Origin of the sequence: uncultured Algibacter sp., from assembly GCF_947487575.1 — a bacterium.
In the GTDB taxonomy this organism is placed as follows: Bacteria; Bacteroidota; Bacteroidia; order Flavobacteriales; family Flavobacteriaceae; genus Algibacter_B.
Genome location: NZ_CANKXG010000010.1, coordinates 57672 through 115342, shown reverse-complemented (window position 1 = coordinate 115342; position 57671 = coordinate 57672). Strand labels below are relative to the sequence as shown.

56 protein-coding genes and 1 tRNA gene (2 of these 57 cut by a window edge) are annotated in these 57671 nt (G+C 32.5%); 31 read left to right on the top strand and 26 right to left on the bottom strand.

Going from position 1 to position 57671, the window contains the following annotated elements:
• Together atpD and Q0870_RS12605 are read left to right on the top strand one after the other, a co-directional pair.
• Window positions 1-73, top strand: partial view of a F0F1 ATP synthase subunit beta gene (gene atpD, locus Q0870_RS12610; protein ID WP_298555876.1) — the end only. It extends 1436 nt beyond the left edge of the window; only the last 73 of its 1509 coding nucleotides appear in the window; the start codon falls outside the window, past its left edge; it ends in the stop codon at window positions 71-73.
• 84 nt (window positions 74-157) lie between these two features.
• Window positions 158-436 (top strand): F0F1 ATP synthase subunit epsilon, encoded by a 279-nt coding sequence (locus Q0870_RS12605; protein WP_298555875.1) that lies wholly within the window; start codon window positions 158-160, stop codon window positions 434-436.
• 52 nt (window positions 437-488) lie between these two features.
• On the opposite strand, the gene Q0870_RS12600 is transcribed toward Q0870_RS12605, so the two are convergent.
• The 7 genes from Q0870_RS12600 to Q0870_RS12570 all read right to left on the bottom strand — a co-directional run bounded on the left by Q0870_RS12600 (window position 489) and on the right by Q0870_RS12570 (window position 4708).
• Window positions 489-1028 (bottom strand): N-acetyltransferase, encoded by a 540-nt coding sequence (locus Q0870_RS12600; RefSeq protein ID WP_298555874.1) that lies wholly within the window; start codon window positions 1026-1028, stop codon window positions 489-491.
• Window positions 1029-1037: 9 nt separating this feature from the next.
• Window positions 1038-1478 carry a translesion error-prone DNA polymerase V autoproteolytic subunit gene (gene umuD, locus Q0870_RS12595; protein ID WP_298555873.1) on the bottom strand — a complete coding sequence of 147 codons (441 nt, stop codon included), beginning with the start codon at window positions 1476-1478 and terminating at the stop codon, window positions 1038-1040.
• A 168-nt stretch (window positions 1479-1646) separates the two neighbouring features.
• Entirely contained in the window at window positions 1647-2903 is a 1257-nt protein-coding gene (locus Q0870_RS12590) for a Y-family DNA polymerase (RefSeq protein ID WP_298555872.1), read from the bottom strand.
• Window positions 2904-2970: 67 nt separating this feature from the next.
• Window positions 2971-3408 (bottom strand): DUF3157 family protein, encoded by a 438-nt coding sequence (locus tag Q0870_RS12585; RefSeq protein ID WP_298555871.1) that lies wholly within the window; start codon window positions 3406-3408, stop codon window positions 2971-2973.
• A gap of 54 nt (window positions 3409-3462) precedes the next feature.
• A complete protein-coding gene (locus tag Q0870_RS12580; protein ID WP_298555870.1) occupies window positions 3463-3669 on the bottom strand; it encodes a helix-turn-helix transcriptional regulator in 207 nt (68 codons plus the stop codon).
• A 2-nt stretch (window positions 3670-3671) separates the two neighbouring features.
• Window positions 3672-4178, bottom strand: coding sequence for a DUF2975 domain-containing protein (locus Q0870_RS12575; RefSeq protein WP_298555869.1), 507 nt, complete (start codon window positions 4176-4178; stop codon window positions 3672-3674).
• A 2-nt stretch (window positions 4179-4180) separates the two neighbouring features.
• On the bottom strand, window positions 4181-4708 hold the full coding sequence (locus Q0870_RS12570) for a DUF2975 domain-containing protein (protein ID WP_298555868.1): 528 nt from the start codon (window positions 4706-4708) through the stop codon (window positions 4181-4183).
• Between the two features lie 113 nt (window positions 4709-4821).
• On the opposite strand from Q0870_RS12570, the gene Q0870_RS12565 reads away from it, so the two are divergent.
• The 8 genes from Q0870_RS12565 to Q0870_RS12530 all read left to right on the top strand — a co-directional run bounded on the left by Q0870_RS12565 (window position 4822) and on the right by Q0870_RS12530 (window position 12691).
• Window positions 4822-5976, top strand: coding sequence for a pyridoxal phosphate-dependent aminotransferase family protein (locus Q0870_RS12565; protein ID WP_298555867.1), 1155 nt, complete (start codon window positions 4822-4824; stop codon window positions 5974-5976).
• Window positions 5973-6386 (top strand): DUF2007 domain-containing protein, encoded by a 414-nt coding sequence (locus Q0870_RS12560; protein WP_298555866.1) that lies wholly within the window; start codon window positions 5973-5975, stop codon window positions 6384-6386. The genes Q0870_RS12565 and Q0870_RS12560 overlap by 4 nt, the downstream gene beginning before the upstream one ends.
• Window positions 6383-6991: a dethiobiotin synthase gene (bioD, locus tag Q0870_RS12555; RefSeq protein ID WP_298555865.1), complete on the top strand. Its 609-nt coding sequence runs from the start codon at window positions 6383-6385 to the stop codon at window positions 6989-6991. Before Q0870_RS12560 ends, bioD begins: the two co-directional genes overlap by 4 nt.
• Window positions 6988-8253: an adenosylmethionine--8-amino-7-oxononanoate transaminase gene (gene bioA / locus Q0870_RS12550; protein WP_298555863.1), complete on the top strand. Its 1266-nt coding sequence runs from the start codon at window positions 6988-6990 to the stop codon at window positions 8251-8253. Before bioD ends, bioA begins: the two co-directional genes overlap by 4 nt.
• 145 nt (window positions 8254-8398) lie before the next feature.
• Window positions 8399-9556, top strand: coding sequence for a beta-ketoacyl synthase N-terminal-like domain-containing protein (locus Q0870_RS12545; protein ID WP_298555862.1), 1158 nt, complete (start codon window positions 8399-8401; stop codon window positions 9554-9556).
• A gap of 50 nt (window positions 9557-9606) precedes the next feature.
• Window positions 9607-10701 carry a biotin synthase BioB gene (bioB, locus tag Q0870_RS12540; RefSeq protein ID WP_298555860.1) on the top strand — a complete coding sequence of 365 codons (1095 nt, stop codon included), beginning with the start codon at window positions 9607-9609 and terminating at the stop codon, window positions 10699-10701.
• 553 nt (window positions 10702-11254) lie between these two features.
• Window positions 11255-12115, top strand: a complete 861-nt coding sequence (locus tag Q0870_RS12535; RefSeq protein WP_298555858.1) for a cupin-like domain-containing protein — start codon at window positions 11255-11257, stop codon at window positions 12113-12115.
• Between the two features lie 60 nt (window positions 12116-12175).
• Window positions 12176-12691 carry a DUF6646 family protein gene (locus tag Q0870_RS12530; RefSeq protein ID WP_363317967.1) on the top strand — a complete coding sequence of 172 codons (516 nt, stop codon included), beginning with the start codon at window positions 12176-12178 and terminating at the stop codon, window positions 12689-12691.
• 65 nt (window positions 12692-12756) lie between these two features.
• On the opposite strand, the gene Q0870_RS12525 is transcribed toward Q0870_RS12530, so the two are convergent.
• Entirely contained in the window at window positions 12757-13230 is a 474-nt protein-coding gene (locus Q0870_RS12525) for a regulatory protein RecX (RefSeq protein WP_298555856.1), read from the bottom strand.
• Between the two features lie 107 nt (window positions 13231-13337).
• Between Q0870_RS12525 and Q0870_RS12520 the strand changes: the two genes are divergently transcribed.
• The gene (locus Q0870_RS12520) at window positions 13338-15659 is read left to right on the top strand and encodes a T9SS type A sorting domain-containing protein (RefSeq protein WP_298555855.1); all 2322 of its coding nucleotides are present in this window, start codon (window positions 13338-13340) and stop codon (window positions 15657-15659) included.
• A 57-nt stretch (window positions 15660-15716) separates the two neighbouring features.
• On the opposite strand, the gene Q0870_RS12515 is transcribed toward Q0870_RS12520, so the two are convergent.
• The 4 genes from Q0870_RS12515 to gdhA all read right to left on the bottom strand — a co-directional run bounded on the left by Q0870_RS12515 (window position 15717) and on the right by gdhA (window position 22668).
• Window positions 15717-18128, bottom strand: coding sequence for a TonB-dependent receptor (locus Q0870_RS12515; protein ID WP_298555854.1), 2412 nt, complete (start codon window positions 18126-18128; stop codon window positions 15717-15719).
• 3 nt (window positions 18129-18131) lie between these two features.
• Complete coding sequence (gene recO, locus Q0870_RS12510) at window positions 18132-18851, bottom strand: DNA repair protein RecO (protein ID WP_298555852.1); 720 nt, start codon at window positions 18849-18851, stop codon at window positions 18132-18134.
• Entirely contained in the window at window positions 18851-21202 is a 2352-nt protein-coding gene (locus tag Q0870_RS12505) for a two-component regulator propeller domain-containing protein (RefSeq protein ID WP_298555850.1), read from the bottom strand. The genes recO and Q0870_RS12505 overlap by 1 nt, the downstream gene beginning before the upstream one ends.
• A 122-nt stretch (window positions 21203-21324) precedes the next feature.
• Window positions 21325-22668: an NADP-specific glutamate dehydrogenase gene (gene gdhA, locus Q0870_RS12500; RefSeq protein ID WP_298555849.1), complete on the bottom strand. Its 1344-nt coding sequence runs from the start codon at window positions 22666-22668 to the stop codon at window positions 21325-21327.
• Between the two features lie 202 nt (window positions 22669-22870).
• Here gdhA and Q0870_RS12495 point away from each other — a divergent pair, with 202 nt between their 5' ends.
• Window positions 22871-23674, top strand: coding sequence for a glutamate dehydrogenase (locus Q0870_RS12495; protein WP_298555848.1), 804 nt, complete (start codon window positions 22871-22873; stop codon window positions 23672-23674).
• Between the two features lie 5 nt (window positions 23675-23679).
• Here Q0870_RS12495 and Q0870_RS12490 read toward each other — a convergent pair whose 3' ends face one another.
• Entirely contained in the window at window positions 23680-24819 is a 1140-nt protein-coding gene (locus Q0870_RS12490; protein WP_298555847.1) for a cystathionine gamma-synthase, read from the bottom strand.
• 85 nt (window positions 24820-24904) lie between these two features.
• Between Q0870_RS12490 and Q0870_RS12485 the strand changes: the two genes are divergently transcribed.
• Entirely contained in the window at window positions 24905-25624 is a 720-nt protein-coding gene (locus tag Q0870_RS12485) for a DUF3298 and DUF4163 domain-containing protein (RefSeq protein WP_298555846.1), read from the top strand.
• Here the strand turns inward: Q0870_RS12485 and Q0870_RS12480 are convergent.
• The gene (locus tag Q0870_RS12480) at window positions 25604-26068 is read right to left on the bottom strand and encodes a DinB family protein (protein ID WP_298555845.1); all 465 of its coding nucleotides are present in this window, start codon (window positions 26066-26068) and stop codon (window positions 25604-25606) included. The two genes, Q0870_RS12485 and Q0870_RS12480, sit on opposite strands and share 21 nt — an antisense overlap.
• 57 nt (window positions 26069-26125) lie before the next feature.
• Here Q0870_RS12480 and Q0870_RS12475 point away from each other — a divergent pair, with 57 nt between their 5' ends.
• Window positions 26126-26479: an ArsC/Spx/MgsR family protein gene (locus tag Q0870_RS12475; RefSeq protein ID WP_298555844.1), complete on the top strand. Its 354-nt coding sequence runs from the start codon at window positions 26126-26128 to the stop codon at window positions 26477-26479.
• Window positions 26480-26529: 50 nt separating this feature from the next.
• On the opposite strand, the gene Q0870_RS12470 is transcribed toward Q0870_RS12475, so the two are convergent.
• Window positions 26530-26603, bottom strand: a tRNA-Asn gene (locus Q0870_RS12470).
• A gap of 72 nt (window positions 26604-26675) precedes the next feature.
• On the bottom strand, window positions 26676-28007 hold the full coding sequence (rseP, locus tag Q0870_RS12465; protein WP_298555843.1) for an RIP metalloprotease RseP: 1332 nt from the start codon (window positions 28005-28007) through the stop codon (window positions 26676-26678).
• Window positions 28008-28170: 163 nt separating this feature from the next.
• Here rseP and Q0870_RS12460 point away from each other — a divergent pair, with 163 nt between their 5' ends.
• The 4 genes from Q0870_RS12460 to Q0870_RS12445 all read left to right on the top strand — a co-directional run bounded on the left by Q0870_RS12460 (window position 28171) and on the right by Q0870_RS12445 (window position 31800).
• Window positions 28171-28845, top strand: a complete 675-nt coding sequence (locus tag Q0870_RS12460) for an SCO family protein (protein WP_298555842.1) — start codon at window positions 28171-28173, stop codon at window positions 28843-28845.
• 461 nt (window positions 28846-29306) lie between these two features.
• Window positions 29307-29543, top strand: a complete 237-nt coding sequence (locus tag Q0870_RS12455) for a FeoA family protein (protein WP_298555841.1) — start codon at window positions 29307-29309, stop codon at window positions 29541-29543.
• Entirely contained in the window at window positions 29536-31635 is a 2100-nt protein-coding gene (gene feoB / locus Q0870_RS12450; RefSeq protein WP_298555840.1) for a ferrous iron transport protein B, read from the top strand. The genes Q0870_RS12455 and feoB overlap by 8 nt, the downstream gene beginning before the upstream one ends.
• A 27-nt stretch (window positions 31636-31662) precedes the next feature.
• Complete coding sequence (locus Q0870_RS12445) at window positions 31663-31800, top strand: FeoB-associated Cys-rich membrane protein (protein WP_298555839.1); 138 nt, start codon at window positions 31663-31665, stop codon at window positions 31798-31800.
• A 156-nt stretch (window positions 31801-31956) separates the two neighbouring features.
• Here Q0870_RS12445 and Q0870_RS12440 read toward each other — a convergent pair whose 3' ends face one another.
• A complete protein-coding gene (locus tag Q0870_RS12440; RefSeq protein WP_298555838.1) occupies window positions 31957-32613 on the bottom strand; it encodes a metal-dependent transcriptional regulator in 657 nt (218 codons plus the stop codon).
• Window positions 32614-32715: 102 nt separating this feature from the next.
• Between Q0870_RS12440 and Q0870_RS12435 the strand changes: the two genes are divergently transcribed.
• The 8 genes from Q0870_RS12435 to Q0870_RS12400 all read left to right on the top strand — a co-directional run bounded on the left by Q0870_RS12435 (window position 32716) and on the right by Q0870_RS12400 (window position 41561).
• The gene (locus tag Q0870_RS12435; RefSeq protein WP_298555837.1) at window positions 32716-34962 is read left to right on the top strand and encodes a TonB-dependent receptor; all 2247 of its coding nucleotides are present in this window, start codon (window positions 32716-32718) and stop codon (window positions 34960-34962) included.
• Window positions 34963-34991: 29 nt separating this feature from the next.
• Window positions 34992-35897: a zinc ABC transporter substrate-binding protein gene (locus Q0870_RS12430; RefSeq protein ID WP_298555836.1), complete on the top strand. Its 906-nt coding sequence runs from the start codon at window positions 34992-34994 to the stop codon at window positions 35895-35897.
• Between the two features lie 382 nt (window positions 35898-36279).
• Window positions 36280-37059 carry a metal ABC transporter ATP-binding protein gene (locus Q0870_RS12425; RefSeq protein WP_298555835.1) on the top strand — a complete coding sequence of 260 codons (780 nt, stop codon included), beginning with the start codon at window positions 36280-36282 and terminating at the stop codon, window positions 37057-37059.
• Window positions 37056-37595, top strand: coding sequence for an isochorismatase family protein (locus Q0870_RS12420; RefSeq protein WP_298555834.1), 540 nt, complete (start codon window positions 37056-37058; stop codon window positions 37593-37595). Before Q0870_RS12425 ends, Q0870_RS12420 begins: the two co-directional genes overlap by 4 nt.
• A gap of 4 nt (window positions 37596-37599) precedes the next feature.
• Window positions 37600-38727, top strand: a complete 1128-nt coding sequence (locus tag Q0870_RS12415) for a metal ABC transporter permease (protein ID WP_298555890.1) — start codon at window positions 37600-37602, stop codon at window positions 38725-38727.
• Window positions 38720-39880 carry a metal ABC transporter permease gene (locus Q0870_RS12410; RefSeq protein ID WP_298555833.1) on the top strand — a complete coding sequence of 387 codons (1161 nt, stop codon included), beginning with the start codon at window positions 38720-38722 and terminating at the stop codon, window positions 39878-39880. Before Q0870_RS12415 ends, Q0870_RS12410 begins: the two co-directional genes overlap by 8 nt.
• Before the next feature lie 44 nt (window positions 39881-39924).
• Window positions 39925-41139, top strand: a complete 1215-nt coding sequence (locus Q0870_RS12405) for a hypothetical protein (RefSeq protein ID WP_298555832.1) — start codon at window positions 39925-39927, stop codon at window positions 41137-41139.
• 62 nt (window positions 41140-41201) lie between these two features.
• Complete coding sequence (locus Q0870_RS12400) at window positions 41202-41561, top strand: YraN family protein (RefSeq protein ID WP_298555831.1); 360 nt, start codon at window positions 41202-41204, stop codon at window positions 41559-41561.
• 7 nt (window positions 41562-41568) lie between these two features.
• Here Q0870_RS12400 and Q0870_RS12395 read toward each other — a convergent pair whose 3' ends face one another.
• The gene (locus tag Q0870_RS12395) at window positions 41569-42897 is read right to left on the bottom strand and encodes a thioredoxin-like domain-containing protein (protein ID WP_298555830.1); all 1329 of its coding nucleotides are present in this window, start codon (window positions 42895-42897) and stop codon (window positions 41569-41571) included.
• Window positions 42898-42931: 34 nt separating this feature from the next.
• On the bottom strand, window positions 42932-46291 hold the full coding sequence (gene mfd, locus Q0870_RS12390; protein ID WP_298555829.1) for a transcription-repair coupling factor: 3360 nt from the start codon (window positions 46289-46291) through the stop codon (window positions 42932-42934).
• 112 nt (window positions 46292-46403) lie between these two features.
• Here mfd and Q0870_RS12385 point away from each other — a divergent pair, with 112 nt between their 5' ends.
• The 4 genes from Q0870_RS12385 to Q0870_RS12370 all read left to right on the top strand — a co-directional run bounded on the left by Q0870_RS12385 (window position 46404) and on the right by Q0870_RS12370 (window position 49308).
• Window positions 46404-46700 carry a putative quinol monooxygenase gene (locus Q0870_RS12385; protein ID WP_298555828.1) on the top strand — a complete coding sequence of 99 codons (297 nt, stop codon included), beginning with the start codon at window positions 46404-46406 and terminating at the stop codon, window positions 46698-46700.
• Between the two features lie 216 nt (window positions 46701-46916).
• Window positions 46917-47348 carry a TerB family tellurite resistance protein gene (locus tag Q0870_RS12380; RefSeq protein WP_298555827.1) on the top strand — a complete coding sequence of 144 codons (432 nt, stop codon included), beginning with the start codon at window positions 46917-46919 and terminating at the stop codon, window positions 47346-47348.
• Window positions 47349-47533: 185 nt separating this feature from the next.
• Window positions 47534-48484 carry a phosphotransferase gene (locus tag Q0870_RS12375; protein WP_298555826.1) on the top strand — a complete coding sequence of 317 codons (951 nt, stop codon included), beginning with the start codon at window positions 47534-47536 and terminating at the stop codon, window positions 48482-48484.
• Window positions 48484-49308, top strand: coding sequence for an inositol monophosphatase family protein (locus Q0870_RS12370; protein WP_298555825.1), 825 nt, complete (start codon window positions 48484-48486; stop codon window positions 49306-49308). The genes Q0870_RS12375 and Q0870_RS12370 overlap by 1 nt, the downstream gene beginning before the upstream one ends.
• A 55-nt stretch (window positions 49309-49363) precedes the next feature.
• Here Q0870_RS12370 and Q0870_RS12365 read toward each other — a convergent pair whose 3' ends face one another.
• The 7 genes from Q0870_RS12365 to metG all read right to left on the bottom strand — a co-directional run bounded on the left by Q0870_RS12365 (window position 49364) and on the right by metG (window position 56880).
• Window positions 49364-51481, bottom strand: coding sequence for a Tex family protein (locus Q0870_RS12365; protein ID WP_298555824.1), 2118 nt, complete (start codon window positions 51479-51481; stop codon window positions 49364-49366).
• Between the two features lie 353 nt (window positions 51482-51834).
• Entirely contained in the window at window positions 51835-52353 is a 519-nt protein-coding gene (locus Q0870_RS12360; RefSeq protein WP_298555823.1) for a ferritin, read from the bottom strand.
• A 121-nt stretch (window positions 52354-52474) separates the two neighbouring features.
• On the bottom strand, window positions 52475-52855 hold the full coding sequence (locus tag Q0870_RS12355; protein ID WP_298555822.1) for a cupredoxin domain-containing protein: 381 nt from the start codon (window positions 52853-52855) through the stop codon (window positions 52475-52477).
• Window positions 52856-52916: 61 nt separating this feature from the next.
• A complete protein-coding gene (locus Q0870_RS12350; RefSeq protein ID WP_298555821.1) occupies window positions 52917-53465 on the bottom strand; it encodes a carboxymuconolactone decarboxylase family protein in 549 nt (182 codons plus the stop codon).
• A 122-nt stretch (window positions 53466-53587) separates the two neighbouring features.
• A complete protein-coding gene (locus Q0870_RS12345; RefSeq protein ID WP_298555820.1) occupies window positions 53588-53764 on the bottom strand; it encodes a hypothetical protein in 177 nt (58 codons plus the stop codon).
• A 91-nt stretch (window positions 53765-53855) separates the two neighbouring features.
• The gene (locus tag Q0870_RS12340) at window positions 53856-54698 is read right to left on the bottom strand and encodes a helix-turn-helix domain-containing protein (protein WP_298555819.1); all 843 of its coding nucleotides are present in this window, start codon (window positions 54696-54698) and stop codon (window positions 53856-53858) included.
• A gap of 121 nt (window positions 54699-54819) precedes the next feature.
• On the bottom strand, window positions 54820-56880 hold the full coding sequence (metG, locus tag Q0870_RS12335) for a methionine--tRNA ligase (RefSeq protein WP_298555818.1): 2061 nt from the start codon (window positions 56878-56880) through the stop codon (window positions 54820-54822).
• Window positions 56881-56937: 57 nt separating this feature from the next.
• On the opposite strand from metG, the gene Q0870_RS12330 reads away from it, so the two are divergent.
• Window positions 56938-57671 carry the 5' portion of an LD-carboxypeptidase gene (locus tag Q0870_RS12330; protein ID WP_298555817.1) on the top strand. 301 nt of this gene lie beyond the right edge of the window, so the window shows 734 of its 1035 coding nt (coding positions 1-734); it begins with the start codon at window positions 56938-56940; its stop codon lies beyond the right edge, outside the window.

The window sequence follows — 57671 nt, the reverse complement described above, 5'->3', positions numbered from 1 at the left end:
AGCTGCGTTTAACCTTAAAGGAACTATCGAAGAAGCTATTGAAGCTGGAGACAAAATGTTAGCTGAAGCGTAAAATTGTTACCGGTTATTAGTTGATGGTTACCAGAAAATAAATATACCAATAACCAATAACTAAAAACAAATAACTAAAAGAGATATGTATTTAGAAATTGTATCACCTGAAGCCACCTTATTTAGCGGAGAAGTAACTAGTATTTATGTCCCTGGCGTAAATGGGGATTTTGAAATGCTAAATAATCATGCACCAATTGTTTCTATATTAAAAGAAGGTGTTGTGAAAATTTCTGGGAATATTGAAATAGATGAAGAAGTTCAAGATAAGTTCACAAAAGGCGACAAAGGAACTACTCTATTAAAGATTAATTCTGGAACTCTTGAAATGAAAGATAATAAAGTAATTGTTTTAGCTGATTAAGCTATCTTTTATTTAAAAAATATTAAAAGTCAAACATAATTGTTTGGCTTTTTTATTTCCAATTCCAAATAATAAGTTCCCAATTTTGATGGTTTAATGAATAGCTTTTTAACCATTTAAACCCTACCGCATAATGTGCATTTAAAGACCTTATATTTTTAGTATCTACTTCGGTTACTACAGCATCAAACACGGTATTAAGTTTTAACTGCATATATGAATATAACCCTCTAAAAACACCTTGCTTTCTATATGATTTCTCTATGCATATTTGACCCATGGTTACATAACTAGTTATAGGTTCTATAATAGTTTCTATCTCTTCAAACATAGGTTGCAAAACAGGAATTGTGTCTTTAAACTCTTTAACCATACTTAGAGCGTACCCAACAACACGATTATTATGTTTTGCAATACTGTGGGCACAAGCATTATTCATGATTTTTAATGTTTCAAAATCATGTTGAACAGTTACAAAACCTTCTTTTTGCTTTTCTGTCTTAGAAATTGATGCTGGAATATTTTTATGTTGAAGTTCTAGAATTTGATATAACTCTTCATCCGAAACTACTTGTTTATAAATAATTTCCACAATAAATGGCTATACCTTTTTAATTACATTAGTAACTATACCCCAAATAACAAAATCATTTGCTTCTGTAATTCTAATAATAGGATAATTAGGATTTTCTGGTTTTAACCAAATGCCTTCGTTATCGACTTTTAAGCGTTTAACGGTAAATTCTCCATCTAAAAAACAAACCGCTATTTTATTATGAGAAGGTTCTAAACTTCTATCAATTACTAACAAATCGTTATCATCAAGTCCTGCGCCTATCATGGATTGTCCGCTAACTCGTGCATAAAAAGTGGCTTCTTTATTTTTTACAAGTTCTTTATCTAGAGAAAGGCGTTGCTCCTTAAAATCTTCGGCTGGTGATGGAAATCCTGCAGAAATTCCTGTATCGAAAAAAAGAGCATCTAGAGTATTTGTAGGTTTTGGAGTAAAAAAAGTTAAGCTGTTAGATTTGTGTAATATCATGGGTTATGTAATTTATTGGCGGTTTAGCGCGTTAGGGATTGAGCGGTTTGTTTGAAATCCTTTTTGCCTTTTTGCAAAAAGATTGAGTAGCGAAAGCCCGACCCTTGTGGTAACGCCCAAATAAAATTTCTGTTCCTAAATTTAATTCAAATTTTTGAGATTCTTGCTTTATTTAACGACTATAATATCTTTAATATTAGTTGTGTAACGTGGAGACAAACGTTCTTGACGCATTTTCCAGGTGCGCTTTAAATCTTGACTAGCCAATTTTACTTTGTTGTTGGCGTATTTGGAATTTAGACCGTCTATGGCATGCATTAGGGGTTTGTGTTTGGGGTTTTCTGTGTCGAACATTTGTAACTGGTGGTTATTGGTTGGCACCAAGCCCATAACAATGACGCCTGCACGCTTGTACTTTATACCGGCTTTGAAAATGCTTTTTACGGCGTTAACAGCTTGCTGGCTAATAATTAGGTTGGAATCTGTGGGATATGGCAAACTGACTACCCGACTTGCACGATGCTGCTCTAAATCTTTTTTATGTCTGTCGCTTTGCAACGTTACATATATCATGTGGCAACTAGAACCCTGTTTGCGTAACTTTTCGGCACAACTTGTGGCAAAAGTGGAAATGCGTTCTTTTATATTATCGAGATCAGAATAGGTGTACTCGAAACTTCTTGTGGTAGCTATGGCACGTTTTGCTTCTACTTCGTCTAGTTTTATTTTTGAAATGCCTTCCAAATCTTTTTTGAGTTTCCAACCTGTGATTGTAAAGTTTTTGCGTACCCAATGGTCCGGAAGTTGTGTAAAATCATAAGCTTTTTTACAACCTTTGGCTTTTAATCGTTTTTGTAAGCCTCTGCCTATGCCCCAAACATCTTCTACTTTTATCCATTTTAAGGCTTTAATACGTTTTTCTTCTGAGTCAATTACATACACGCCTTTTGTTGCCTCTGGAAATTTTCGAGCAATTTTATTGGCGACTTTACTTAATGCTTTTGTTGGCGCAATACCTACGCTAGTTGGAATACCTGTCCATTTTAAAATGCGCTGTCGCATTTGATTGCCATAGTCTTCAAAATCATGATTTTCGAAGCCTTTAAATTCTAGAAAAGCTTCATCTATACTATATACCTCAACATCTGGCGTGTATTGCTCTAGAATCGTCATAACGCGATGACTCATATCACCATACAATGGGTAGTTTGAAGATAATACTTCTATACCATTTAGTTTGCAAAAGCCGTCCCACTTAAAAATAGGTGCGCCCATAGGTAAGCCTATTGCTTTGGCTTCGTCACTTCTAGAAATAACGCAACCATCGTTATTACTTAAAATAGCAACGGGTTTGTTGCGTAAAGTTGGATTAAATGTGCGTTCGCAAGACGCATAAAAGTTATTACAATCTACTAGGGCGTACATGAGAGTAAAGATACAGATTTTGTGTTTCTCTAACCTATCAGTTTTTGAAACCTAACAGATATTTAACTTAAAAAAACTTCTCCTTTTTTATAATAGTATTACCAATACGTTTATAGGCAACTTCTTTCCCGTTAGCACAAAATTTGTATGTAGCTTTAGATTTTTGTTCAGATACTGATAATAAAATAATATCCTTTACATCACAATTATGGGCTTTAGCAACTTTCTTTTTAACATGGCTTATTGTGGCTCTTCCTTTCTTTAATTGTGCTTGTATCTTTTTATCTAATTTAGGCTCTTCAAAACCTTCTGCTAAATTACAGCTAGTGTTGTCTTTTACTTTAGAAACGCTAGTTAAAGAAGGGTTTTCAGCATCAATATATTCCCAAGTAAAATCAGCTTTAAGCAAAACACGTCTTCCATCTTCCGTTTTTACAATGTGATTATCTTGCGAAAACCCAATAAAAGAGACAAGAAGTACTAAAACCAAAACACACTTTTTCATAGCAAATAATATAAAGTTAAAATCACTTTCAAAAATACAGCTTAATTATTAAAACTAATCTTCAACATATTCTAAAATATCTGCTGGTTGGCAATCTAAAGCTTTACAAATAGCTTCTAAAGTTGAGAAACGAACAGCCTTTGCTTTACCAGATTTTAGGATAGACATATTAGCGGTTGTAATACCAATAATTTCAGCCAACTCTTTGCTTTTCATTTGCCTTCTGGCAAGCATAATATCTAAGTTTACAATTATTGGCATAATTAAATGGTTAGGTCGTTTTCTTGTTTAATCAATACTGCTCGTTTTTGAATTTCTTCAATAACCAAAAGCCCTAAACCAATAATCAAAATCATAAAATGGTAAAAAAATGGCAAAAGCATACTTTCAATAATATGTTCAGAAAAAGAATAATGATAAAAAAGAGAAGCAAGTAAACCTACAATTGAAATAATAACAAAATACTTTCCTGTGGTTTTTAAAAGAGATAGAATTCTTGATGAAAAGAAAAGTCTATTTTTGAAATAATCGCCAACTTTCAATAACTGAGTAAGTGTATATATTAGAAGTATATCTATAGCGGTTGTAACACCAAAATAACAATAAAAACTACCTTTTATTGAATCTCCTAAAATAGAAACTCTAAATAATTCTTTAGGAACTGTATGCGCTCCTGTGAACGTTATAAGCACAAAAAAAAGCAATGCCAAAGTATATATTGTAATGAATATAATTAGCATGATTCTAAACATATTTAGTTTGATTTTCATAATTATATAGTTAAATCATTCTCTTCTTGAACATGCCTTCCTTTTTTCAAAACATCTAAGTAGAGATATATTAAAAATGCTATTACTAAATGTGCTAACACAATAAAATAATCATCTTCTAGACGAATACTCACACCTCGTAATAAAAATGAAGCTGTAAATACTATAATATAAATTAAAGGCACCAAATTTAATATCATGAAGAAGCGTAATCGTTTTAATGGCTTCGTTTCAAATACCTTTTTTTCAATAAATACTTTTAGAAAATTTTTAAATGCATAAAAATAAATGATGTAGTACGACATCGCTGTCCACATGATAAGAACGGCATAATTAAATGGAACATTTATGCGTAAACCTAATAAGGGAACATGCACTTTCGCACGATTCTCAATAATCTCAACAAAAGGAATTTGTATTCCATATTTATATTCTAAATAGGATAGTATTGAAAAAACCATTACAAAAAGCAGAAGAAATGCAACGCAGTAGAATAATATTAACGATGTAAAATAAGCTAATTTTTTCATTTTATTATTGTTTAACGATAACAAATATACAAAAATTATCGAAAAACAATAATTCTTATTTAAAAATATTTTAATCACATAATACCAAAAGCATTATTTATATTTGTTTTTAGATGAAAACCTTTCCAAAAAAATTACAAAAAAAATTAGAAGAGCGCAAAGCGAATAATGCCTTACGCCAACTTGGAATACAAAGTAGTTTGGTAGATTTTTCATCAAATGATTACTTAGGTTTTTCAAAATCTAAAACTATTTTTAATAATACACACAAATTTTTAAAAGGCCATGATATTACTAATAATGGCGCAACAGGTTCTCGGTTGCTTTCTGGAAATCATAGACTTTATAATATAATTGAAGACATTCTTGTTAATTTTCATAATAGCGAAAGTGCATTAATATTCAATTCGGGTTACGATGCCAACATTGGTTTTTTCTCTAGTGTACCTCAACGTGGAGATGTCATCTTGTATGACGAATATATTCATGCTTCCATTCGCGATGGCATTTCAATGAGTAATGCCAAAGCTTATAAGTTTAAGCATAATGATTTAGATGATTTAGAAAAAAAATGTCAGACTGAGCGCAGTCGAAGTCCAAAAGAAACAATCATTTACATTGTAACAGAATCTGTTTTCTCTATGGACGGCGATTCTCCCGATTTAAAAAAACTATCGCAGATAAACAATAAACATAAGGCGCATTTAGTGGTAGATGAAGCACATGCCATTGGTGTTTTTGGAGAACGGGGCACAGGTATAATTCAAGATTTAAAACTTGAAAAAGAAGTTTTTGCACGCATCATCACTTTCGGAAAAGCCATGGGATGCCACGGTGCTGCTATTTTAGGAAGCAAAAAACTAAAACAATATCTCGTTAATTTTTCACGTAGTTTTATTTATACTACAGCATTACCGCCACATAGTTTAGCAACCATACATACTGCTTATAATGCATTACAGGATAATAAAAACAATACCAAGCTACACACAAATATTTACCACTTTAAATCTGAAATAAAAAAAAATAAACTTGAAAATATTTTTATTGAGTCGCATTCAGCTATTCATTGTTGTATTATTTCTGGGAATGATAAAGTGAAATCTATTTCAGAAAAACTTCAGAATAGTGGTTTTGATGTTAAACCCATACTTTCTCCTACAGTTCCTGAAGGACAAGAGCGTTTACGTTTTTGTTTACATAGTTTTAATTCAGAAAATAATATATCTAATGTATTACAACAACTGGCCACTTTAATAAATATATGAGCAACACATTTAAAACCATTGCTAGATTTCAATACTCCACAGAAGCGCAAATTATAAAAGGACGTTTAGAGGCTGAAGGTATTCAAGTGTTTCTAAGTGATAATTTGACAATAGACACCGACCCATTGGTAAGTAACGCTATTGGTGGTGTTAAACTTAAGGTACTATCAACCGATGCTTTAAAAGCGCAGCATATTCTAGACTCAATACATAAATATTCAATTGATGACGAAGGTAATACTATAAATTGTCCAAATTGCAAAGGACATCATGTTGCATTATTTTCAACAATTAAGGATGCCAAATCGTTTTTTGCGTTTATTTTTGGTGTATTATTTTCTGCACTTCCATTTTATACAAGACATAAATATATATGTGAAGATTGCAAAACCGAATTCGATTTAAAATGAGCACATATTTCATCACAGGAATTTCAACCGATGTTGGTAAAACCGTAGCTTCAGCAATTGTAACTGAAGCCTTAGAAGCCGATTATTGGAAACCCATACAAGCAGGAGAATTGGATAATTGTGATACAAAAAAAGTACGACAACTGGTTTCAAATACTAAATCGAAATTTCACAAAAATGCTTATGCTCTAGAAACACCAATGAGTCCTCATGGTGCAGCAGATATTGATGGCATAAAAATCGATATTAAAACTATCAAACCACCGAAAACCAAAAATCATTTAGTTATTGAGGGCGCTGGAGGTTTATTAGTGCCTTTAAATGATAAAGACACGGTTTTCGATTTAATCAAACCAGAATACAACGTCATTGTCGTATCAAGACATTATTTAGGAAGCATCAATCACACACTTTTAACAATAAAAACTCTAAAAGAAAAAGGGTTTGATGTGTCTATTATTTTTAGCGGAAATGAACATAAAACAACGGAGGATATTATCAAAAAAATGACTCAAATCCCTGTTATAGGAAGGATTGACGAAGAACCTTATTTTGATAAAAATGTTATTAAAGAATATGCTGAATTGTTTAAAGACAAATTATGAGTTTACAAGAACGCGATAAAAAACACCTTTGGCATCCACTAACACAGCATAAATTGCACCCAGAAGCTTTAGCCATAACTAAAGCAAAAGGCTGTGTTTTAACCGATGAAAATGGCAACGAATATATTGATGCCATTGCCTCTTGGTACACCTGTATGTACGGGCATTGTAACAAATACATAACCAATCGTGTTTTTGGTCAGATGCAAAAGCTAGACCAAGTTGTTTTTAGCGGTTTCACACACGAACCTGCTGTAAAGCTATCCGAAGCACTCATTGAAATATTGCCTGAAAATCAAAATAAAATATTCTTCAGCGATAACGGTTCTACCTCTGTTGAAATTGGCATAAAAATGGCCTTGCAATACCATTTTAACAATGGCGAAAAACGAAACACACTAATCGCTTTTGAAGATGGATTCCATGGCGATACTTTTGGTGCCATGAGCGTCTCAGGGCTTTCAGTTTACAACGGTCCGTTTGAAGATTTCTTTTTAGATGTAAAACGTATTCCTGTTCCTAATGGAGAAAATCATCAAGACATACTATCCCTTTTAAAAGATATTCTTTCAAACAATAAAATCGCTGGATTTGTTTACGAACCCTTAGTTCAAGGTGCGGCGGCTATGAGCATGCATGATGCCCAAGGCTTAAATAAAATTCTAAAATTCTGTAAAGAAAATAATATTATTACCGTGGCAGACGAGGTTATGACGGGTTTTGGAAAAACAGGCAAGTATTTCGCATCGCTTCACATGGACTCCAAACCAGATGTTATTTGCCTTAGTAAAGCATTAACTGGTGGTTTATTGCCAATGGCGTTAACAACATGTACACAAGAAATTTACGATGCTTTTTATAGCGATGAGATTAGCAAAGGTTTGTTTCATGGGCATACTTATTCTGCAAATCCGCTAGCATGTACAGCGGCTTTGGCGAGCATCGAATTATTGCAAACCAAAAACATTCAAGATAATATAATAGCAATTACTGCCTCGCATCAAGCCTTTGGAAATCGCATTAAAAACCATCCAAAAGTGAAATTCATACGCCAAACAGGAATTATTTTTGCGCTAGATTTAAATGTAGAAATGGCACGCTATGGCAATCTTCGCGATAAGCTCTTTAAATTTTTTATGGATAATGGTGTGTTTCTGCGCCCTCTAGGAAACACCATTTACATTCAAGCCCCTTATGTTATTACTAAAAAACAGCTAGAAAAAGTCTATCAAGTTATAGAAGATGCTTTAGAAATTATTTAGAGCGTTACCCACAACAGTCGTTCTAGTAGCTTGTCTTGAGCACAGTCGAAAGGCTATATTTTTTTAATTTTTTTGAAAATTAAAAAGGATGCTGCTTCTATCCCTAACGCATAAGTAGTACTTTTGTCAAAAGTTTAAAAAAACCTTGCAAAAACCAATTTCAATTACAGCAGTTTCATCTATTTCTTCCCTAGGAAAATCTTTAGATGAAGCATGGAAAAGTTACAAAAACAATGAACATGGTATTACCGAAAAAGAAATCGCAGGTAAAAACGTATTTGTTTCTGAAATAACTGAAGAAGCAAAGCAAGACATTGAGGGTTTACGTCAATCAGACAATAAATACAAATCATTAGATAATACCGTTTTATTTACCATTTATACATCTAGAAAAGCTATAAAACAAGCTAACTGGAGTGCTTCGGATAATTTCGGAATTAATATAGGTTCCTCACGAGGAGCAACCTCTCTTTTTGAAAAATATCACGAATCCTTTTTAGAAAATAAAAAATCGGAAACTTTAAGTTCTCCAACCACCACATTAGGAAATATATCATCTTGGGTAGCGCACGATTTGCAAACCAATGGTCCAGAAATTAGCCATTCTATAACTTGTTCTACGGCATTACACAGTATGTTAAACGGTATTGCTTGGATAAATTCTGGTATGTGTAATAAATTTCTAGTTGGCGGTAGCGAAGCACCGTTAACACCTTTTACCATTGCACAAATGCAAGCTCTAAAAATCTACTCAAAAGAAACTGAAGATTTTCCCTGTCGCGCTTTAGACCTCAACAAAACAAAAAACACTATGGTTTTAGGCGAAGGTGCATCAGTTACTTGTTTAGAAGCTGGTAAAAAGGAAAATGCATTAGCCATTATAAAAGGAATTGGATATGCAACTGAAATATTAAAACACAACATTTCAATTTCAAGTGATGCTAAATGTTTTCAAAAATCAATGAAAATGGCATTAGGAAATTTAAATCCTGATGACCTTGACGTGATTGTTATGCACGCTCCAGGTACGATAAAAGGAGATAAATCTGAATTTAAAGCTATTGAAACAATCTTTAAAGATAACACTCCAGCGCTAACATCTAACAAATGGAAGATAGGTCATACTTTTGGAGCATCGGGTGCATTAAGTATTGAGCTTGCTGTTTTAATGTTACAACACCAAGAATTTATTGGTATTCCATATTTAGAAAATCAAAAGACACCTAATAAAATTGAAAATATTCTAATAAATGCCGTAGGATTTGGAGGTAATGCGGTTTCTATATTATTAAGCAAAAATTAAAAATTTCATCTTTTAATTACTATTTTTGATTTCAAATCACTAGAAGATTTATGAGCGAGACTAGACACAACTGGACCAAAGAAGAAATACTAGACATTTATAACAAACCATTTATGGAGTTGCTTTACGAGGCAGCTACAATACATAGAAAAAGCCATGACCCAAATGTGGTACAAGTTTCAACTTTACTTTCTATAAAAACTGGTGGTTGTTCTGAAGATTGTGGATACTGTCCGCAAGCAGCTCGTTACCATACTGGTGTTGAAGGCAATGATTTAATGACAGTAAATCAAGTTAAAGCCCAAGCTCTAAGAGCTAAAGAAAGCGGAAGTTCACGTGTTTGCATGGGTGCTGCTTGGAGAAATGTAAAAGACGGACCAGAGTTTGACCAAGTTTTAGAAATGGTAAGAGGCATAAACAAGCTAGATATGGAAGTTTGTTGTACTCTGGGGATGGTTACTGAAAACCAAGCGCAGCGTTTAGCTGAAGCTGGTTTATATGCCTACAATCATAATTTAGATTCTTCAGAAGAGTATTATAAAGAAGTTATTTCTACCCGTGGTTATCAAGATCGGTTAGATACTATTGATAATGTTCGTAAAACCAATGTAACCGTTTGTTCTGGCGGTATTATTGGAATGGGAGAAAATATAGAAGATAGAGCTGGCATGTTAGTGGCTTTATCGACTTTAAACCCGCAACCAGAGTCTACACCTATTAATGCGTTAGTAGCTGTTGAAGGCACACCACTTGAAGACCAAAAACCTGTTTCTATTTGGGATATGGTTCGTATGGTTGCTACTACGCGTATTGTTTTACCAGAAACTCAAGTAAGACTTAGTGCAGGACGTACGCAAATGAGTAGAGAAGGACAAGCTATGTGCTTTTTTGCAGGTGCTAACTCTATTTTTGCTGGCGATAAATTATTAACTACACCAAATCCTGATGTAAATGAAGACATGAAAATGTTTGAGTTATTAGGATTAAATACACAAAAGCCATTTACTAAAAAGGTACAACCACAAACGGTTGAAGCCCAAGATTCGCAATATGGGGCTTTAGGCGAAAAACCAAAATGGACACGCCCAGAGCATACTATTGAACGTAATGAAGCGGCAAAGGCAAAGGCTAAAGCACTTAAATAATTCATTTTTTTTAAAAAAATGCCTTTGCGACTACCGCGATTAATGTCATTAAGTTAAGAATATAATGTTAGTCTGAGCGTAGTCGAAGACCTAATAGAATCTTCTTTTCAATAGCATTTCGACTGCGCTCAATGTGACAAAAGAGAATAATTTGTCTTAACCTAATGTCATTGAACCCGCGTTAGGGATTGAGGTTTTGTTGAAGCTCTTTTTGTGTTGTTGCACCTATATAATACCAAATAAACTTTGAAATAATCGATTAAATTAGTTTCTATTTCCTTTATATTTCAATATAAAATAGAACCGTAACTAAGGCTATGTTTATCTTTTCTATTTTATCTAAAAAAAATTTAATTCAAATTTATTATCAATCATTTCAAAGTTCATTCGATATAACACAAAAAAGCGACTACCGAAATATTTATATTCATGAGTTCCTTAATTTACAATAAAAATCAACGAATAAAGCCCGACCCTTTTCGGGTAACGCCAAAAACACAATTTTTAAATTAACTACGTTTTATTAACTTTACACTACTAAACTAATTACACCTTGTCGTTAAACTTACAAGATATTCCGCGCGTAAAAACGATTACCAAAGCGGACTTTTTAAAGCACTATTTTAAGCCACAAAAACCTGTGGTTATTGAGCGTTTTATTGAAGATTGGCCAGCTTACACCAAGTGGAATTTAGAGTACATGAAAACCATTGGTGGCAATTTAACTGTACCATTATACGATGATAGACCAGTTGATTATAAGGATGGTTTTAATGAGCCACATGCTAAAATGAAACTTAGTGATTATGTGGATTTACTGAAACGGGAGCCAACTAAATATCGTATTTTTTTATGGAATGCCTTAAAAGAAATTCCTGCTTTGCAAAACGATTTTATGTTTCCTGATTTTGGTTTGCGGCTTATGAAAGGTATCCCCATGCTATTTTTTGGAGGACAAGATTCTCACACGTTTATGCATTACGATATTGATTTGGCCAATATTTTTCATTTTCATTTTGAAGGCAAAAAACAATGTATTTTATTTGACCAAAAACAGAATAACTACCTGTATAAAATTCCGCACTCTTTAATTACAAGAGAAGACATTGATTTCAATAACCCAGATTTTGAAAAGTGGCCCATACTTAAAAAGGCTAAAGGTTACAAAACGGAGCTTAATCATGGTGAAGTGTTGTATATGCCAGAAGGTTACTGGCATTACATGCGCTATATAACACCAGGGTTTTCAATGAGTTTGCGTGCCATTGCTAGAAACCCTAAAAACTTTAGCAAAGCGGTTTACAATGTGTTTATTATGCGAAATTTTGATAATATAATGCGCCGCATTAAAGGGCAAAAATGGATTGATTGGAAAAACGAAAAAGCCATTACTAGAACTCATAAACATCTATAAATAAAGCTTTGATATTAGAAAACTTGTAATATCTTTGACCTCTTAAATTTAAAACTCCAAATGATGAAAAATTTAATTTTATTATTAACTATACTTAGCTTTTCGGCTGTGAATGCTCAGGCATATATAGGAAAAGAAGATAACAAATTTCAAGTAGGTGCCAATTTGCAAAAAAATGGTACTGGTATTAATTTAAGTTATGATTACGGTATAGGCGAAAATATCTCGATAGGTGTATCTACCACTTACCTTTTAGGTGTTAATGATGCTTTAAAAAATACTGGTAATGATGATTTAGACGCAGGCTTTGGTGACCGTTTTGATGTTAGAGCCCGTTTTAATGCTAACCTAGGAAACGTAATTAATGTTGACGAAAATTTTGATGTATATCCTGGTTTAAGTCTTGGACTTAAAAACTTTGGTGGGCATTTAGGTGCACGTTACTTCTTTTCGGAAGGTTTTGGTCTTTATACCGAATTAAATGCTCCTTTTGCTAAATACTCCGAACCTTCAAATGCTCCTGAAACATTACACAATCAATTTACTGTTAATTTAGGTGCTGTTTTTAACTTATAAACCTAGACTTTAAAACACCTAAAAAAACGGATTAGGTTTAAAACCTAATCCGCTTTTTTATGGATTTAACCGAAAAACTCTTTGGCCTTTTCGTATACTAAGTGCGTTTCCCAGCCTCTATATAACAGATAATCGATCAATTTCTTTCTTTTTTTATACTTATCGTTTCCTGTAATAGAATTCGCTTTTTTTTCGGCTAAAGCATTGAAAACCTCGATGTATTCCGTGTTTTCTATGTCGCTAAGTGCTTGATTTATATTAACTTTGCCAATGTCTTTTTTCTTTAATTCGAAAGTTAATCGACGTCGGCCCCAAGCCTTAATTCTAAACTTACCGCTTACAAATGTTTTGGCATAACGTGCTTCGTTAAGAAAGTTATGTTTCAAAAGGTGGACTATTACCACGTCGATAGCTTCGGGTATCATGTGTAAAGATTCTAACTTTTTTCGCACTTCTTGATGGCAACGTTCTTGATACGCACAATAATGCTCTAGTTTTCTAGTGGCTTCTTGTACCGTATATGTTTTTTTTGTTTGCATTTGCACCAAAAATAGCAATGTTAAATTAACAATTAGAATAAAAATATATAAAAACCAAATCTACTATACAAAGCCCAGTCTAAGTATAGATTTTAAAACTTATAACTATGAAAAAAATTACTTTATTAATAGTGGTGCTATTGGCTTTTAACTTTGGTTATGGGCAGACTAAAATTGCTGAATTAACTTTTGAATCTGCAGGAGGCTATACAACTAATGATTCAGAGTTTACCGATGGATCACAAGATTATTTTCTTCGTACGGATGGCTCAAATATTTTAAATGAAGATTTTTTTAACCAGCAAGGTTCTTACTACTTTGCAGCGCAAGACACTTCCCCTACGTCTGCGATTCTCCCATTAACTTTACTTTTAGATGATGTAAATATTAATAGTTATACTAGTCTTGAATTTAGGATACACTTAGCTGAAGATGATCTTGGTACTAATCAGCATTGGGATGATACTGACTTTGTGCATATTAATTATGATATTGATAACTCTGGCACATTTACAGATTTATTGTGGATTGAAGGGAGTGGTGGGACAAATACAGAACCATTAATTGACACCAACTTTGATGGGACAGGAGATGGTACTGCCATAACTAGTACCTTTACACAATTTATTGAAAACATTCCTGGAACTGGGTCTTTATTGGACATTGAAATAGAATTTAGACTTAATGCTGGTGGTGAAGATATAGCTGTCGATAATATTGAAATATGGGGTGTTTTATCATGTCCAACAACAACAACTTGGACTGCTGGTGCATGGGATAATGGAATACCAACAAACAATGTAAATGCTGTCATTGATGATAATTACAATACATCAACAGATGGAGGTAGTTTTTCGGCCTGTTCTCTTACAATAAATGCCACAAATAGGTTAACTGTTGATAATGGGGCTTTTGTTGAAGTTGAAAAGGATGTTGTTGTTAATGGAGAACTTTATGTAGAAACTCAAGGTAATTTTGTTCAAAATGATAATAGTGGGACTTTTGTTGGAGTTGGGAGAGTAAATAAACAAACAGCTTCTAAAGCTGCTTGGTATTATTATACTTACTGGAGTTCTCCCGTTATTGGAGAAACGCTCTGGAGTGTTTTCCCTGATGTAGATTATGGCAGACGTTTTTGGTTTGATGCTGCAAATTTTGTTGATACTAATGGGGATAATGTTAACGACAATACTCTTCCTGATTGGAAAATTTCGGATGGAACCATGGATGCAGGTGTTGGCTATGCGGTTGCAGAATCCCAATTTTTTATTCCTGGAATAGGTATAGCAAATTTTGAAGGACAATTTAACACTGGAGATATTACAACAAACATTGCTTTCAACATTGCGAATACTGGTACGTATTGGAATTTAATTGGAAACCCATACCCTTCTGCAATAGATTTTATTGCATTTCAGCAAGCGAATTCTAGTATGGTTAATGGTGTTGCATATTTTTGGTCACAAGCTTCACCACCTGACGCTGCTAATCCCGGAAATGAAGGTTTAAATTTTAATCAAAATGACTATGCAACTTATACTGTAGGAACAGGAGGTGCAGCAGGAGCAAGTGGAGTAACTCCAGATCAATTTATTCCTTCTGGACAAAGTTTTTTTATTGCTGGTTTAGGTAATGGCAATGTAACATTTACCAATGCTATGAGAATGGCTGACGGTACTAGCAATAATCAGTTCTTTAAAAACACAAAGTCTAAAAAGACTTCAAGTAATATTGCTAATAAATTATGGGTTAATTTAACCTCTGATAATGGTGTGTTTAACCAAATATTAGTTGGATATGTAGATGGTGCTACAGATTTAAACGATGGTATGTCATATGATGCTCAAAGATTATTAAAAGCTGATTTTTCAGCGACTTTATATTCATCTATTGAAGATTCCAATGAAAAATTTGCTGTTCAAGGTAAAGCACCTGAAAGTTTAGCTGAAGATGAAATCATCAGCCTTGGTTATAGCACTAATATAGACGTTGCTACACTTTACAAATTATCAATTGCGCAATTACAAGGCGCTTTCTTAACAGAAAATGATGTGTATTTAAAAGACAACCTTTTAAATACAGTACATAACCTATCTGATTCGGATTATACGTTCACATCTGAAGTTGGAGAATTTAACGACCGTTTCGAAATTCATTTTAACTCTTCAGCTTTATCAACTGAAGATATAGATGCCAATTCAAACACTTTAAAAATTGTTGAATTAGAAGATGATGCTGTCCGATTTACAGCTTCAGGAGTTATTAAAACTGTTAGCGTTTTTGATTTGTTAGGAAGACAATTATATCAATTTGAAGGTCATAAAACTTCTGAAACTTATAAATTATCAAATTTAAGTAGCAGTGTTTATATAGCTAAAGTTACCCTATTAAACGGTACAACTATTACAAAAAAAGCATTTAAAAAGTAATTACAAGAAATTATATTTCAAACAAAAGCTCTAGTTAAAAACTAGAGCTTTTGCTTTTTACAAACTATACTTTAATGATAAAATAAGGTTTCTTCCTGCGGATGCAATTCCTGAAGAATAGGTTTTATAACGCTGGTCGGTCATATTTTCTAAACTGGTTGTTATAGAAATTGCATTATTAATTTGGTATTGCGCTCTAAAATTAAGCGTGTACCACGTTGGACTATAGGGGTTCCCATTAGAATCTAAAGCGTAGATATAATCCTTTTCAATTTCAGAAGGCGCCAATTGATAAAAAGATAAATCGCCATTATAATTAGCAAAAAAATCTAATTTTAAGTCATTTAAAGTCCAAAGTAAATGCGTGTTTCCAAAATTTGGGGCTACATGGCGTATAGGCACTTTAATACCATCTTCAACCTCTTTTCCCCCAATTACGGAATACTGTGATGTTAAATCCAATCGCTTAGTAATTGGCATTTTCAAACCTACTTCGAACCCGTAAATCCATGCTCTTGATGCATTTTGTATTGCCTGTACATTACTTAATTCACCATCATAAATAATTTCAGTTTCACCATTTAAACTATAGTGGCGCCTTACTAATGCGTTATCTAAATAGGTGTAATAGGTGCTCATATCCAAAATTAACTTGTCATTAAAGTTTAATTTTAAACCTAGCTCACCACCATAAGCGTATTCTGGCCTCAAGTCTTCATTAGGCACAACTACTGATCCTGGTTCAGAATCGAAAACCTTCCCAACATCATCAATATTAGGTGCTCTAAATGCTGAGGATGCATTTAGTTTCCATTGTATTATTGGATTTGGTGACCAACTTATACCAGCTGTTCCTGTTAATGCTTCAGATTCATTTTTTGTGGAATCAAAAGGTAAATTTAAATAAACGTTATTTTCTGTAAAATCTGCCTTAGAAACTACATAATTAAAGCGCAAACCAGATTGAAACACAAACTTTGTATTAGGCTTATATTTAATGCTTGTATATACTGCAGCCGATTGCCAATTTGAACCATTTGGGTATCTTGAAATGGCCGCTATTTTGGTGTTATTTGAAATATCTTCCTCAAAACCTTCAGACCTTACTTTATTGTAAACATATTCGGCACCATAGAAAAATTGTGTTTTTGTCGAAAACCGCTTTTCTAAATCGAGATTAAAAGAATAGGCATCAACAGATTCCTTACGAATATTCCTTACTGAAGATTGGAAATCTCTATCCATCCTGCTTTCTTTGAAATTTTGAAACGCAAAAGTGGCTTTTATTTTATTGTATAAATTAGATTTACTACTCAATTTTGTAACCTGAAAATTAGTCATAAACCATTGTTGCGGTCCATAATTCCATTCAGCAGAACGCAACACATCATTCCTATAACGAATTAAACGGTCGTATCTTGGAATATCAGATGTTGTGGTATAGTATAAGCCTAAATCAAAGCTTAAATCTTCATAAGGTTCATAATGTGCTTTTTGCATTAAGTTTAGCTGATTATAGCCAGAATATTTTTGAATTAGAGGGTTGCTATTCTGAAGAATCACATCACCTGTTGATGTTTCTAGAGCAAATTCAGGTCTTAAATATTCATCAGGACCATGGCTTCCCATTCTTAAATCATCAAAATCAGTATAACTAGCACTTGTTATAAACCCCCATTTTTTATAACCCAAATTAAAATCAAAATGCCCTGTTCTTTCATTACTTGCAGATGCATATCTTACAACTGCGGCACCACTAAACAATAAGGAGTCTGAATAGGATAATTTAGGTTTTTGAGTATAGAAACTCATAACACCACCAATAGCATCACTTCCGTATATTACGGATCCTGAACCTAAAGTGACTTCTGTATTTTGAATTGAAAAAGGATCAATCGAAATGACATTTTGAATATTTCCGCCTCTAAAAATAGCATTATTCATTCTTACTCCGTCAACAGTAATCAACAGTCTATTTGTTGAAAAACCCCTTATCAGTGGGCTACCGCCCCCTAGTTGGCTTTTTTGAATATAAACTCGTCCCGTACTTTCCAATAAATCAGCACTAGTTTGCGGGTTTTTAAATTGAATGCTTTTGGCATCAACACTTATAATTTTTTGTGGAATGTCTTTTTTATTTTGTTGAAATTTTGATGCTGAAATCACAATTTCTTCTAAACCTTGAGTATTAGAAACCAAAAATATTTTATTTGATTTCCCAATTTGGTTTTTAGCTATAGATTTCAAAACATGTGATAAATGTTTAAAATAAATAAGCTCGTTATCAGAAAACTTATCCAACTCGGCCTCTCCTCTAAAATTAGTAACAACACTTTTAGACTTATCTACATTGTAAATAGCTACACCAAAAATGGGTTCTTTTGTAATATTATTAAGCACTTTTATATTTTGTGCCTGAGAGCAGATAGATACAAGTAAAAAGAAGAATGACAAATAAAAAGACTTCATGTTTTAGCTAAAAACTTGATTAAATACTTGTAATGATTTAGGGGTTTTAAAACTCCCCAAATGTAGTTCAAAATAAAGCAAAATCATACTTAAAAAAGACTGTCTTTGCTTTGCATTAATTTTTATATTTGGTAAAGCATCAAATGTTATGCCTAACAGCTGTTTTAAAAGTGTTAAATTTTCTCCAGAAATAGCATACTTATTGCTTGATCTTAATTCAAACTTACCTTCATATAAATTAAAAAAAGCAGTATCTATGTTACTAGTATCTGGATAAAACCCCAAATACTTAGTTAATTTTAGCAGAAACAGTAGATGAAAGTTGGCATATTCAGATTGCGAATCTAGCCATAAAAGGGTATGTTCTAAATAACTATAAAGTGTTTCATTCTGTTCTTCTTCTTGCAATGTATTTGACAATACTTCAGATAAGAACATAACTATTGAACTTTTTAAAACATGGGAATGTAAACTGGAATATATGTGATTTAACTTTGTTTCTTTAATGCTTTGTAAAGACCTTGTGTTTTTATATGTAAAGACTATTTGTATTTGCGATAACAACTGAAAATAGGCAATTTTCGAGTTTCCTTTTTTGCTTTTTAAAACACCTCTCAATAAAAAACTAACTATACCTACTTCCTGAGTGTAACATTTTACAATTAAGTCATTATCTCTATATTTTAATTTAGATAGAACAATAGCGTTTGTAGTTATAAGCATTATCTAACTACCATTAATTTTAAAACTTTAGTTTCGAAGCTATCCAAATCTGAAAGCATTATTAAATAAACTCCTGATGCTACCACATTGTTTGCTAAATTTTTGCCATTCCAATAAGCTGTCCCACCATCAATCTCCAAATTATAGCCTTGATATCTTCGATTAATTCTAGATTGCGCTTCGGCAACTAGGTTACCTTCAATATCTGTGATTTTTATATTTACATTTTCGGATATATCTTTAATCTTTACTTTTTCCTCAACAATATTAAATCCTGGACGTATTGGATTGGGATAAGCATGGGCACTAGATAAATCTTCTATAGTAGCAGAGCTACCTGAATTAAATGATAAAAGCCCATTAGTTGTAGCGATATAAACCACACCATTTACGCCATCTATTGATACATCATTTATACTATTTGAAGGTAAGGGAGAGTTATCTTTAGTAAAATGAAAAATGGTGTTTTGTCCGTCTGAGGATAAATAAAATAAACCTGCATCCGATGTTCCTATCCACTTATTATTTGAACCATCAACCTCAATATCTGTAATAAGTTGCTGGAATAATAATTCTTTTGCAATACCATCTTCTTCAATTATTATTTCATCTACTCTTAAATCTTCCCCTGTAAAAAAACTTGATGTATTGTATAAAACTCTTAAACCACTGAAAGTACCAATCCAGAGTTGATTTCTATTATCTACTGCAAGAGATGTAACATATTCATGAGGCATATTTTCCTCTTCTTCACTTACATTATTTAATAATGGATTACTACCATTTTCATCAAAAGCAATAACCCCATGTGCATATGAACCTATATATTTAACTCCAGAATTGTCTATCGCAATATCAGAAAAACCAAGGTTTCCACCTCCAAATCCATCACCGATAATATCAGTAAAACTATAAGAATTCCATTGGTTTGAAATTGGGTTATACGATTTTAAGGGTTCATCAATTCTACTTGTGACAGTCCACAATAAACCATCTTGATCGAATATTGAAGCACCTACTCTTAAATCTTTATAACTTGGATTACTAGCTATAACTAACGATTCTAAACCACTATTTGTTTCATTATACAATGTGGCCGGGAAATCTTCATTAACCTCCAAAAGACCACTAAAAAAAGAACTTATAAACACTTGACTATTATTAAATGGATTTATAGCAATTTCGTTTAAACATTTTGCTTCTAATACTTCATCATATGGATTATTAATCCAAATATCATCTTTTAAGTGACTAATTCCTCGGTTATTTAATGGATATGGATTATAAAACAAAGTGTATTCTCCAAAGGTAACCCACAAACCATTAGGTTCAGATTCAATAGAAAATGGCTTATTTGAAAGAGGTCCGTCTGGATGAATTTCTTCAAAAGTTAATATATTGTTTATAGGTGTTTTTAATATCCCTAAATCTTTTGTGCCTATATAAATGTTTTCTGAATCTATTATAGCTGAAGTGAATTGTGTTTCAAAATCTGAATTAATAGGTACTTGAGAAATAATATTAAAATTTGAATCATACACATAGACTTCACTATTGGTAGTAACAATTAAATTTGAATTAACCGATCTTAAATCTAACAGTAAACTTGGGTAGGAAAATAATTCGCTTATTGAACTTCCAATAACTTCATGAATTTTTCGGTTAGTATTTGTAGTATAAAGCCTATCACCATTAGATTCTATACCTAGCCAATTACCTCCCCAAACCACTTCCCAATTTTGATAATCGATTAAATTAGGACTAGAAACTGGTGCTTTTCTTATACCATTCCCTTCTAAACAAGATGCAAAAATATGGTCTTCAAAAATTGTAGTTTGAGTCACAGGGATTTGGCTCCCTCCATTTCCAATAAAGTAAGTATCTCCAAATTCAAGTCTTTCTAAATCATAAACCGAAATACCATAATTTGTTGATATATAAATAAGATTTTGATATGCATTAATATGGTTAATTTTCTTAACAGATGGCGAAATTGTGGGCTTATCAATAATATCAACAACAGATAATATTTCTGAATCATTATCAAATATTACTTCAATAAGTCCATTTTCATATCCAACTACCAATAACTCATAATTATTACTATAATAAATAGTTGAAATACTTTCCCCAGACAAACCATTAACAGTAGTTATCTCCTGCATTTCATTAGTTTGGGTGTCTAAACTAAAAATAGCATTATCTGCAGCTGCATAAATAATATTATTTCCTTGAGTTACATCTTTAATTTCATTGTATGAAAAATGACCTTTCCAAAGCGCTGAAAAATCTTGTGAAAACTGGAATAATGGAAATAGAAAAATTAAAATTGCTATTACTCTTCTATACATAGTTACTTTTTGAATATTCAAATATATTTATAACTAACGAGTTTTACTTGAAAATAATATATTTTAAACAAAAAAGCCTCCTAACAAATCAGGAAGCTTTTTTATAAAATTTAAAAAATTATTTAAACAATGCCTTGCGCTAACATGGCATCGGCAACTTTTACAAACCCAGCAATGTTTGCCCCTCTAACATAATCAATATATCCATCATCATCCTTACCATATTCTAAACAAGATTTATGAATATCTGACATAATATCTTTAAGCTTATTATCAACTTCTTCTCTTGACCATTTAAACCTTAATGAGTTTTGAGTCATTTCTAAACCAGATGTAGCTACACCACCAGCATTAGAAGCTTTTCCTGGAGCAAACAGTATTTTAGCTTTGTGGAAAGCAGCAATAGCTTCTTTAGTAGAAGGCATATTAGCCCCTTCACTTACACAAATACAACCATTATCTAAAAGTGCTTTTGCGTCCTCCTCATTTAGTTCATTTTGAGTAGCACACGGTAAAGCAACATCACACTTAACTTCCCAAGGAGTTTTTCCTTTTACGTATTTTGCATGTGTATACTTTTTTAAATACTCATTTATTCTGCCTCGTTTAACATTTTTAAGTTCCATAACGAAAGCTAACTTTTCTTCATTTATTCCGTCAGCATCATAAATATAACCTGATGAATCTGAAAGCGTTAAAACCTTTCCTCCTAATTGGATCACTTTTTCTGCAGCATATTGTGCTACATTACCAGAACCAGAAATAACAACATCTTTGCCTTCGATGGTATCATTTTTAGTTTCAAGCATTTTTTGAGCAAAGTATACGTTACCGTACCCAGTAGCTTCTGGTCTAATTAACGAACCTCCCCAAGACATACCTTTTCCTGTTAAAACTCCTGTAAACTCATTTCTTAGTTTTTTATACATCCCAAATAAGAAACCAATTTCTCTAGTACCAACACCTATATCTCCTGCTGGAACATCAGTATTTGGGCCTATGTACCTAAACAATTCACTCATAAAAGCATGGCAAAAACGCATAATTTCATTATCCGATTTACCTTTTGGATTAAAATCACTTCCTCCTTTTCCTCCACCCATTGGCAGTGTAGTTAGAGAATTTTTAAATACCTGCTCAAAGGCTAAAAATTTTAAAATACTGGCATTTACTGTAGGATGAAAACGCAAACCACCTTTATATGGGCCAATTGCTGAATTCATTTGAACCCTATAACCCCTATTGACTTGTATTTCTCCATCATCATCTACCCATGAGACTCTAAAAGAAATTAATCGTTCTGGCTCAACCATTCTAAGTAGAATGTTTTTACCATAATAGATATCATGTTTGACAATATAAGGAATCACAGTTTCTGCTACTTCCTCTACGGCTTGTAAAAACTCTGGTTCATGCCCATTTCTCTCTTTTACAAGGTCTAAAAACGCTTCAATGGTTTGTTTCATATTTACAATTATTGCAACTTTATTTATTAAATAAGTAATTTATAGGTTCAAATATACGTTATATTCAAAAAAATGTGTATTTTTTTTTGAATTTCGTAATAAAAATTTTAACAGGGTTTTCCTGCAATTTATTAATGTTTGTTTGTTTTACTAGTTTTTATATATTTGCTTTTAATAATGCCCTCAAAAAAATAAACCTTTTATGCTTAACTTGAAACATTTAGCTTCAGCTTTTTGCTTGTTTCTTTTAATTCAAACAGCCAATGCGCAACTGGGCTTTTCTCATGAAATAGGTGTTATTGCTGGTCCAGTACAATTTAGATCTGATTTTGGTGTTCGTGAGGATTCAAAAACAAATTTTGGCAATTCTGGCTTTGGAATAGGGATTGTTCACTATTTAAATTTTTCATATAGAGCAGATTGTAATTGCTATACTACGGATACTTATTTTAATGACCATTTTAAATTAAGAAACGAACTCTCTTATAATAAAACAAATTTAGAACATCTTGGAAAATGGGTTGCTCCTGACCGTACATCATCTGATGCCGACAAATTAAGAGCCCATAAAGGTGTTGCAGAAAATCTTGATATTGGTACTCAACTAGAGTTTTTTCCTTTAAGCATTCGCGATTTTCAAGGATTTGCCTATAGCTTTGCTCCTTTTGTGAGTTTGGGTGTTCATTACACGTCTTTTACTCCCGGAGTAAGTACTACTTACGCTAATCTAGACCCTACTGCTATTGGTGATATTACAGACCCTAGTAACTTTCATTCTGCTTGGGATCCTGGTTCGGTTGATGCTTCACCAGGAAGTGCATGGTCTGTAGTTTCTAGTGTTGGTGTTAGGTATAAACTAACTAAGTTATCTGATTTAATGTTAGATTTAAGATGGCAATACTATTTTAACGACCGTATAGATGGATTAAACCATCAGTTAGACTCTAATAAAAATGATGATTGGCTCGTTTGGTTAAACATTGGATATATATATTATCTAGATTAATAAAATTACCCTATAGCTTGCTTTAAATCAGCAATCAAATCATCTATATCCTCAATACCTACACTAAGCCTAATTAAAGAATCTACCACTCCAGTTTTTTCTCGTTCTTCTTTTGGTATACTTGCATGTGTCATGCTTGCAGGATGTCCAGAAAGCGATTCTACACCACCTAACGATTCTGCCAAAGTAAATACTTTAAGTTTTTCAACAATCTTTATAGCTTCTTCATAATTATTTCCTTTAGTGGTAAAAGATATCATACCACCAAAATCACTCATTTGACTTTTGGCTATTTCATGATTTGGATGATTTTTAAACCCAGGCCAATACACCTTTTCAATTTTTGGATGACTTGCTAAATATTCTGCTACTGCTTTACCGTTTTCACAGTGGCGTTGCATTCTAACATGTAATGTTTTAATTCCTCTTAATACTAAAAAGCTATCTTGAGGACCACAAATTGCACCACTAGCATTTTGAACAAAATATAACCTATCTGCCAAGTCTTTATCTTTAACTATTAAAGCTCCCATAACCACATCACTATGTCCGCCTAGATATTTAGTTGCAGAATGCATAACAATATCGGCTCCTAAATTAAGTGGCTGTTGTAAATATGGCGTGGCAAATGTATTATCTACAGCCAATAAGACCTTATGCGCTTTTGCTATTTTTGACACGGCCTTAATATCTATAATATTCATCATAGGGTTTGTAGGTGTTTCAACCCAAATAAGTTTCGTGTTTTGATTAACGTAATCTTCTATATTTGAAGCATTTTGCATGCCTATAAAATGAAATTTAATTCCGAAATCTTGAAATATTTTAGTAAACAGCCTAAATGAACCCCCATACAAATCATTAGTAGAAATTACTTCATCACCAGGCTTTAGGATTTTAATTACGGCATCAATAGCAGCTAGTCCAGAACCAAATGCCAAGCCATACTTACCGTTTTCAATACTTGCAAAAGCGTTTTCTAGAGCATTTCTAGTGGGGTTATGAGTTCTTGAGTATTCATACCCTTTATGCCCTCCAGGTGTAGTTTGAGTATATGTAGTTGTTTGATATATTGGAGGCATAACTGCTCCATAAGCCTTATCATGTTCTTGGCCTCCGTGAATTGTTTTTGTATTAAATTTCATTTTATTCATATTTACACAAAAATAAGTTTTAATTCGGTGTATCCAAATGCATTAATTATCTTTAATATGAATTTATATTTAACATATGCGCTGCTATAAATATCTTATACCATTTTGTTGTCTTTTAGTTTTTTTTAGTTGTAAAGAAGAACAGAAAACTATTTTTATAGATACAAATATTACTACAAAAGGTAATTCCATTGTAGAAGTAAACATTCCTCAATTTGATGCACAAGAAATAGTATCAAATCAGATAAATTCTGAAATTCAAAATATAGTTATTGCGGCCTTACAAATTGGAAATCAAGATGGAACAACCTCAACTTCAATAGAAGAAAGTATTGATTCTTTTAATAATGAATATAAAACGTTTAAAAGTGATTTTCCAGAATCTTCACATCAGTGGGAGGCTCAAATTGACGGCGAAGTTATGTATCAATCTTCAGAACTTATAAGTGTTGCCATAACAGCATTCACAAATACTGGCGGTGCTCATGGTAATTTAAATATTACTTTTTTAAACTTTAATTCTAAAACCGGACAACGCATTAAAAACAACAAACTTTTTAAAGACATTGAAGCTTTTAAAACACTTACCAAACCATTTTTTAAAGAAGCTACAAAGGGCAAAAGTTTATTGCAGGATTATAAACAATTCAAACTTCCAGCAAATATTGGATATAGTGAAGATGGCATAGTGCTGCTTTACAATACTTTTGAAATTGCCCCTTACTCAACTGGCATTATTGAGTTTGTTATTCCTTTTGAAAACACTAAGTCTAATTTAGTTTTTAACAGTCTTTAAAAGCGCTAAAATATAGCCGTAATGTAAACCTTCATGAATTACTATAAATTGCAAAGCCTCATCAATATTATTTAAGGTATTTCCTGTTGTTGATACTGTATAGCTATTATATGTTTTAAACACCTCATTATTGTAATCAAGTTTTGTTTTTTCAATGGTTGAAAATAACAACTCTTTTATTTCATTAACATCATCTTGAGTTAAATCGCCTTCAGGTTTTGAATCTTTTCTGTATTTATTAATCAAATCATCAGAAAGTGTTGATTCTAAACCAGACAATTTATAAGCCAATAATTGCTCTGAAACTACAGTATGACCAATATTCCAAATGATGTTATTATTGAATCCTTCTGGGATTTTATTTAAATCTTCTAACGTATTGTTTTCAATAATTTCATTAAAAATTGCTCTTGTATTTTTTAAAACCTGAAATGTAAAATCCATTTTATTTATTTTTTCGATAAATATAGTTTTAATTTGTTTTTATAAATAATCAAATCCATGAAAAAAGTATATTATTTAAAGACCTGCAATACCTGCACTAGAATTTTAAACGAACTGCATTTATCTTCTGAATTTATTTTACAGGATATTAAATCTGAACCTATTACAGTTAAACAAGTTGAAGATATGGAAGCTTTATCAGGGAGTTATGAAGCATTGTTTAGTAAACGTGCTAAACTTTACAAAGAAATGGACTTAAAAAATCAAGATTTAACTGAACGTGATTATAAACATTACATTCTTGAACACTACACGTTTTTAAGCAGACCTGTTATTATTGTTGATAATCAGATTTTTGTAGGGAATTCTAAAAAAACTATTGAAGCTGCAAAAAGTTTTATTAATTCTTAGTATTTGGAAACAAAATAAAAAAGTCCAACATTTATGTTGGACTTTTTTTGCTCCTTCTCTTGGGCTCGAACCAAGGACCCTCTGATTAACAGTCAGATGCTCTAACCAACTGAGCTAAGAAGGAGTGTGTTTTTCGCTTTTGCGAGCGCAAATATATATTAATTTTTAATTACTAACAATATAATTACAAAAAAAATTATTCAAAAATAGCTTTATAAATATCATTCCCGTTTGCAAACAAAACTAAAGCTATTAAGATAAAGAAACCTACCATTTGAGCATACTCCATAAATTTATCTCCTGGCTTTCTTCCAGACACCATTTCATATAATAAAAACATTACATGACCTCCATCTAATGCTGGTATTGGTAATAAATTTAAAACTCCTAACATGATGGATAAAAATGCTGTTAAATACCAAAATGCTTGCCAATTCCATACAGGCGGAAACATATTACCTATAGCAGCAAATCCTCCAATTTGTGATGCTCCTTTTTTAGTAAATATATATTTAAACTGAGCTAAATAATCTTTAATTTCCCAAAATGCTTGACTAAGACCTCCTGATATACTTTCAGAAAAAGTATACTCTTTCTCATAATATTTTATATAAGTTGAATCTGTTTTTGTGGTAACTATACCTATCAACTTATCTTCATCAGGTGTTATTACTAAATTTAGTTTTTCATTATTACGTTCTACTTGCAAAGCTATGTCTTTTTTAACATTATTTTTTACACCATAAGTAAAGTCTGAAAAATAAGTGATTGGCTCTCCATTTATTGCAACAATTTTATCTTTTGGTAGTAATCCTGCATTTGCGGCAGGAGAACCTTCTACTATTGAATCTAGTTGAAAAGGAGAACGTGGTTCTAGTGCAGGTAAATCTCCAGCCTCAAATAATTGAGTACCTATATCTTCAGGAAGTTTAATTTCTTCAATAGTGCCATTTAGATGTTCTACTTTAACGTTATCAACATCACGAAACATTAAATACTTGTTTATAGGAATAGTAATCTCTTCAAGAGGTTCATCATTTATAGAGATTATTTTATCGCCTTGTTGAAAACCATAATTTTCCAATGTTTTAGTAACTCCATAGCCATACTTTGCTCCATCTTTTGTAGTATAGTTATTTCCCCAAACCGCTAACATTATTATAAATAAAACTATGGCTAAAATAAAATTAACTGTAACTCCACCTAACATAATAATTAATCGTTGCCATGCAGGTTTAGAACGGAACTCCCAAGGCTGTGGCTCTTGAGCCATTTGCTGGGTATCCATACTCTCATCTATCATTCCAGAAATTTTTACATAGCCACCAAGAGGTAACCAACCAATACCATAAACTGTTTCGCCAATTTTCTTTTTAAATAATGAAAATTTTACATCAAAAAACAAATAAAACTTCTCTACTCTAGTTTTAAAAATCTTAGCAGGTATAAAGTGTCCTAACTCATGTAAAACAACTAATATGGAAAGACTCAAAAGCAATTGAGCTCCTTTTATTAAAAATACTGACATCTACAATTTTTTTATAATCGCACAAAAGTAAGCTTTTAAACCAAGTTTAAAAAGTCATTCGTCTAATGGAGTTCGATTTAACAATAATTTATGTTTGGTATAAATGTATTGACACTAAAAATCATCGTATTTTTGTATAAGTTTTAAGTAAAAATTCGAAAAAATGCTGTCTTTTTTTAAAGATTACAAAGTATTTGCCATTGTATTTGGTGTTATCTCTGTCATCATAATTGCTATTATTTATAAAACCTTAAACGTTTATCAACCATTGCCTATTTATCAACCTACAATGGTAAGCACAGAACTTGTTGATAGTACTATTCAGCATCACAAAAAATATCATAAAATAGCAGATTTTAGTTTAACAAATCAAAACGGAAAAACCATTACACAAAACGATTATAAGGGTAAAATTTATATTGCCGACTTCTTTTTTACCACATGCAGAACAATTTGTCCAATTATGACAACTAATATGGCTGAAATTCAGAAAGAAATTTTAAATGATAATGACGTAATGTTGCTCTCGCATTCTGTTACTCCTGAAATTGATACTGTAGCTCAATTAAAACGGTATGCCATTAAAAAAGGAGTAAATGATAAAAAATGGAACTTAGTAACTGGTGATAAAAAGACCATTTACAAACTAGCACGTAAAAGTTATTTAGCTGTAAAAGATAACGGTGATGGTGGTCCTTTTGATATGGTACATACCGAAAATTTTATGCTAATTGATAAAAAACGACAAATAAGGGGGTTTTATGATGGTACAGATTCTGAAGACATAGGCCGTTTACTCGATGATATTTTGATTTTGAAAAAAGAATATGAACATTAAGTTTGCATAAAAAAGGCTGTCTTTTCAGACAACCTCTTTTTTTCATAATGTTTATAATTATTTGAAACGTCTTTTTGAATTCCAAACTAAAGAACTTGCGTTGCTAAATTTTTTAGTTTTCGTTCCAACTTTACTTTCTACTACTATTCTATTACTTGTTTTCATAATATTATTTTTTTGGGGTTTTAATAATTATTCTGATGCAAATTTAAGCCGCTTATAATCCATGAAAAACAACAGATTTGGTAAGTTTATATACTATATTAACCCCACAATACTTAAATAAGCTATTTGTATGTTAAAATGTCACTAAATTGAAAGGTGGCTGTGTTTGGGATTACATAGAAATGTCCGACTCTGGAGTAAAGCTCAAAGAATTATTTATATATTAAAAACTTTTTAGCTTTTCCCTTTTAAACTTTTACACTATTTTTGCTTCTTTAAAATCAATCTAAATAAGCTTGCAAGATACTTTAGCACACTTAAAACGCGGTGAACGAGCCATTATTACTGATGTTTCATCTATACATATTCCATTAAAATTACTAGAAATGGGTTGTTTACCTGGTAATTCTGTGCAGTTAGTTCAAGTTGCTCCATTTCAAGACCCTATGTACTTAAACATAAACGGTTCGCATTTAGCTATTAGAAAAGAAACAGCTTCTCATATTTTAATTGAAAAAATAGCGCATGAGTAAACAAATAAATGTAGCGCTAATTGGTAACCCAAACACTGGAAAAACCTCGGTTTTTAATGCTTTAACGGGCTTAAACCAAAAGGTTGGTAATTATCCTGGTATTACGGTTGAAAAAAAACAGGGTATTTGTAAACTCCCTCGTGGCGTAAAAGCCCATATTATTGATTTACCAGGGACCTATAGTTTAAATGCGTCTTCGCTTGATGAGAATGTTGTTATTGAGCTTTTGCTTAATAAAAATGATAAAGATTTCCCAGATATTGCCGTTGTAGTTACCGATGTTGAAAATTTAAAACGAAATCTTTTACTTTTTACTCAAATAAAAGATTTAGAAATACCAACCCTATTAGTTATTAATATGGCTGATCGTATGAGCTATAAGGGTATTTCTTTAGATATTGATTATTTGGAAGAAAAGCTAAATACTAAAATTGCCCTTATTAGTACACGAAAAAATCAAGGTATTGATAAATTGAAACAGCTTATCTCAAATTATAAAGACGTTTCTATTGAACCCTGCATAGATACCACACAAATTGATGTTAATTACTTTGAAAACTTAAAAAATGCATTTCCAAATCAACTCCTTTACAAACTTTGGCTTGTTATTACCCAAGATGTAAATTTTGGAAAAACCGATAGAAATGAAATTGACCCTGTTGCCAATTTTAAAACAAAAAGTAAAGCCGACTTAAAACGTTTGCAGCAAAAAGAAACTATAAAACGCTATCAATTCATTAATGCTGCATTAGATCAAGGGCAATCTATTGACTTAAGTCAAGCTAAAGATTTACGTATTAAATTAGATAGAATTTTAACCCATAAAGTTTGGGGTTACGTTATTTTTGGCATCATTTTACTCACAATATTTCAAGCTATTTACGACTGGTCGAGCGTGCCTATGGATTTTATTGATGGCTTGTTTGCTTCATTAAGCGAATGGACAAAAAACCAATTACCGCATGGTGCCTTTACGAGTTTACTGGCTGAAGGTATTATACCTGGTTTGGGTGGTATTATTATTTTTATACCACAAATTGCTTTTCTATTCTTATTTATTGCTGTGCTTGAAGAAAGCGGTTATATGAGTCGGGTTGTGTTTTTAATGGATCGAATCATGCGACGTTTTGGCCTTAGTGGTAAAAGTGTTGTGCCGCTTATTTCTGGAACTGCTTGCGCTATTCCAGCTATTATGGCAACTCGTAACATTGAAAGCTGGAAAGAGCGTTTAATTACCATTTTGGTAACACCGTTTACAACATGTTCTGCTCGATTGCCAGTATATCTTATTATAATTGCTTTAGTGATACCTGAAGGTAGATTTATTGGATTAAGCTACCAAGCGTTAACCTTAATGCTACTTTATCTTATTGGGTTTGGAACCGCCATTATATCGGCATATATTTTAAATCGAATTTTAAAAATAAGAAGCAAAACGTTTTTTGTTATTGAAATGCCTAATTATAAATTACCACTATTTAAAAATGTGGCTTTAACAGTTATTGAAAAAACAAAAGCATTTATTTTTGGTGCTGGTAAAATTATTTTAGCTATTTCCATTATTCTTTGGTTTTTAGCATCTTATGGCCCTGGGGAACAATTTAATAATGCTGAAGAAATTGTAAAAAAAGAATTTGCTTCTGAAAACTTACCTACTGAAATATTACAGCAAAAAATAGCATCACACAAACTAGAACATTCGTTTATTGGTATTGCAGGTCATGCCATAGAACCAACTATAAGGCCTCTAGGATACGACTGGAAAATCGGTATTGCATTAATAAGTAGCTTTGCTGCCCGCGAGGTTTTCGTGGGTACTTTAGCAACCATATATAGTGTTGGTAGCGATGATGAAGATACCATAAAAAACAGAATGGCTGGAGAAGTAAACCCAGTTTTAGGTGGGCCATTATTTACCATAGCCTCTGGCATATCTTTACTATTATTCTATGCCTTTGCTATGCAATGTATGAGTACTTTGGCAATTGTAAAAAAAGAAACCAACAGTTGGAAATGGCCTATCTTACAATTAGTGATTATGACAGCCTTTGCGTATATTGTGGCTTTAATAGCCTTTCAGTTTTTGAAATGATATTGAAACAAATTCGACTATTTAATTATGAACGACATCGTACAAAACATATTAGTTTTTACTGCAATGGTTTTAGCCATGTCTTTTTTGATTAAAAAATTCTTTTGGAAAAAATCAAAACCTAAAAAGGTTTGCGGTGGCGACGATGGATGCGGGTGCCACTAAACTCTATTAAGAAACAGTATTACTTTTTCACCTGTAGATTTAAGTAATTAAGATATCCCTTTGAAAACTTAAATAAGTAACTAAACACCCATAAAAACATATAACTTTGATTATTGGTTTAAAAAAGAATTAGAGTTGATACTGTTACTAATTCATTTATGACACCTTCACAAACAAGTTATTAGCAATCATATTAGATATAATTAGCTCTTTATTTTTTATTTTAATAGTAATAGAATTATCAAAAGGTTCACGGTGAGAAACCACTAATTCTGTTCCTAATGCTATCTTGTTCTTATCTAAATACTTTAAAAAATCTGATGAAGAATCTTGAACACCAACACAAATACATTGATCTCCTATTATAGTCTCAGAAAGTAAAATTTTGTCAATTTTATTTATTTTTCCTGTTTTATCTGGTATAGGATCTCCATGGGGATCATGTGTAGGAAATTCTAAAAAAGCATCTAATTGACTAATTAATTTTTTAGATTTTATATGCTCTAGCTGTTCTGCTACTTCATGTACTTCGTCCCATGAGAAATTTAGTTTTTCAACTAAAAACACTTCCCAAAGTCTATGTTTTCTAACAATATTTATCGCAATTTCTTTACCCTCTTCAGTTAAAGTAACACCTTGATATTTTTTATAATTTGCATATCCTTTATCTGATAATTTCTTAACCATATCGGTTACAGAAGACGCCTTAGTTTCCATTTCTTTGGCAATAGAATTTGTGCTTACATTATCAACACCATACTTTCCTAAATGGTAAATAGCCTTTATATAGTTTTCTTCTGTGAGCGTTATCATCCTAAAAATTTAGATATAATACAAATATAGAATAATTATAAGATTAAAATATATTTTTAGATTAATCTAAAAATATATTTATATTTGCAAAAAATAAAACAAGTGAAGTATTTTATATTATTATTTATTAGCTTAACAAGTTTCTCTTCAGGTGCCCAAAACATAACGGGAATAATAACTTCAAACAATGATGTTTTACCTTTTGTAAACATTTATGTAAAAGGGGAGAATAAAGGAGCAGTATCTAATAACAATGGTAAATTTAAAATTACAAATATAAAACCAGGAACTTATACAATTATAGCTTCCTTTACTGGGTATCAAACTCAAAAGAAAACTATTAAAATAAGTTCTAAAGATTTGATGATTAATTTTGATTTATCCGAATCAGAATTACTCGAAGAAGTTATTATTACAGGAACTCTAAAAGCTGTCTCTAGACTTGAAAGCCCTGTTCCTGTAGAAGTATACTCTCCTGCTTTTTTCAAAAAGAACCCAACTCCAAATATTTTTGAAGCCTTACAAAATGTTAATGGAGTAAGACCTCAACTAAACTGTAATGTTTGCAATACAGGAGACATTCATATTAATGGTCTTGAAGGCCCTTATACATTGGTATTAATAGACGGAATGCCAATAGTTAGTGGTTTATCTACAGTTTATGGTTTATCGGGAATACCAAATTCTTTAATTGAACAAGTAGAAGTTGTTAAAGGCCCTGCCTCATCGCTTTATGGCAGTGAAGCCGTAGGAGGATTAATCAATATTATTACCAAATTACCAGAAAACGCTCCAATATTTTTCTCAGATAATTTTATAAGTGGTTGGGGAGAATCTAATTTCGATTTAGGTTTTAAATCTCGGGTTGGTAAAAAAGCAGATGTTTTAGTTGGTGCAAATTATTACAAATACTCAAATGCTATTGACAATAACAATGATAATTTTACAGATGTAACCTTACAAGATCGTATTTCTGTATTCCAAAAATGGAACTTTAAACGTAAAAATAATCGATTATTTTCAATGGCTGGTCGTTTTTTTTATGAAGATAGATGGGGCGGAGAAATGCAATGGAACAAAACCTTTAGAGGAGGAGATGAAGTGTATGGAGAAAGCATCTATACATCGCGTTATGAGTTGATTGGAAATTACCAATTACCAATTTCAGAAAAAATTAATTTTCAATTTTCATATTCAGATCATGATCAGAACTCAGTTTATGGAAACATTCCTTACTTAGCGCAACAACGCATAGGTTTTGGGCAACTTATATGGGATAAATCCTTAAAAAAACACGATTTACTTCTAGGCTTGGCTGCACGCTACAATTATTATAATGATAATACAACTGCCACTATTAATCCAGATGAGATTACCATCCCTTCTCTTTTTATTCAAGATGAAATAAAACTATCAGATAAAAACCATGTGCTTTTAGGAGCTCGATATGATTACGACAATAGGCATGGGTCTATCTTTACGCCCAGAATTGCTTACAGATACAAACCTACAGAGCATGACATTATAAGACTAAATGCAGGTACAGGATTTAGAGTTGTTAATTTATTTACTGAAGAGCATGCTGCCCTTACGGGGTCTAGAGATGTAATCATCAAAGGCGAATTAAACCCTGAGCAATCCTATAATATCAATCTTAATTATTTAAAGAAATTTTATACTAAAGGCGGACAGATCTTTACTTTTGATGCTTCTGCCTGGTATACCTATTTTACAAATGCCATTATACCAGATTACGACACTAATCCTAATCAGATTATTTATAGTAATTTAGATGGAAATTCAATAACCAAAGGACTAAGCTTAAATATTGACGCTATAATTAATAGCGGATTAAAAGCATCAATAGGCGTCACTTTTCAAGATGTATCTCAAGAAGAAAACGGTGTAAAAACCAGACAAATATTAACCGAACGTTTTACAGGTGTTTGGTCACTTTCATACAAACATTTCCCTACCAACTTAACGTTAGATTACACAGGAAATATTTATGGTCCAATGCGACTGCCAACACTTGGTAATTTAGATCCTCGTAGCGAGTATTCACCAACATGGAGTATTCAAAACATACAATTAACTTACGCTACCAAAGCAAATTTAGAATTTTATGGTGGCGTAAAAAATGTACTAAATTGGACGCCAAATGAAGGAAACCCATTTATAATTGCTCGCTCTAATGACCCATTTGATAAAAATGTACAATTTGATACTAATGGAGATGTTGTGGCAACAGCAAATAACCCTTATGCTTTAACATTCGACCCATCGTATGTTTACGCACCAAACCAAGGAAGACGATTATTTTTTGGTTTAAGATATACTTTAAACTAAATTTAACCTTTATGAGTAATTAATTAAACATGAAAAAGATAATACTAATATTTACTATTGCAATAGCAATTTTTAGTTGCAAAAACGAAAAACAAACCAACGGAAAACTTAACATAGTTACCACAACCTCAATGATAACCGATTTGGTAAAAAACATTGGTAGCGAACACATCAATTTACAAGGGTTAATGGGAAGTGGTGTAGACCCGCATTTATATAAAGCTAGCGAAGGCGATGTAACCAAGCTATCAAGCGCAGATATTATTTTTTATAATGGTCTACATCTAGAAGGCAAATTGGTTGAAGTTTTCGAAAAAATGAAAAACATAAAAACCATTGCCATTGGAGATGCTTTAGACAAAAACACACTAATAGGCTCTGACTATTTCGCATCAAATTACGATCCACATATTTGGTTCAATATTGATTATTGGATGCAAGCCACACAGTTTGTAACCAAAAAACTTTCAGAAGCCATTCCAGAACACAAAGCCGTTTTCGAAGCCAATGGAGCAGCCTATACAAAACAACTAGAAAGCTTAAAAACAAAATTAACAGCAACCATAGAAACACTCCCAAAAGAACAACGCATATTAGTAACAGCACACGATGCCTTTAACTATTTCGGAAAAGCATTCAATTTTGAAGTTGTTGGTCTGCAAGGCCTTTCAACAGCAACCGAAGCAGGCGTTCAAGATGTTCAAAAACTATCTGCTTTTATCATAGAAAAGAAAGTAAAAGCTATTTTTATAGAAAGTTCAGTACCAAAACGTACCATAGAAGCGTTGCAGGCGGCTGTAAATTCAAAAGGCCACAACGTCATCATAGGTGGCTCATTATATTCTGATGCGCTTGGAAATGCAGGAACTATCGAAGGCACATACATAGGTATGTTCGAATACAATGTGAATACCATTGTAAATGCTTTAAAGTAAAATTATTTGAAGCTATTTCCTGCTATCCGCTGTATCTTTTTTGAGAAAAACAAAAAAGGATGCCGCTTCTATCAGGGCTAGATTATCAGCTATAGTAAGTTCTCGTTCAACGAACCTGGAATGAATTTGATAATTAAGAGTTAAGAAAATTAAAAGTAAATTTGATTAAACAAAGAAATAAATAGAAAGTCAACACCCAAATTCCGATACAATCGGAATCATCAATCTGCAGAAATAATGAGCGAAGAAACAAAACTGCGATGCGCAGCATCAAGCATGAAGTTTCGAAAGCGAATGGTGCTTTAGCAATTTCATCAGATTGATATGATTTTTTGGTTCGTTTTGTATCAACGCAAAATGAACAAATAAAATAAAAGTCAATATGGCAAAAAACACAAATAATAAACAAAAAGAGACACCTGACTCCATAGGTGCTATTGCCGTAAAAGTAGACGATTTAACTGTAGCCTATAACTATAAACCCGTACTCTGGGATATCGATTTAGAAATTCCAGAAGGCGTCCTTATGGCTATTGTAGGACCTAATGGCGCAGGTAAATCAACATTAATCAAATCTATTTTAGGTATTTTAAATCCTATTGCCGGAAGCGTAGAAATTTTTGGCAAACCCTACGAAAAACAGCGCCAAATAGTAGCATACGTACCACAAAAAGGAAGTGTAGATTGGGATTTCCCAACTACAGCCTTAGACGTTGTAAAAATGGGCACTTACGGAAGTTTAGGCTGGATAAAACGCCCTGGGCAAAAAGAAAAAAAAGCAGCTCTTGAAGCACTTGAAAAAGTTGGCATGTTACCCTTTAAAAACCGACAAATAAGTCAGCTCTCAGGCGGACAACAACAACGCATTTTCTTAGCTAGAGCTTTGGTTCAAAACGCTTCTATTTATTTTATGGATGAGCCTTTTCAAGGTGTAGATGCCACAACCGAAATCGCCATAATCAATATTTTAAAAGAGTTGCGCAAAGCAGGAAAAACAGTAATCGTAGTACACCACGATTTACAAACCGTTCCAGAATATTTTGATTGGGTAACCTTTCTAAACGTGAAAAAGATTGCTACTGGCCCTGTTAAAGATATTTTTAATGATGATAACTTAACAAAGACTTATGGTATTAACTATAAAGTAAGTATACAGGAATGAAAGCACTTTTGGTAATCGATATGCAAAAAGGGTCTTTTACATCTAAGACTCCGAGATATGACACAAATGGTATAATCCAAAGAATAAATAAAATTGCTGCCGTATTTCGCGCTAAAAACTTACCTGTAATCTATATTCAACATGATGGAACTGGAACTGGAGAATTTGAAAAAGAATCTATTGAATGGGAAAACTTAAATGATTTAATGGTAAAACAAAACGATATTCTAATTGATAAATATGCTAATGATGTTTTTTACAAATCAAAACTGCAATCAAAACTAAATAAATTACAAGTATCGGAATTAATAATTACGGGTTGTGCAACAGATTTCTGTGTTGAATCTACAGTACAATCAGCATTAACTAAAGACTACAACATTACAGTTGTAAAAGATGGACACACAACAGGCGAAAGACCTTCTTTAAAAGCTAAAGAAGTAATTGACCACTATAATTGGGTTTGGAAAAATATGATTCCCACAAAAGGCAAGGTAGAAGTTAAAACAACCGATGAGATAATTAATAAACTTTAATAATATCGATATATCAGAATACATAAAACTAGTTTTTACAGACTACACCCTAAGAACCATTACTTTAGGAACTGCCATACTAGGTGCAGTAACGGGTATGCTAGGTAGTTTCGCTGTATTAAGAAAACAAAGCCTTTTGGGTGATGCCATTTCTCATGCAGCATTACCCGGAATAGCTATTGCCTTTTTAATTACTGGAGCAAAAAACAGTAATGTATTGTTATTAGGTGCGTTGGTTAGCGGACTCATAGGCACCTTTTGGATTAGAGGTATCATTAAAAAAACCCATTTAAAATCAGATACCGCTTTAGGTTTAATTCTATCCTTATTTTTTGGATTTGGTATGTTATTACTCACATTCATTCAAAAACAACCCAATGCTAATCAAGCAGGATTGGATAAATATTTATTCGGACAAGCAGCAACATTAGTAGAAAGTGATGTTTGGATGATGGCCATCGTAACAGGAGCTTGTTTATTTGTATTGCTTTTATTTTGGAAAGAATTTAAAATTCTGCTTTTTGATGCAGATTATACCAAAACACTAGGTTTCAATACCAAGTTTATTGATATTTTAATCACATCATTTATTGTATTAGCCATTGTTTTAGGTTTACAAACTGTAGGCGTAGTTTTAATGAGTGCCATGTTATTAGCACCGGCAGCAGCGGCAAGACAATGGACAAATAGCTTATCTGTTATGGTCTTTTTAGCAGCTATTTTTGGGGCATTTTCAGGCGTTTTTGGCACAGCAATAAGTGCCAGTCAAAATAATTTATCTACAGGGCCAGTCATTGTTATTGTTGCAGGTGTTTTTGTTATTTTTTCTTTTATTTTTTCCCCAAGTCGCGGTTTATTGTTTAAACAAATCCGTTTTATAAAAAACCGCCGTGATTTAAAACTGCAAAAAACACTTTCGTTTATGTTTCATATTGCAGAAACTCACGAAAACATATCACATCCTCATGCCATTAAAATCTTAAATAATTTTCAAGGTTATACAAAAACAACTTTGCAAAAATTAGTTCAAAAAAATTATGTAAAACTAGATGGTGCCATGTGGAGTTTAACTGATGAAGGCTTTAAAACCGCATCCAATTTGTACAACCAACAAAACGAAAACAATGAGTAATGCACAAATAGAAATACAGCTTATTGCGAGTTTGGTTGCTATAGCTTGTGCTATTCCGGGGACGTTTTTGGTGCTCAGAAAAATGGCGATGATTAGTGATGCCATTAGCCATTCTATTTTACCCGGTATTGTTATTGGCTTTTTTATCACTCAGGATTTAAATTCTCCTTTACTTATTTTTTTGGCTGCAATTACAGGAATTATTACAGTTGTTTTAGTAGAATATATTCAAAAAACAGGCTTAGTAAAAGAAGATACCGCCATTGGACTGGTGTTCCCAATTCTATTTAGTATTGGAGTGATTATGATAGCCAAAAATGCTAATGATGTTCATTTAGATGTTGATGCTGTTTTATTAGGCGAATTAGCGTTTGCACCTTTTGATAGACTTATCATTTCGGGCATTGATGTAGGACCAAAATCATTATGGATTATTGGAAGTATTTTAATTATTACCGTAGGTTTATTAATAGCATTCTTTAAAGAATTAAAAGTAAGCACCTTTGATGCTGGTTTAGCTGCATCTTTAGGATTTTCGCCTACAGTTATTCATTACGGACTAATGTCTGTGTCATCCATAACCACCGTGGGTGCTTTTGATGCTGTTGGTGCTATTTTGGTAGTCGCCTTAATGATTGCACCTGCTGCAACAGCCTATTTATTAACTAATGATTTAAAACGCATGCTTATATATTCCATAAGTTTTGGAATATTTAGTGCTATTTCTGGGTATTGGTTAGCTCATTGGTTGGATGCTTCCATTGCTGGATCAATCACAACTATGTTAGGATTATTGTTCTTAAGCGTGTATTTATTTGCGCCAAATAAAGGCGTTATTGCTGTTATGTATCGTGAAAAACAACAACGTACAGAAGTCTCACTATTAACGTTTTTGCTTCATTTAAAAAACCATACCGAAGAACGTGAACGTCATGTAAACCACCTCAACGAACACATTAATTGGCAAAAAGTACGTTCAAAAACCGTTTTAGATTTAGCTTTAAAAAACAATATGATTCAATTTAATAAAAACATTGTATCATTAACTGAAAAAGGTGAAGATTTCACGTCTCAAGCTATTGATTATATTATTACCAATGAAGACGGTAAAATTGAACACATGAAAGACGATTTCTTTTTGTTTAGGGGGTAACTTTAGTATCTTTATTGTGGCTATAATCTTAAACACTAGCCATTATGAAAAGTATTCTTCTCTTTTTTATTTTAATTTTCTGTCTTATTTCTTGTGACAACAAAGAAAAATATAACGGCAAATGGTCACTTGATATATTCCAATCAAATAACAATGAACAAGAAACTCCATCCCATTTTCATATTGAAAATAATTCTATTAAATTTAATTATTGGAGTTTTAATCATTCACATAAGTTTTCTTTAAAAATTGAAAACAATCAGTTTTTATTCAATAACTGGGCTATCAAAACTAATATCATTAAAGACACTCTTTTATTACACAATTCGTTTTATGTAAGAGATAATAATGATAGTATATATAACTGGTTATATGACAAACCTATAACCGAAATTGAGGTACCTAAACTAAATTCAGATTACTTTAAATTCGATAATCTAAATTATAAAGATTCAAGGTATTATATATTATTTGGAAAACGTACGGACAATAATAAATTCAGTTTACAGTTGAATGATAAATATGCTGAAATAAACGATTTACCTGCATTCATAAATAACGAAAGAGCTTCTGAAAGGCATGAATTAATCCCCTTCTATTCAACCTATTTATTTGCAGATAAGTCAACTCCAATGAAATACATTGAAGACATATTTTTCGAACATAAGAAAATCAATCAACTAAAAATATGTCTTATTAATAATATCCTGTTGAAATATAATGATTCACTTGGTTTGTATTACAAATATGAAAAGTTAACAAAAAGACTTCCTCCATTTAGAGAAAATGACAATTATCACAGTAATACTTCAGCTAATAAATATCAGACACCACCTCCACCGCCTCTATTATATTATTCAGATTTAAACAATGAAAAACCAAACATAAAATTAATCCTATTAAAAAATAATACCATTTATTTTAATGATACGATTGTTGAAACTAATCATTTGAAAAACCTTATCAAACCTTGGATTGAAGATAATAACACCCTTTTAAACCTTTATGATTTAGAATCTAATTATTTTAGTTTCTTAGAAATGAACGCCATAATCAATTCAGTATATCAAGAAGTAAGAGAAGAAAAATCAAAAATAAAATTCAATAAAATCTTAAGTGAACTAAATCGAGAAGAACTTACTGAAATAAAGATTGAAACACCAATAATCCATATCTGGGATTATTCAATCCCACATTTCAATCGCATAGTTGAAAAAGGAAACTCTTTTTATGGACTAGAAGTAACGCATATCGAATAACGTTAATACAATCAACAATGCCGTCCCTCCTTCTGAAGGACAAAAAATCATAATATTGTAAAATGGCACAACACAACGAGCTAGGTAAAAAAGGTGAACAATTAGCAGTAGATTTTCTTCTGAAAAACAACTATGAAATTGTAGAACGAAACTACCGTTTCGAAAAAGCAGAAGTTGATATTATAGCTCAAAAAGGAGATATTCTTGCTATTGTTGAAGTAAAAACACGCTCGACTACCGATTTTGGAGACCCACAAGATTTTGTAAAACCAAAACAGATTCAACGCTTAGTTAAAGCTGTTGATGAATATGTAACAGTAAACGATTTAAATGTTGAAGTGCGCTTTGATATTATAGCTATTGTAAAAGAAGGTAAAGGTTTTAATATCGAGCATTTAGAAAATGCTTTTTATCACTTCTAATGGCATATTATTTCGTTTCAAAGTACTCCTTCAACACATCAAAGTCCAAAGGTTTTACAACGATTTTCTTGTCTTTGTCTAACACAAAATAGGTTGGTGTAGAAGTAACACCGTATGCATCTCCTATTTCATTATCCCATTTTCCCTCCCCATAAACATGAATAAATTCTGGGTAGTCATAGGTTAAATTTTTCCAGCCATATGGTTCATCTTCTAAACCAATAGCTACAACTTGTACTTTGTTTTCTTCTAAAGAATTTACAAACTTTTGTAACTGCGGTACCTCATCCAAACAATGTGAACATGTGCTACTCCAAAAAACAATAACATAATTTTCAGCACCTTTTAATTCGGTTAACTTCTTTGTTATTACTTTGTCTTTTTCTTTTATTTCAACATCAAAATCGGGGGCAACAGTCCCTTTTGAAAGGTTTTGATACAATATTAATGACTGTAAAAGTTCTTGGTCGTTAAGATTAACTGCCACATCCATTAAGTAATTCTCGGCAATATAATTTGACACAGACTCATGTTTTAAATCGGCCATCTGTTGCCATAAATCGAATAATAAAATACGCTGAACCTCTTCTGGAGCCATTTTCATCTGGCTATAAACCACATCAATGTTTTCTTTATAATTTTCTAATTCATCCTTAGAACCTGAAGACATTCCAAAAACATAATTAAGCATACGCTCCTCTAAAAAATTAGAACTTTGAAGTATAGAATCATTAAAATCAACATAATCAAAATAATGCTTTTTTAAATAATTGATATAGGTATTTACATCTACAATCTTTTTTGGAATATAGGGCTTATTGGCTTTTATAAAAGCTAGTGCTCTTGTGTTTTTAGCTAATTTCTCAAAACTTTCTTGTGTTTCTTTCTGTGTTTTAAAAATAGCTTTCAAAGCCATGGTATCTTTACTTTCTTGACTAAAATAATTACCAATACTTTGGGTTACCATAGACATACTATTGGTATAAGATGCCAATAATTTATTTTCATTAGATTTTTTAAATTCTACACCCGTTTCCGAATTAAATACTAGTTCAATATCTTCTTTGCCGTTATAAATAATATCAAAATTATAATCTTCTTGGGGCACAGCGTATACTAAACGATACGTGCCCTTTGTATTGGTTGAATCTAATTTAAATTCGAAACTCCCATCCTCTCCAATTTCAGCATTTGTAACATAGTCCGACATGGTAGGATTCACTTTATATAATAATGCAAAATTGTACTCTTTCGCTGGAGAAAAAGTGCCTTTTATTGTATGTTGTGCTAAAAGCAAACTAGGAAGCAAAAGTACAGTGAAAAATAAGCGTTTCATTTATTTAATTTATTCTTTAATTAAAAATCAATAATCAAGCCACAATAGGTTTTAATACCGCTAAAGCTTGTTTTACAGTTTTTATGTTTTCAAATGTTAGCATTAAACGTAAACCATTTCGAGTTTGTTTTTCCTTCATCTTACAAATACTTGAATTTTTTTGTACAAATTGCAGCACTTTAGTAAAACTTGGGCTCTGGTAAAAACTACTTTGCTGGTCGTTAATAAAATAACCGATTAGCTTTCCTTGTTTCATTATGATTTTTTCAAAACCAATTTTAGTGGCTAACCACTTTATTTGGACACTATTTAACAAATCGGTCACTTGTTTTGGTAATTCTCCAAAACGGTCAATTAGTTCTGTTTCAAAAGTATATAATTCTTCTTCGGTTTTCAAGCTGTTTAATTGTGTATATAAACTTAATCGTTCTGCTATATTATTTACGTAACTATCTGGGAATAAGAGTTCAAAATCAGAATCAATGGTCACATCTTTAACATACACTTTGTTGGCTTCATCTTCATTATACAAATCCTTAAACTCATTTTCCTTGAGTTCTTCAATCGCTTCATTTAAAATTTTTTGATAGGTATCGAAACCTATTTCATTAATAAATCCACTTTGTTCTCCTCCTAATAAATCCCCTGCGCCGCGGATCTCTAAATCCTTCATCGCAATATTAAAACCACTACCTAGTTCTGTAAATTGTTCTAAAGCTGTAATACGTTTTCTAGCATCATCAGTCATTGCTGAGTATTCTGGCGTAATAAAATAGCAGAAAGCTTTCTTATTGCTTCTCCCAACGCGACCACGCATTTGATGTAAATCGCTCAAGCCAAAATTATTGGCATTATTTATAAAAATGGTGTTTGCATTTGGCACATCCAATCCGCTTTCTACAATGGTTGTACTTACCAAAACATCAAAAGCGCCATCCATAAACTGAAGCATAAGCTGTTCTAGTTTTTTTCCTTCCATTTGCCCATGACCAATGCCGATTTTAGCATCAGGCACTAAACGCTGGAGCATGCCTGCTACTTCCTTAATATTCTCAATACGATTATGTATGAAGAATATTTGACCGCCACGTTGAATCTCGTAACTCACAGCATCACGAATAGTTTCTTCGCTAAAACGAATAACGTTACTTTCAATAGGGTATCGGTTTGGCGGAGGCGTGGTTATTACCGATAAATCTCGCGCTGCCATTAAACTAAACTGTAATGTCCTTGGGATTGGAGTTGCGGTTAAGGTTAATACATCTACATTATCTTTTATAGTCTTGAGTTTTTCTTTTACTGCTACGCCGAATTTTTGCTCTTCATCAACAATCAGCAATCCTAAATCTTTAAACTTTACCTTTTTATTGACGAGTTGATGTGTACCAATTATGATATCGACCTTACCTTGTTCTAAACCCTCTAAAGTTTCACGTTTTTCTTTGGCTGTTCTAAATCGGTTAACATAATCTACAGTTACCGGGAAATCTTTTAAACGTTCCTTAAATGTTCTGGAATGTTGATATGCCAAAATAGTGGTTGGAACTAAGACTGCTACTTGTTTTCCATTATCTACAGCCTTGAATGCCGCACGAATAGCTACTTCGGTTTTACCGAAACCTACATCGCCACAAATAAGTCTATCCATAGGGCGTTCGCTTTCCATGTCTACTTTAATATCTGCAGTTGCTGTACTTTGATCGGGTGTGTCCTCGTAAATAAATGAGGCTTCCAACTCGTGTTGCATGTAACTATCTGGATTGTACTGATAGCCTTTTTCGGTTTTACGTTTAGCATAGAGTTTTATAAGATTGAAAGCAACATGCTTAACACGAGATTTTGTTTTCTCTTTAAGCGTTTTCCATGCTTTACTTCCAAGTTTATAAACTTTTGGTGGCTTGCCATCTTTTCCATTAAACTTAGTAATTTTATGAAGCGAATGAATACTTAAATACAGTACATCCCGCTCTCCGTAAACCAATTTTATGGCTTCTTGTTTTTTACCTTCTACGTCTATTTTCTGAAGTCCACCAAAACGCCCAATGCCATGGTCGATATGCGTTACATAGTCACCAATATCTAAATTGGTCAACTCTTTTAAGGTAATGGCTTGCTTTTTAGCATAACCATTTTTAAGATGAAACTTATGATAACGCTCAAAGATTTGATGGTCGGTATAGCACACTATTTTACTATCGTGGTCTATAAACCCTTGATGTAAGGATAAAATAATCGTGTTATATGGTGCTACTTCTAAATTTGAGTCATCAAAAATATCGTGAAATCGTTTGGCTTGTTGTTCGCTTACACAGGAAATATAATTGGTATAACCTTTATTATGGTTGCCATTTAAATCTTCAATTAACAGGTTGAATTGTTTGTTGAATGCGGGTTGAGGGGTTGTATTGAATGTTATTGTTTGAGATTCTTCGCTTTGCTCTGAATGACAAAAGACACTTTGTGTTCCAAACTCGACAATTGAAAAGTCGAGTAATTGCTTTTTTAACAATGTTGCATCACAAAACAACTCATGCGGCTCGGCATGTTTTATATCTTCTGAAAGTGCTTTGAAAGCGTATTCGGCTTTATTATAAAAATCATCAATTCTTGAAAATAGTAAATCAGCATTTTTTAAACACACTACCGTTTTTTGGGCAATATATTTTAAGAAACTTTGTCGGCTTTCTTGTAATAATTTATTGGCAACATTGGGGATAATATTGATTTTTTTAATCTGCTCGATAGATAGTTGTGTTTCCACATCGAACGTTCTGATGCTATCTACCTCATCGCCAAAAAACTCAATTCGGTAAGGTTGGTCATGCGAAAATGAAAACACATCTACTATACCTCCACGCACTGAAAACTCACCAGGTTCGGTTACAAAATCTACTCGTTTGAATTGGTATTCGAACAAAACTTCGTTTACGAAATCAATCGAAACCTTATCATTGACACCAACTTTTAGTGTGTGACGTTCTAGCTCTTTTCTGGTAACTACTTGCTCAAAAAGGGCATCCGGATATGTAACAATAATTGCTGGCTTTTTTTGAGAGTTTATGCGGTTTAAAACCTCGGCACGTAATAATACGTTTGCATTATCGGTTTCTTCTATTTCGTAAGGTCTTCTGTAACTTCCTGGATAGAATAACACATCTTTATCATTTAACAATTGTTCTAAATCATTAAGATAATGTGCAGCTTCTTCTTTATCGTTAAAAACTAGTAAAAAAGGCTTTTCAGCTGCTTTAAACAAGGTAGAAATTACAAAGGAAAACGAAGAGCCTACAAGGCCTTTTACATGTGTTTTTGCTTCAGTTTGTGCAATAGTATTTTGCAGATTTTGCGTTTGCAAAGCCTGTAAATAGGTTTGAGAGATACTCGTTTTACTCACCTAATTCTGTTTTACGAATGCAAATATAAGGTTTCGGATTATTCTTTTATTGTTTAGTTAAGAATTCATAAATGTTTCTCTAAATTAGTTTTGTAAAACTGAATTTAAAATTATGACAAATAAACCATTAACAATCGTAGCTAAAATTTTGGCTAAAGATGAACATAGAGATTTAGTGAAAAGTGAATTATTAAAACTTATTGACATTACAAAAGCTGAAAAAGGCTGTGTTAATTATGATTTACACCAAGATAATGCCAACAAAAATTTATTTCTATTTTATGAAAACTGGGAAAGTAGAGCCTTATGGCAGCAACATATGGAAAATACTCATTTAGCTGAATACGTGAAAGCTACTGATGGCGCTGTTGAAGAATTTACTTTAAATGAAATGACTAGAATGGGTTGAACTTTAAATAAAACCTTAGTGTTTAATTTTGAATGCTGCACTTGCGTTAAGGATTGAGGCATTTGTTGAAGCTCTTTTTGTGTTGTTGCACCTATGCAACACAAAAAAGCGACTGCCGAAAGCCTGACCCTTGGGTAACGCTCAAAAAATTAAAACTTTCAGCTTAAAATCTTAAAAAAAATATGTAGGTTTGTAGCACTAAAAAAAGAAAAATATATGTCGTTTTCAGATTTATTTGATAGTGGTTTTAAAAGGCGAAATGAAAGTCATTTTGCAGCGATAGTAAGAGTAGCTATGGCTGATGGAGTTATTACTCCAGAAGAGCAAACGTTTTTAGACCGTTTAGCACAAAGATTGGAGATTAGTGAAGGAGATTATAAGGCTATTTTAAAGAATTTTAATTCCCAACCAATAAATCCACCTGTTTCTTATGATAACCGTTTAGAACGTTTATATGATTTAGTGCGTATGATTCATGTTGACACGATTAAGGGTGACCCTGAAATGTTACTTTTAAAGAAAATTGGAGTTGGACTTGGTTTTCATGCAGTAAACGTAAAATATATAATTGACAAAGCCTTAACACTAGTTAATAACGGTGTGGATTTGGACACTTTTATGGATGAAATAAAGAATATGAATAGATAAGAAACTATTTTAAATTTATATAATTCTAAAAGCACTTAAGAAATTGGGTGCTTTTTTATTTATCAAAAGTCTTAAATATTAACGCTGATAAATAAAAAATATAGGTTATTAAAGCTATTAAGTAGCCCGAAATGACTTACCAAAGGAACTACACTTGAATTGATATTTTCTATATTTGGCACCTTATGAACGATTATTTTAAATCTGTTATTTTACAGAACACTGGCGCATCTTCCTTAGTTGAAAAAGAAATCATTCAAGAATTATGGAGTGGTTATGGTAAAATTATTCGAGTTGCATTAGAAAATTCCGATTTAGAAAGTGTAGTTGTAAAACATGTGCAATTACCTAAAAGTCATAATCACCCAAGAGGATGGCATACAGATATTGGGCACCAAAGAAAACTAAAATCTTATGAGGTAGAAACCAATTGGTATAGGCAATATAGCAAACACGGTATGGCACGCTTACCAAAATGTTTTGCTATTGAAAACAAACATGATGAAACATTAATAGTTCTTGAAGATTTAGATAAAGCAGGTTTTCCATTACGAAAGCAAAACGTGGAATGGGAAGATATAGACAGTTGCTTAGAATGGTTGGCACAATTTCATGCAAGTTTTTTGGGAAAAACACCTAACGGACTATGGGACGTTGGCACCTATTGGCATTTAGAAACCAGACCGCAAGAACTAGATGTTTTAGAAGATAAAACCTTAAAAAACGCTGCGGCTGCAATTGATAAAAAACTGAATAACTGCAACTTTAAAACATTTGTGCATGGCGATGCAAAATTGGCAAACTTTTGTTTTTCTGAAAACGGAGAAGTAGCTGGTGTAGATTTTCAATATGTAGGTGGCGGTTGTGGAATGAAAGATGTGGTCTATTTTATTGGAAGTTGCCTCAATGAAAGTGATTGCGAACGCTTAGAATCTCAAATATTAGATACCTATTTTTCGCATTTACACAAAGCGCTTGGTGCAATAAATGAAGCCCTTGAAAATGACTGGCGACCATTATACCATGTAGCTTGGGCAGATTTTCATCGGTTTTTAAAAGGCTGGAGCCCCGGCCATTGGAAAATTAACAGTTATAGCGAACGTATAACAACTGAAGTCATTAAAAATCTACAATAGTGGACTTACAACATTTAACAAACATAGCCATTGAGGCAGCGCTTTCTGCTGGAAATATTATTCAAAAACACATGAATACCGATGTTGTAGTTGAGCAAAAAGAAGGTGGTTCTACTTATGCCTCTCAAGTAGTAACCAAAGTAGATAGAGCATGTGAAACTATTATTTTATCACATTTAAAACCAACATGCAAAACTTTTGATATTGGTTTATTATCCGAAGAAACAGAAGATGATAAAAGCAGATTTGAAAAAGATGCCTTTTGGTGTATAGACCCTTTAGATGGCACATTAGCTTTTATTAACAAACAACCCGGGTTTTCTGTATCTATTGCCTTAACTGCTAAAGACGGAACGCCTTTAATTGGTGTTGTGTTTAACCCAAGCACCCAAACATTATATCATGCAATAAAGAGCAACGGTGCTTATAAAAACAACAATCCTTGGAACATTAAAAACACTAATGACTACCTAACTTACCTAACCGATAAAAAACTAAAAGACACACCAAAGTCTACCGAAATACAAAAGATACTTAACAGACATCAAGCTAATTTAGGATTAAAAAACATTAAAGAAATATCTGGAAAAGGAGCTGTAATGTGTGCCATTTCAGTTTTAGAAAACGGACCTGCATGTTTTTTGAAATTTCCAAAAAAAGAATTAGGTGGCGGTAGTATTTGGGATTATGCAGCTACAGCTTGTATATACACCGAACTCGGTTTACTTGCAACAGATTTTAATGGCGAACCATTAGATTTAAATAAAAAGGATGGCACGTTTATGAATGAGAAGGGCGTTTATTATAACAACTTCATATTATAAAATTAAATCCAATGCTTATAATACATTACTGCCTTCGTAGGAATGAAAAATCACTTTATTTATGCAATTTTAACTGAATACGCTTTCGCGGAATATCAACCTCCAAAACTTTTACTATAATTTGCTGATGTAAATGCACGTGTTCGTTCACATCTTTTACAAAACTGTCTGATAGGTTAGAGACATGAATTAATCCACTTTCTTTAATACCTACATCTACAAAACAACCAAAATTGGTAATATTATTGACGATTCCTGGAAGTAATTGTCCTTCTCGCAAATCATTAATCGTTTTTATATTTTGATTGAAAGTAAATACTTTGGCTTGCTCACGAATATCTAAACCTGGTTTTTCTAGTTCTTTAATAATGTCTTCTAGGGTTAATAAACCTACCGAATCCGTACAATACGTTTTCAAGTTTAATTTTTGAAGTAGGTCTTTATTTCCAATTAAATCTTCTACTGATTTCCCTAAGTCTTTTGCCATTTTAGTTACAATCGAGTAACTTTCTGGGTGAACCGCAGAATCATCCAACGGGTTTTTAGCATCTTTAATTCTTAAAAAAGCGGCACCTTGTTCAAAAGCTTTTCCGCCTAAACGGGGTACTTTTTTTATGTCGCTTCTACTTTTAAAAACACCATTTTCATTTCTATAATTAAAAATATTTTCTGCAAGTTTGGGACCAATACCAGATACATAACTCAAAAGCGATTTACTTGCCGTATTAATATTTACGCCAACAGCATTTACGCAATTTTCAACCACAACATCCAATTGTTTTTGAAGTTTAGTTTGGTCGACATCATGCTGATATTGTCCAACACCTATAGACTTAGCATCAATTTTTACGAGTTCAGCCAACGGGTCTTGTAATCGGCGACCAATAGATACCGAGCCACGAACTGTAACATCATAATCTGGAAATTCTTCTCTAGCTATTTTAGATGCCGAATAAATACTAGCACCCGCTTCACTTACCACAAAAACCTGTACATCATTTTTAAAATGTACTTTTCTAATTAAAGCTTCGGTTTCTCTGGATGCGGTTCCGTTTCCAATGGCGATAGCTTCAATTTTATAGGCATCACAAAGTGAACTTATTTTTTTCATTGCGCCGATACTATCACTTTTTGGCGGATGTGGATAAATAGTTTCGTTATATTTTAATTGCCCTTGAGCATCTAAACAAACTACTTTACAACCTGTTCTAAATCCGGGGTCTATAGCTAAAACGCGTTTTTCACCCAAAGGCGAACCTAATAATAATTGCTTTAAGTTTTTAGCGAATACACTTATGGCAGATTCATCAGCTTTATCTTTTGCTATTTGTAATGCTTCATTGCTTAACGATGGCAACAATAAGCGTTTGTAAGCATCTTTAGTAGCAATTTCAATTTGTTCCGCGCAAGCGTTATTACTTTTTATGATACGTCTTTCAATATTATCTAGCGCTCTATCATTATCAATTTCAATTTTTACACGAATAAACCCTTCTTTTTCAGCTCTTAAAATAGCTAACAAACGGTGTGATGGTATTCTGCTCAGGTTTTCTTCCCAATCAAAATAATCTCTAAATTTTTGCGCGTTCTCTTCTTCAGCTTTTGTTTTTATCACTTTTGTAGAAATCATCGCAAAACGCTCCAATTGTCGACGGATATTATTTCGAATATCGGTACGTTCGTTTATCCATTCTGCAATAATATGCCTTGCGCCTTCTAAAGCATCTTCAAAAGAGAGCACGTCTCCTTTTACATATTTAAACGCAATAGATTCTAAATCGTTTGCATTTTGAGACATGATAATTTTCGCCAAAGGTTCTAAACCGTTTTGTCTCGCTTTTTCAGCTTTAGTTTTTCTGCTTTTTTTATAGGGTAAGTAGATATCTTCAAGGGCTGTTACATCTTGAGTCGACTCAATTTTTTGTTTTAATTCTGAAGTTAAAACATCTTGTTCTTCTAAAGCTTTTAAAATGGCTTTTTTTCGCTTTTCTAAAGCTTCAAACTGTTCTTTATACTTTACAATATCAGCTATTTGAACCTCATCTAAATTCCCTGTACGCTCTTTTCTATAACGCGAAATAAAAGGAATAGTACAGTCTTCATTCAATAATTCAATTGTGTTTTTTACAGATTGTTCAGGGAGTTTTGTATGTTGAATTATATACTTTATCATGTTGATTGAAGCTCTAAATTTTATTCAAAACTAATTAATTTTGAAGGTTTTTTAACCAAAAAAACCTGTCAGGTTTTGAAAACCTGACAGGTTTGGATTTTTATTTTTAATAAAGCTTAAGCCACTTTCTTAATCAAATCAAAACAAGGGCACTTTTTACAACGCTTATTCTCACCCTTTTTAAATTTTTTACAGCAACTCGTTTTTACTTTTTCAGGGAGCTCTATCCCTAACTTTCGTAATTTATTAATTCTATTTTTTTTCTTCTTTTTACCCATAGTAGAATGAAATATTCAAACCTTTGGTAAAAATAAGTTATTTTTATTAAATCTAAATAAGCTTAATTGTTAAAATTACTCAGGAGTATTAATTGCTGCCGTAGTTACTGTTAAATTTTCAATATCTCTATCGAATAAGTACAAACCACCTTTGTCATCACCTATCATATTTATTTTATCTAAAATGGTACGCGCTACAGCCTCTTCTTCTATTTGTTCAGCAACATACCATTGTAAAAAGTTATGTGTTGCATAATCTTTTTCCTGAAGAGATATATGAACTAACTCATTAATACTCTGAGATACAAATACCTCATGATCAAAAAGCTTTTCAAACATTTCTTTAAAAGAGTTAAAAGTTACATTTGGGGCTTTCAATTGTGAGATTTTTGCATGTCCACCTCGCTCGTTAACAAACTTAACAAGTTTCAACATGTGTTCGCGTTCTTCATCGCTTTGTGCATACATGAAATTTGCCACACCTTCCAAACCTTTTACCTCAGCCCAACATGCCATAGCTAAGTAGATTTGAGATGATTCTGCTTCAACTCTTATTTGATTATTTAGCGCCTCTTGAATATTTTTTGATAACATAATATTTAGTTTTATGTAAAGTTAAAAATTTACCTGTTCTATTCTTAATTATATCCATAAAAAAAGCTATTCTAATATTAGAATAGCCTTTAATGATTTATTAGATAATCCTTACTATAAACTACTGTACTGTAAGGGTATATTGTGGTGTTGGATTTAATGGGCAGAAATACACATATTCTCCTTTTGCTAAAGTTGTTGCATTTGTTTTTTGTGTTTCTCCATCTTTAACAACTTGGGTTACGTAAGCTGTTTTAATATGGTTTTCTGGATTGCTGGCATCATCTCCTTTTTTTACTAAAACTAAACCAACTTTTTCTGCTGCATGATTATTTGCTACTTCAAATACATAAGTACCTTCACTGACAGTTAATGCTTTTTGAACAAACTCTCCTTTAGTTTGCTCTAAAGAAATTGTTTTTACCGATGCCATGGCATCCTGTGCATTTGAGTTGAATGCAAATGCTAATACTACTACTAAAATTACTATTACTTTTTTCATTGTTTTAAATTATTTTGAGCTTTTGCTCTGATTATTGATTATTTATTTGTGTTTATTAATATTATACTGCAACTTCAGCTAATGGCTGTACTACTGGAAAATCTACTGGGACTTGTGTTGTACTGTGTACGTAATTTGAAATGGTTTTATCGCCTACTAAAGAAATGGTATCTATTAAATTTCCTTTTGTATATCCAGCCTTGAAGAAGTTTTCTAACACATCTGCATCTGTTCTTCCTCTGTTTTCTGTGATGTTTCTAGCTAACCTTGCTAAAGCATCTAATTCGTTATCAAAAGAAGCTTCTCCTGCTCTTAACTCCAAAATTTGTTCTTCAGAAAAACCATTCATTTTTCCAATGGCAGTATGTGCAGATAGACAATAAATACAGTTGTTTACCTCACTTACAGCTAAGTTTACAACTTCTTTTTCTTTAGCTGATAAAGATGTTTTTGCATTCGCAAAATTTAAATAGTTTTCTAAAGCTGTATCGCTATTAGCGTAGGTTGCATATAAATTTGGTACAAACCCTAAAGCTTTGTTTAAATTATCGAAAATAGCTTGATTATTTTCGCTTACTTGGTCTCTTGTTGGTACATTAAATGTGCTCATAATTTTTATTTTTAAATTGTTTTTTATTTGAATTTTACTGTTTATAATTCTTGGTACAAAGGTGCAACCGTTATAAAGTTTACACCATGTAGTTTATTCCTTTTAGCTTGTCAATTTTTCCTTTATTGGTTTAAGCCTATTCTATCAGAAATAACATGTGGTCTTTCAGCATCACAATAGAAATCTGAAATATGATTTTGCTCGCAATGCGTTTTTGGAGATATAGTATTTAATACTTCTTTTCTTTTTCCTTTGAATATTTCAATTAAATTGAAAATAGATACGTGTTTTAAATTCATGACTTTGTTGTTTTAATTGTTCTGTACAAAGATGAATTAAAAGAGCAGGTGGTAAAATGATAGAATTGCCTTTTGACTTGTCAATTTTTCCCTAATAGGATTTTTTAAGCTGTTTTTTAAAGTCTGAAGGAGATAATGTAGTATGTTTTTTGAATAATCGACTTAAATGTGAGGCATCTTCAAAACCAACTTCGTATGCAATTTCTTTAGCAGTTTTATCGGTATAGATTAATAAGCGTTTAGCTTCAAGCACTACGCGCTCATGAATAATTTGCAGTGGACTTGTATTTAATTTTGAAAAAGTATTTGATAATGTTTTTGGCGATTTAAAAAGCTTATCAGCATAAAATGACACACTATGCTCGGTTTTAAAGAACGATTCTACTAACATATTAAACTCACGAAGCAAATCAATTTTAGTGTTTTTAGTTGTTTCTACAAAACCTTCTTTTGCCTTTAGTAAACGTGTACTTATTATAATGAAACGCGCCATAAGCATACGTAACATTTCGGCTTGAATGGTATCCTCAGTTTCTAGTTCATCTAAAAAAACTTCGTGAAGGATATTTAATTTTCTATTTTCTTTAGAATCCAATTCGATAATGGGAAAATGCACATTTCCAAAGAACAACAAACCAGCACAACTTACTTCTTGGTCGTGGTCTTTAATACAATAAAACTCTCTATTGAATTGATACACCACTAAATCTTTCCCTGAAAGAAATTGAAAATATTGTACTGTGGTTAATGCTAAAATACTATTAGGCTCAATGGTATAAGGAATACTATCTACTACAATTTCAGCTTTAGAATTAGCTGTTCTTATAAAAGTATATAAATCGGGTTGTTTTGCTATTTTGTAGGATTCTAGAAGTGCTTCATCTCCTATTTTAAGAATGGCGTTGGTAGAAAATTCTGTGAATGTTTTTTGCATTTAGGTTTAGTCAGTTCTATTACCAAAACATTACAAAATTAATGTTAATTCCTCTCTAAGAACATGGGGATATTTGAGTATAAAGACTAGCTTGTTCTTTAATTGCAAATTATTTTTCTTTCTAACTTACCTGCAACCCATTCCCAACCTCAGCATCATCAGGATTAACAAACACTAATTTACCATCGGGAGTCTCCGTCATTAAAATCATACCCTGACTTTCAACACCTCGTAAAGCTCTAGGCGCAAGATTTACTAAAACAGTAACTTTTTTACCAACCACTTCTTCCGCAGAAAAACTTTCAGCAATACCAGAAACAATGGTTCTTGTATCAATGCCGGTATCCACTTTTAGTTTTAACAACTTTTTGGTTTTTGGCATTTTTTCAGCTTCAAGAATAGTTCCTACTCGGATATCTAGTTTGGTAAAATCTTCAAACGTAATCGTTTCTTTTTCAGGCTCTACAGTAGCATTAGCTATTTCGTTTGCCTTTTTACTAGCTTCTAATTTATCGAGTTGTTTTTGAATCGTTTCGTCTTCAATTTTAGAGAATAATAATTCTGCTTTACCGATTTGGTGTCCTGCTGGTAATAACGTTTGTTTTGTGCTTACTTCATTCCAAGACGTTTCGACTGCGCTTGACCCGAGATTTAAGATGCCTTTTAATTTAGTTGATGTAAATGGTAAAAACGGCTCACTTAAAGTTGCTAAAGCAGATGCTATTTGAAGTGCTACATACATAATGGTTTTTGTACGGTCTTCATCTACTTTAATCATTTTCCATGGTTCAGCATCGGCTAAATATTTATTTCCAAGTCGCGCTAGATTCATAAGTTCTTGCCCCGCTTCTCTAAAACGGTAACGCTCAATAGAACTCGCAATCACATCTGGATAAGCTTTTATAGCGGCAAGCGTTTCTTCATCTACAGCATTAAAATCTGAAGGTTCTGGAACAACACCTTCATAATATTTATTGGTTAAAACTACCACACGGTTTATAAAGTTTCCGAAAATCGCTACCAACTCATTGTTATTTCTAGCTTGAAAATCTTTCCATGTAAAGTCGTTATCCTTTGTTTCTGGTGCATTCGCATTTAACACATAACGTAATACATCTTGTTGCCCTGGAAAATCTTCTAAATATTCAGGTAACCAAACCGCCCAATTTTTAGAGGTTGATAGCTTATTGCCTTCTAAATTTAAAAACTCATTAGCAGGCACGTTTTCTGGTAAAATATAAGAACCTTCCGCTTTTAACATCGATGGAAAAATGATACAGTGAAAAACGATATTATCCTTTCCAATAAAATGAACCAACTTAGTGTTTTTATCTTTCCAATACGGTTCCCAATCTTTTCCTTCACGTGCTGCCCATTCTTTGGTAGAAGAAATATAGCCAATAGGCGCATCAAACCAAACGTAAAGTACTTTGCCTTCGCCACCTTCAGCTGGAACTGGAATTCCCCAATCTAAATCTCTGGTTACTGCTCTTGGACGTAAACCATCATCAATCCACGATTTTACTTGACCGTAAACATTAGGTTTCCAATCTTTTTTATGCCCTTCTAAAATCCACTCTTTTAAAAACGCTTCGTGCTTATCTAAAGGTAAAAACCAGTGCTTTGTTTGTTTTAAAGTCGGTACATTTCCCGTTATTGCAGATTTTGGATTTATTAAATCGGTTGCATTATGGCTGGTTCCGCAGTTTTCACATTGGTCGCCATAACTTTCTTCATTACCACATTTAGGACAAGTTCCTACTACAAAGCGGTCTGCTAAAAACTGATTTGCTTCAGCATCGTACAACTGCTCTGAAGTTTCTTCTATAAATTCCCCTTTTTCATCTAAAGTTTTAAAAAATTCCGATGCAGTTTCATGATGAATTGGTGCTGATGTGCGCGAATAATTATCATAAGTAATACCAAAATCTTCAAACGATTTTTTAATAATCGCATGGTATTTATCTACAATATCTTGAGGAGACACCCCTTCATTCTTAGCCTTAATCGTAATAGGCACGCCATGTTCGTCACTCCCTCCAATAAACGCCACATCATGTCCTGTTAAACGCAAATAACGTGCATAAATATCTGCTGGCACGTAAACCCCTGCTAAGTGTCCAATATGAATTGGCCCATTTGTATAAGGCAGTGCAGTGGTAATTGTATATCTTTTCGGCATTATAATATCTTTTTAAAGCCACAAAAGTAATCAATTAGAGAGCGATTTAGAAAAAAAATGTACATTTACATTATGTCTAAAAACCTACTCATTTTTAGCTTATTCTGTATTGCTTTTTCCTTTGGAATGAATAAAGCATCATCACAAAATACAGCTATCGAAAAACAAAACAATACTTTGAAACAACCACCATACTTAAAAGCAGGCGACACAGTTGCCATTGTTGCGCCTTCAGGAATTTTAAAAAATAGAATTGGTGAAGTACAACAAGCCCAAGCCTTATTAAAAAATTGGGGCTTACATTCAGTTATTGGGAAGTACGTATTTAATAAAGCAAATCATTTTGCGGGAACCGATGATGAACGTTGTGAAGACTTTCAAAACGCTTTAGACAACCCAAAAATTAAGGCTATTTGGTGTGCAAGAGGAGGCTATGGTACTGTTAGAATTTTAGATAATTTAGATTTCTCAAAATTTAAGCAAAACCCGAAATGGGTTATTGGGTATTCTGATATTACAGCAATACACAATCAAATACATAATGAAGGTGTAGAAAGCTTGCATGCTATGATGTGCGTGAGTTTGCCTAAAGATGAATCTGAGATTGAAGCCAGTATTTCAACATTTAAAAATACCCTTTTCGGAAACCCTCTGAGTTACACTTTAAAGGGCTCAAGCTATAACAAAACTGGAACAGCCTCAGGGCAATTAGTTGGCGGTAACTTAACCATGCTTCATACCATGCTAGGTTCAAAAACTAGTATTGATACTTCTGGTAAAATACTATTTAT

What these genes read in the sequence shown, in the direction of transcription:
- Q0870_RS12605 (WP_298555875.1), top strand. Translation starts at nt 158, where the DNA reads ATGTATTTAGAAATTGTATCACCTGAAGCCACCTTATTTAGCGGAGAA.
- umuD (WP_298555873.1), bottom strand. Translation starts at nt 1,478, where the DNA reads ATGATATTACACAAATCTAACAGCTTAACTTTTTTTACTCCAAAACCT.
- Q0870_RS12590 (WP_298555872.1), bottom strand. Translation starts at nt 2,903, where the DNA reads ATGTACGCCCTAGTAGATTGTAATAACTTTTATGCGTCTTGCGAACGC.
- Q0870_RS12585 (WP_298555871.1), bottom strand. Translation starts at nt 3,408, where the DNA reads ATGAAAAAGTGTGTTTTGGTTTTAGTACTTCTTGTCTCTTTTATTGGG.
- Q0870_RS12580 (WP_298555870.1), bottom strand. Translation starts at nt 3,669, where the DNA reads ATGCCAATAATTGTAAACTTAGATATTATGCTTGCCAGAAGGCAAATG.
- Q0870_RS12575 (WP_298555869.1), bottom strand. Translation starts at nt 4,178, where the DNA reads ATGAAAATCAAACTAAATATGTTTAGAATCATGCTAATTATATTCATT.
- Q0870_RS12570 (WP_298555868.1), bottom strand. Translation starts at nt 4,708, where the DNA reads ATGAAAAAATTAGCTTATTTTACATCGTTAATATTATTCTACTGCGTT.
- Q0870_RS12565 (WP_298555867.1), top strand. Translation starts at nt 4,822, where the DNA reads ATGAAAACCTTTCCAAAAAAATTACAAAAAAAATTAGAAGAGCGCAAA.
- Q0870_RS12560 (WP_298555866.1), top strand. Translation starts at nt 5,973, where the DNA reads ATGAGCAACACATTTAAAACCATTGCTAGATTTCAATACTCCACAGAA.
- bioD (WP_298555865.1), top strand. Translation starts at nt 6,383, where the DNA reads ATGAGCACATATTTCATCACAGGAATTTCAACCGATGTTGGTAAAACC.
- bioA (WP_298555863.1), top strand. Translation starts at nt 6,988, where the DNA reads ATGAGTTTACAAGAACGCGATAAAAAACACCTTTGGCATCCACTAACA.
- bioB (WP_298555860.1), top strand. Translation starts at nt 9,607, where the DNA reads ATGAGCGAGACTAGACACAACTGGACCAAAGAAGAAATACTAGACATT.
- Q0870_RS12530 (WP_363317967.1), top strand. Translation starts at nt 12,176, where the DNA reads ATGATGAAAAATTTAATTTTATTATTAACTATACTTAGCTTTTCGGCT.
- Q0870_RS12525 (WP_298555856.1), bottom strand. Translation starts at nt 13,230, where the DNA reads ATGCAAACAAAAAAAACATATACGGTACAAGAAGCCACTAGAAAACTA.
- Q0870_RS12520 (WP_298555855.1), top strand. Translation starts at nt 13,338, where the DNA reads ATGAAAAAAATTACTTTATTAATAGTGGTGCTATTGGCTTTTAACTTT.
- Q0870_RS12515 (WP_298555854.1), bottom strand. Translation starts at nt 18,128, where the DNA reads ATGAAGTCTTTTTATTTGTCATTCTTCTTTTTACTTGTATCTATCTGC.
- recO (WP_298555852.1), bottom strand. Translation starts at nt 18,851, where the DNA reads ATGCTTATAACTACAAACGCTATTGTTCTATCTAAATTAAAATATAGA.
- Q0870_RS12505 (WP_298555850.1), bottom strand. Translation starts at nt 21,202, where the DNA reads ATGTATAGAAGAGTAATAGCAATTTTAATTTTTCTATTTCCATTATTC.
- gdhA (WP_298555849.1), bottom strand. Translation starts at nt 22,668, where the DNA reads ATGAAACAAACCATTGAAGCGTTTTTAGACCTTGTAAAAGAGAGAAAT.
- Q0870_RS12495 (WP_298555848.1), top strand. Translation starts at nt 22,871, where the DNA reads ATGCTTAACTTGAAACATTTAGCTTCAGCTTTTTGCTTGTTTCTTTTA.
- Q0870_RS12490 (WP_298555847.1), bottom strand. Translation starts at nt 24,819, where the DNA reads ATGAAATTTAATACAAAAACAATTCACGGAGGCCAAGAACATGATAAG.
- Q0870_RS12485 (WP_298555846.1), top strand. Translation starts at nt 24,905, where the DNA reads ATGCGCTGCTATAAATATCTTATACCATTTTGTTGTCTTTTAGTTTTT.
- Q0870_RS12480 (WP_298555845.1), bottom strand. Translation starts at nt 26,068, where the DNA reads ATGGATTTTACATTTCAGGTTTTAAAAAATACAAGAGCAATTTTTAAT.
- Q0870_RS12475 (WP_298555844.1), top strand. Translation starts at nt 26,126, where the DNA reads ATGAAAAAAGTATATTATTTAAAGACCTGCAATACCTGCACTAGAATT.
- rseP (WP_298555843.1), bottom strand. Translation starts at nt 28,007, where the DNA reads ATGTCAGTATTTTTAATAAAAGGAGCTCAATTGCTTTTGAGTCTTTCC.
- Q0870_RS12460 (WP_298555842.1), top strand. Translation starts at nt 28,171, where the DNA reads ATGCTGTCTTTTTTTAAAGATTACAAAGTATTTGCCATTGTATTTGGT.
- feoB (WP_298555840.1), top strand. Translation starts at nt 29,536, where the DNA reads ATGAGTAAACAAATAAATGTAGCGCTAATTGGTAACCCAAACACTGGA.
- Q0870_RS12445 (WP_298555839.1), top strand. Translation starts at nt 31,663, where the DNA reads ATGAACGACATCGTACAAAACATATTAGTTTTTACTGCAATGGTTTTA.
- Q0870_RS12440 (WP_298555838.1), bottom strand. Translation starts at nt 32,613, where the DNA reads ATGATAACGCTCACAGAAGAAAACTATATAAAGGCTATTTACCATTTA.
- Q0870_RS12430 (WP_298555836.1), top strand. Translation starts at nt 34,992, where the DNA reads ATGAAAAAGATAATACTAATATTTACTATTGCAATAGCAATTTTTAGT.
- Q0870_RS12425 (WP_298555835.1), top strand. Translation starts at nt 36,280, where the DNA reads ATGGCAAAAAACACAAATAATAAACAAAAAGAGACACCTGACTCCATA.
- Q0870_RS12420 (WP_298555834.1), top strand. Translation starts at nt 37,056, where the DNA reads ATGAAAGCACTTTTGGTAATCGATATGCAAAAAGGGTCTTTTACATCT.
- Q0870_RS12410 (WP_298555833.1), top strand. Translation starts at nt 38,720, where the DNA reads ATGAGTAATGCACAAATAGAAATACAGCTTATTGCGAGTTTGGTTGCT.
- Q0870_RS12405 (WP_298555832.1), top strand. Translation starts at nt 39,925, where the DNA reads ATGAAAAGTATTCTTCTCTTTTTTATTTTAATTTTCTGTCTTATTTCT.
- Q0870_RS12400 (WP_298555831.1), top strand. Translation starts at nt 41,202, where the DNA reads ATGGCACAACACAACGAGCTAGGTAAAAAAGGTGAACAATTAGCAGTA.
- Q0870_RS12395 (WP_298555830.1), bottom strand. Translation starts at nt 42,897, where the DNA reads ATGAAACGCTTATTTTTCACTGTACTTTTGCTTCCTAGTTTGCTTTTA.
- Q0870_RS12385 (WP_298555828.1), top strand. Translation starts at nt 46,404, where the DNA reads ATGACAAATAAACCATTAACAATCGTAGCTAAAATTTTGGCTAAAGAT.
- Q0870_RS12380 (WP_298555827.1), top strand. Translation starts at nt 46,917, where the DNA reads ATGTCGTTTTCAGATTTATTTGATAGTGGTTTTAAAAGGCGAAATGAA.
- Q0870_RS12375 (WP_298555826.1), top strand. Translation starts at nt 47,534, where the DNA reads ATGAACGATTATTTTAAATCTGTTATTTTACAGAACACTGGCGCATCT.
- Q0870_RS12365 (WP_298555824.1), bottom strand. Translation starts at nt 51,481, where the DNA reads ATGATAAAGTATATAATTCAACATACAAAACTCCCTGAACAATCTGTA.
- Q0870_RS12360 (WP_298555823.1), bottom strand. Translation starts at nt 52,353, where the DNA reads ATGTTATCAAAAAATATTCAAGAGGCGCTAAATAATCAAATAAGAGTT.
- Q0870_RS12355 (WP_298555822.1), bottom strand. Translation starts at nt 52,855, where the DNA reads ATGAAAAAAGTAATAGTAATTTTAGTAGTAGTATTAGCATTTGCATTC.
- Q0870_RS12350 (WP_298555821.1), bottom strand. Translation starts at nt 53,465, where the DNA reads ATGAGCACATTTAATGTACCAACAAGAGACCAAGTAAGCGAAAATAAT.
- Q0870_RS12345 (WP_298555820.1), bottom strand. Translation starts at nt 53,764, where the DNA reads ATGAATTTAAAACACGTATCTATTTTCAATTTAATTGAAATATTCAAA.
- Q0870_RS12340 (WP_298555819.1), bottom strand. Translation starts at nt 54,698, where the DNA reads ATGCAAAAAACATTCACAGAATTTTCTACCAACGCCATTCTTAAAATA.
- metG (WP_298555818.1), bottom strand. Translation starts at nt 56,880, where the DNA reads ATGCCGAAAAGATATACAATTACCACTGCACTGCCTTATACAAATGGG.